Origin of the sequence: Streptosporangium sandarakinum (assembly GCF_050942225.1) — a bacterium.
Lineage (GTDB): Bacteria > Actinomycetota > Actinomycetes > Streptosporangiales > Streptosporangiaceae > Streptosporangium > Streptosporangium nondiastaticum.
Window position 1 is genome coordinate 1,860,668 of sequence record NZ_CP192034.1, and the last position, 57,671, is coordinate 1,918,338.

The window sequence follows — 57,671 nt, forward strand, 5'->3', positions numbered from 1 at the left end:
CGATCGCCCAGGTGGCCACGGCGGTGGCCCGCGGCGACCTGTCGCAGAGGATCACGGTGGAGGCGAAGGGCGAGGTCGCCGCGCTCGCGCAGACCATCAACACCATGGTCGACACGCTGAGCGCCTTCGCCGACGAGGTGACGCGGGTGGCCCGCGAGGTGGGCACCGAGGGACAGCTGGGCGGCCAGGCCCGGGTGCCCAACGTGGCCGGCACCTGGAAGGACCTCACCGACAACGTCAACTCGATGGCCAACAACCTGACCAACCAGGTCCGCAACATCGCGCAGGTCACCACGGCGGTCGCCCAGGGCGACCTGACCAAGAAGATCGACGTCGACGCCCGGGGCGAGATCCTGGAGCTGAAGACGACGATCAACACGATGGTGGACCAGCTGTCGTCGTTCGCGGCCGAGGTGACGCGGGTGGCGCGCGAGGTGGGCAGCGAGGGCCGGCTGGGCGGCCAGGCCGAGGTGGAGGGCGTCTCCGGCACCTGGAAGCGGCTGACCGAGAACGTCAACGAGCTGGCCGGCAACCTGACCCGCCAGGTCCGCGCCATCGCCGAGGTGACCAGCGCGGTGACCTCGGGCGACCTGACCCGCTCGATCACCGTGGACGCCTCCGGCGAGGTGGCCGAGCTCAAGGACAACATCAACTCCATGGTGAAGTCCCTGCGGGAGACCACCCTGGCCAACCAGGAGCAGGACTGGCTGAAGTCGAATCTGGCCCGCATCTCCGGTCTCATGCAGGGCCACCGCGACCTCGCCGTCGTGGCCGAGCTGGTGATGAACGAGCTGGCCCCGCTGGTCTCGGCCCAGTACGGCACGTTCCTGCTGGCCGAGGAGACGCCCGACGGCCCCGAGCTGCGGGTGGTCGGCGGCTACGGGCACCGGGAGACCGATCGCCGGCACCGTTTCGGCGACTCGCTCGTCGGGCAGGCCGCGCTGTCCAGGCGGCCCATCCTGGTGGAGGACGTCGCGCCGGGATATCTCACCATCGCCTCCAGTCTCGGCGCGGCCACCCCGGTCGGCCTCATCATGCTGCCGATCGTCGTCGAGGACCAGGTGCTCGGTGTGATAGAGCTGGCGAGCCTCAATCGCTTCACGAAGGTGCACCGGGCCTTCCTGGAGCAGCTCGCCGGGACCATCGGCGTCAACGTCAGCACGATCGTCGCCAACGCCCGGACCGACTCCCTGCTGGCCGAGTCGCAGCGGCTCGCGGTCGAGCTCCGGATCGGCCAGGAGGAGCTGCAGCGCTCCAACGCCGAGCTGGAGGAGAAGGCCGAGCTGCTGGCCCGGCAGAACCGCGACATCGAGACGAAGAACAAGGAGATCGAGCAGGCCCGCCAGGAACTGGAGGACCGCGCCAAGCAGCTCGCGCTTGCCTCGAAGTACAAGAGCGAGTTCCTGGCCAACATGAGCCACGAGCTGCGCACCCCGCTCAACTCGCTGCTCATCCTCGCCCAGCTCCTGGCCCAGAACCCGGCCCGCAACCTGACCGCCAAGCAGGTGGAGTACGCCAACGTCATCCACTCGGCGGGCACCGACCTGCTCCAGCTCATCAACGACATCCTCGACCTGTCCAAGATCGAGGCCGGGAAGATGAACATCACGCTGGAGTCGCTGGACCTGCGCCAGCTCCTCGACTACGTCGAGGCGACCTTCCGCCCGCTGACCACGGAGAAGGGCCTCAGGTTCGACGTGACCGTCGCCCCGGACGTGCCGGAGGAGCTGCTGGTGGACGAGCAGAGGCTCCGGCAGGTGCTGCGCAACCTGCTGTCCAACGCGGTGAAGTTCACCGAGGCGGGGTCGGTCGGGCTGCGCATCGAGCGGCTGGCCGACACCGAGATCCTGGGGGTCCCGGGGCAGGACGTGCTCGCCTTCCACGTCGCCGACACCGGCATCGGCATCGCCAAGGAGAACCTCTCGCAGATCTTCGACGCCTTCCAGCAGGCCGACGGCACGACCAGCCGCAAGTACGGCGGCACCGGGCTGGGCCTGTCGATCAGCCGGGAGATCGCCGCGCTGTTCAACGGTGAGATCCGGGCGGTCAGCGCCCTCGGCGAGGGCAGCACCTTCAGCCTCCTGCTGCCGATCGCCGGTGTCGCGCCCGGCACGGCCGGGCCGGCCGCCGTCGAGGCCGCCCGGACCGCCTCCCTTCCCGCACCCGGCGACCGGCCCGCCCTGGAGACGGCCGAGATCGGATCCGCGCCCGTGGCCGGCGCGGCGCAGGGGACGGAGGGGCGCCGGCTGCTGGTGGTGGAGTCCAGGCCCAACGGCCTGCTCTCCCAGCTCGCCGAGAGCGTCGTCGCCGACCTGAGCGCCACCCACGGACCGGTCGTGGTCTCCACCGCCGGCGACCCGGCCGCCGCGATCGACATCCTGAAGGGCGCCGGCCACCACTGCATCGTGCTCGACCTGGGCATGCGGCAGGACGGGGCGGCGGAGTTCCTGCGGTTGCTCGACGAGGACCCGGCCCTGCGGGAGCTGCCGGTGCTCGCCCACCACACCCGCACCCTCACCAGGCCGCAGGAGAACCTCCTCAAGGGACGCTCCAGCACCCAGCCGCTGGAGCGCATCCCCAGTCTCGACGAGCTGCGCGAGCGCATCGCCCTGCACCTGTCGGCGCACGAGCCCGGCGACGTGCTGCCGCTGGTGCAGTCCAGCCCGGAGGAGCCCCCCCAGGCGATGGAGGGCGCGGACGCCATGCTGGTGAACCGCAAGGTCCTGGTCATCGACGACGACGTGCGCAACGTCTTCGCGCTGACCAACATCCTGGAGCTGCACGGCATGCAGGTGCTCTACGCCGAGAACGGCCGCCGGGGCATCGAGGTGCTCTCACGCAACGAGGACGTCGACCTCGTCCTGATGGACATCATGATGCCGGAGATGGACGGCTACGCCGCCACCGCGGCCATCCGGAAGATGCCGCGCTTCGCCGGCCTGCCGATCATCGCGGTGACCGCCAAGGCCATGCACGGCGACCGGGAGAAGACCCTGGCGGCGGGAGCCAGCGACTACGTCACCAAGCCGGTCGACGCCCAGGAGCTGATCTTCCGCATCCAGCAGTGGATGGGCCTGTAGGTTCCGCTTCCGCGGACTCCCCGTCCCGCCGTACGGCTGCCCGTGCGCACGGCCGGGACGGAGGATCCGCGGGCCGCTCACACCCGGGGGGTGAACCGGGCCAGGTCGTGGATGCCGAGGTTCTTCTCGATGTCGGCGACCCGGTTCACCATGTCGGCGAAGCCGTTGGGGCCGAAGCGGCGGTGCTCGTCCTCCTCGAAGACCTCGCTCAGCTCGAGCAGTTCCCGGGGCGGAAGGAGGTCGCGGAAGGCGGGGAAGACGACGGTGTCCTCGCGGGCCTCGTGCGGTTCGTACATCCGGACGAACGCCGCCATGTCGGCGACCAGGCGGCGGCGGGTCCATGCGCCCGGCGCCCCGGACGGGCCGGTGGCCCTCAGGATCCGGCCGGTCAGGACACGGCCCCGCTGGTGCTGGAGCTGGAGCGTGTCCACGGTGCCGGTGAGCCGCCCGGCCTGCCGCAGCCGGGGGAAGACGTGCTTCTCCTCGTTCTCCTCGTGGTACTGCTCGATGAACTCGCGGATGACGCGGGCCCCCTCGTGCAGCTCCCGGGACGGCACGCGTTCGCCGCGGCCGATCCGCCGCATCCCCTCGCGGTAGACCAGCAGGACGCGCTTGAGGACGCCGTGCTCGCGCATCAGGTCCTCCGGCGGTGTGACCGGCACCTCCTCCGGGCTCCCGGTCTCCTCCCCGGAGGGTCCTCCCGGCGCGGGGGACGGGTCCGCTCCGTCCGCCCGGGCCGCCGTTCGCGGGTCGGCCGCGGCTCCGAGCGCCAGGACGGGCAGGCCGAGGAGGTCACGGCGGCGCACCGCCGGGGACGGGGAATCTCCAACGACGTCCATTCCTGCCGTCACCGCCTCGCCGTGATCGATCGCCGTGCCGCCACCCACCCGGGGCGTGGTCGGGTTTCTTCCCGGGTGTCACGGCGCCACGCCGCGGCCTGGGTAATGCTTCGGCCGTCCTCAGCCGGACGGCGGCGCGTCCCCGCGGTCCAGGCGGGCCTGGAGGCCGTCGATCACGCAGGCCAGGCCGAAGTCGAAGGCGGCGGCGCGGCCGGCCTCGATGTCCACGTCCTTGTACAGGGCGTAGTGCGCGGCCAGGTCGGGGTGGCCGCGGACGGCGTCCTCCGCCACGCTGTGCGTCGCCTTCATCAGCTCCGGATCGCTCATCCCGGTGGAGCCGAGGGCGGCGCGCCAGGCGATCTCGGGCGTGGTGGCGCCGAGCACGAAGGCCAGCAGCGTGGACCAGGCGTGGTCCGCCGCCATGCCCGCGAACCCGGCCCGCCGGCACACCTTCATCAGCCCGGCCACCAGCGCGACGGCGTTGGGGCCGAGGGAAGGCCTGGACCCCAGGAGGACGGCCGCCCAGGGGTGTTCCAGAAGGACGGCGCGCATGCTGTGGGCGAAGACCGAGACGGCCTCGCGCCAGGCCGTGTCCTCGCCGGGGAGGGTGATCCTGCCGTAGACCTCGTCCACGGCGAGCTCCAGCAGCTCGTCCTTGTTGGCCACGTGCCAGTAGATGCTCGTGGCCCCGGACCCGAGCTTGGCGCCCAGGCGGCGCATGCTGAGCGCGTCGAGGCCCTCGGTGTCGAGCAGCTCTATGGCCGCCCGGACGATCTGGGCCCGGCTGAGGGTCGCGCTCCTGGCGGGCCGCGGCTCGCGGGTCCAGACGGAGCTGAAGGGCTGGTTCACCCCTCCAGCATAAAAGGAATCGCACACCGTACGATTTTGTCGTACGGTGTGCGAGTGGAATCGCACACCGTACGAGCCGAGCCGCACCCCCGTCGCTGGTGGATCCTGGGCGTGCTCTGTCTGAGCCTCCTCGTCCTCGTCGTCGACAACACGGTGCTGAACCTCGCCATCCCGTCCCTGATGAGAGACCTGGGGGCCACCCCCGCCGACATCCAGTGGATCATCGACGCCTACGTCCTGGTCTTCGCCGGGCTGCTGCTCACCGCGGGCAGCCTGTCCGACCGCTACGGCCGCAGGCGCTTCCTGATCATCGGCCTGCTGCTGTTCGGCGGCGCGTCGCTGGTGGCGGTGCTGGTCACCGAGCCCTGGCAGCTGGTCGCGGCCCGCGCGCTGATGGGTGTCGGGGGCTCGATCCTGATGCCGAGCACCCTGTCGATCCTGATCACCGTCTTCGACGACGCCGAGCGCCGCAAGGCCATCGCCGCCTGGAGCGCGGTGGCGATGGTCGGCGTCATCGCCGGTCCCACGCTGGGCGGCTTCCTGCTGGAGCACTACTGGTGGGGATCGATCTTCCTGATCAACGTGCCGGTCGCGGTGCTCGCCGTCGTCGCCGCCGCGCTGCTGATGCCCGAGTCGCGCGGCCCCGCCCGCCGGCTCGACCCTCCCGGCGTGCTGCTGTCGGCCACCGGCATGACCGCGCTGGTCTACGCCGTCATCTCCTCGCCGTCCAGGGGCTGGACCTCGCCCGAGGTGCTCACCGCCGCCGTCCTGGCCGTGCTGGCGCTCGGCGGGTTCGTGCTCTGGGAGCGCCGCAGCGCTCATCCGATGCTGCCGCTGGAGCTGTTCCGCGACCGGAACTTCAGCGGCTCGTCGTTCTCCATCGTGCTGATGTCGTTCGGCACGGGCGCCCTGCTGCTGATGCTCACCCAGTACCTCCAGTTCGTGCTGGGATACGGGGCGATGAAGGCCGGGCTGGCGCTGCTGCCGTACGCCGTGGCCGCCGCGGTCTTCAACATCCTGGGCGCGGGGCTCGGCCAGAAGATCAGCAGCCGCACGCTGGCGGCGGTGGGCCTGGCCGTGATGGCCCTCGGGTTCGGCGTCCTCGCCTTCATGACCGCCGACACCGGATACGGCCTGCTGATCACGGGCCTGATGCTCATGGGCGTCGGCGCCGGTGTCGCCGGGCCCGCCGTCTACGCGACGCTGATGGGCGCCGTTCCGCCCCAGCACGCCGGCGTCGGGTCGGCTCTCAACGACACCGTCCAGCAGGTCGGCATGGCGCTGAGCGTGGCCGTGCTCGGCAGCGTGCTGGCCGGGGTCTACCGCTCGTCCATGCCGGAGTCGGCGCCCGCCGCGGCCCGCGACTCCGTGGCCGTGGCGCTGCGACTCGGTGACCCCGGGCTGGCGCGGACCGCCCGGGAGTCCTTCGTGTCGGCGATGACCTTCGGCTCCTGGGTGGGGGTCGCCTTCACCCTCGCCGCCGCCGTCCTGGCGTTCGTGATGCTGCGCCCGGCGGCCCCGGCGGCGCCGGCCGAGCGGCCCGGCCTCGTGGAGGCGGGCGGCTGACGCCGGACACCGCCCACCCTGGACCGCCCTGGCCACCCCGGACCGCCCACCCGCCTCCGGAAACAGGCGGGGGCGGCCGGGACGGCGGGGCCGGGGCGGCGGGTTTTACACAGTGACGGGTCAGGTCGGAATGTCCCGACAGGTTGCCCGTGGGAGAGGGGTTCGGAAACAGGGATACTCGACGTATGTCGGACCTTCTCGCGCGCCACCGGGCGGTAATGCCCAACTGGCTGTCCCTTTACTACAACGAGCCCATCGAGATCGTCGGCGGCAAGGGCAACCGGGTCGTCGACGCCTCGGGCAAGAGCTACCTCGACTTCTTCGCGGGCATCCTCACCAACATGATCGGCTACGACGTGGCCGAGGTACGGGAGGCCGTGGAACGCCAGCTCGCGACCGGCGTCGTGCACACCTCGACGGTGTACCTGCTGCGCGGTCAGGTCGAGCTCGCCGAGAAGATCGCCCGGCTGTCCGGCATCGAGAACGCCAAGGTCTTCTTCACCAACTCCGGGACCGAGGCCAACGAGACCGCGCTGCTGCTGGCGACCTACGCCCGCAGGTCGGACCAGGTGCTCGCCATGCGGCAGAGCTACCACGGCCGCTCCTTCGGCGCGGTCAGCGTCACCAGCAACCGTTCCTGGAAGAACAGCTCGCTGTCGCCGCTGAACGTCCACTTCCTGCACGGCGCGGACCGGCACCTGGCCCAGTTCCGCGGGATGTCGGACGCCGACTACATCGCCGCGTGCGTCGAGGACCTGCGGCACGTGCTCGCCACGTCCGTCGGCGGCGACGTGGCCGCGCTGATCGCCGAGCCGATCCAGGGTGTGGGCGGCTTCACCATGGCGCCCGACGGGCTGTTCGCCGCCTACAAGGAGGTCCTCGACGCCGAGGGCATCCTGTTCATCTCCGACGAGGTGCAGACCGGCTGGGGCCGTACCGGCTCGGCGTTCTTCGGCATCGCCAACCACGGCGTCACGCCCGACATGATGACGTTCGCCAAGGGGCTGGGGAACGGCTTCGCGGTCGGCGGCGTCGTGGCCCGCGGCGACCTCATGGACGGCCTGCACGCGGTCGGCCTGGCCACCTTCGGCGGCAACCCGATCTCCATGGCCGCCGCCAACGCGACCCTCGACTACGTCCTCGACCATGACCTGCAGGCCAACGCCGCCCGCACCGGCACCCTGATCATCGACGGGCTCCGCGAGGCCGCGCCGCGGCTGCCGGTCGTCGGCGACATCCGCGGCAAGGGCCTGATGTTCGCCGTCGAGCTGGTCGACCCGGCCACCGGCGAGCCCTCCCCGGCGCTGGCGGCCCGGTTCATGGAGGAGACCAAGAAGGCCGGCCTCCTCGCCGGCAAGGGCGGCCTGCACGGCAACGTGCTGCGCATGGCCCCGCCGCTCACCCTGACCATGGACGAGGCCGCCGAGGGCCTCGGGATCATCGTCAACGCACTCGAAGTCATCAACGCAGAGGTCGTCTCGTCGTGAAGAACATCACCCACTGGATCGGCGGAGCCGAGGTCGAGGGCTCCGGCCGTACCGCCGACGTCTTCGACCCGGCGACGGGCGAGGTCAGCGGACGGGTCCACCTGGCGTCGGTCGCCGAGGTCGACGCCGCCGTGGCCGCGGCCGCCGCGGCCTACCCGGCGTGGCGGGACGCCTCGCTGGTCAAGCGGTCGCGGGTGCTGTTCCGCTTCCGCGAGCTGATGCACGCCAACCGCGACGAGCTCGCCCGGCTCATCTCCGCCGAGCACGGCAAGGTCCACTCCGACGCCCTGGGCGAGGTGGCCCGCGGCCTGGAGGTCGTGGAGTTCGCCTGCGGCATTCCGCACCTGCTCAAGGGCGGCTTCTCCGAGGGCGTCTCCACCCGGGTCGACTCCTACTCCATCCGCCAGCCGCTGGGCGTGGTCGCCGGGATCACCCCGTTCAACTTCCCGGCCATGGTGCCGATGTGGATGTTCCCGATCGCGATCGCCTGCGGCAACACCTTCGTCCTCAAGCCCTCCGAGCGCGACCCGTCGGCGTCGCTGCTGATGGCCGAGCTGTGGAAGGAGGCGGGCCTGCCCGACGGCGTCTTCAACGTCGTCCAGGGCGACAAGGCGGCGGTGGACCGGCTGCTGGAGCATCCGGACGTGCGCGCGGTCTCCTTCGTCGGCTCCACCCCGATCGCCCGGTACGTCTACGAGGCCGGCACCGCGCACGGCAAGCGGGTCCAGGCGCTCGGCGGCGCCAAGAACCACATGCTCGTGCTGCCCGACGCCGACCTCGACCTGGTGGCCGACGCGGCGGTGTCGGCGGGCTTCGGCTCGGCCGGCGAGCGGTGCATGGCGATCTCCGTCGTGCTGGCCGTCGACCCGGTCGGCGACGAACTGGTCGACAAGATCGTCTCCCGGGTCGAGAAGCTGACCGTCGGCCCCGGCGACGACCCCGCCTCCCAGATGGGCCCGCTGGTCACCGAGGTGCACCGCGACAAGGTCGCCTCCTATCTCGACCTGGGCGTGGCCGAGGGCGCCAAGCTCGTCATCGACGGCCGCCGCACCCCGATCCTGGGCGGCGGCGCCGCCGCCGACACCCCCGGCTTCTGGCTCGGGCCCACGCTGCTCGACCACGTCCCGGCCGGCTCCCGGGTGCACACCGAGGAGATCTTCGGCCCCGTCCTGGCGATCGTGCGGGTCTCCTCCTACGCCGAGGGTCTACGACTGATCAACGACGGCGAGTACGGCAACGGCACAGCGATCTTCACCAACGACGGCGGCGCCGCCCGGCGTTTCCAGAACGAGGTGGAGGTCGGCATGATCGGCATCAACGTGCCGATCCCGGTGCCGATGGCCTTCTACAGCTTCGGCGGCTGGAAGGCGTCGCTCTTCGGTGACACCCACGTCCACGGCACCGAGGGCGTGCACTTCTACACCCGGGGCAAGGTCGTCACCTCCCGCTGGCTCGATCCCAGCCACGGCGGCGTCAACCTCGGCTTCCCCACCAACGCCTGAGACCCCGTCCGCCGGGCACGGCGGACGGGACGGACCCGGGCCCGGGGCGCCGGCGGGGACTCGCCCGCGAGTCCCCGCCGGGCCGGGCGCGGGCGGGTAGGCTCCGCACAGATGTCGACGCGTCGGTAAGGGGACTTATTCGTGGGCAGTGACGGGCCGCGCCGTACACGCCGGGGCGCGCTGGCAGGCGGCCTGGCGCTGGCCGCGTGCGTGGCGGCGGGCACCGTGACCTCCGCCGGGAGCATGACCTCCGCCGGGACCGCGGGCGCGGTCCCCGCCCGGAACGCCGCGCCCGCGTCCACCGGCTCGCCCTCCCCGGCGTCCACCGCGACACCGGGCCGCGATGCCACCCCGGGCCCCGGGGCGACCGGCGGCCCGGACGACCGGAGCCCGTCGCCGAAGCCCTCGGCCTCGGTCGGCAAGGGCGAGGGCGTCCTGCGGGTGCTCACCTTCCAGGGCCACGTCGAGTACGGCACGACCCTGACCGGGGTCGACTGGGTCTCATCCTTCGAGAACAGCACCGGTTGCCGGGTCGTCCGGCTGGACCGGGTGCGGTCGGCGGAGGAGATGGCGGCGAAGTTCCGGCCGGGGTCCTACGACGTCGTCTCGCCCCCGCCCGAGCTGGCCGGGCAACTGGTCGCCGAGGGGAAGGTCGCGCCGATCGACACCGGCCTCCTCGCCTCCTACAAGGACGTTCCGGAGCGGCTGCGCGAGCTGCCCTCGACGCGGCGGGGGAAGGAGGTCTTCGGCGTGCCGTACCTGTGGAGCGCCGACGAGGTCCTCTACCGGGGCGAGCGGCCGAAGGGGCCGCAGGACCTCTACGACGACGAGCAGGTGGCGATCAGGGACACCCCGATGAGCCTCGCCGGGGCCGCGCTCGCGCTGAAGGAGACGCGGCCGGACCTGAAGATCGACGACCCGTTCCAGCTCACGCCGGAGCAGCTCGACGCGGCCGTGGAACTGGTCTCCCGGCACGACGGACCCGGCCGGGTCTACTGGCGCGACTCCCTGGACGTGATCCGGGCCTTCGCGACGGACCGGGTACGGCTCGGCGGGGCCCTGCCGTACCACGCCGACCTCTTCGCGCGGGCGGGCCGCCCGGTGAAGGCGCTCGATGACGCGCCGATGACCGGGTGGGCCGACTCCTGGATGCTCTCCTCCGGCGCCGCCAGCCCGAACTGCGCCTACCGGTGGCTCGACTGGATCACCTCGCCGAAGGCGCAGCGCGCGGCCGCGGCCTGGACCGGCCTCGCCCCGGCGAACTCCAAGGCGTGCGGCGGCGAGGCGCGGCGCGTCTGCGACGCCCACCACGCCGGGGACGCGGCGTGGCTGAAGCGCGTCTTCTTTGCCGTTCGCCCGTCGAAGGATTGCGGCGGCGCGGGCGGGGAATGCACTGACTACACCGACTGGACGAAGCGGTGGAAGGACCTGGTGGAATGACCGGCCTCCCCGTGACCCGCCGGTGACCCGCGCCTGACGAGCCGCGGGCGCGCCCGTCCCCCGCCGGGTGTGGCCCGTCAGGGGCGCTCCGGGCGTTTCCCCCGACCCCCGGAGCGCCCGCCTCGTCCCCGGGCGCGCCCATCAGGCGGGTCCCCAGGCATGTCTGCCATGGAGTCGGATCGCCACGGTTTCCGCGGTTCTACTCGTGATCAACGATGGATTCAGTGGCTAATTTGTGCCTTCGCTATTGGCTGGTTGACCAGTCAGTGAGTAGGATCGGGCCATGAGAATCCTCCTTGTGGGAGCCGGCGGCGTCGGGTCCGCCGTCGTCCCGATCGCCGCGCGCCGACATTTCTTCGAACACATCGTGGTGGCCGACTCCCAACAGAGCCGGGCCGCCGCCGCGGTGGCCAGGGTCGCCGATCCGCGGTTCAGCGCCATCACGCTGGACGCCTCCGACCAGGCCGCGGTGGAGGCGGCCCTGGCCGAGCACCGCTGCGACGTGCTCTTCAACGCCGTGGATCCGCGTTTCACCATGCCCCTGTTCCGGGCCGCGCTGAACGCCGGCGCGCACTACCTGGACATGGCCATGTCGTTGTCGCGCCCCCACCCCCAGCGGCCGTACGAGCTGCCCGGGGTGAAGCTGGGCGACGAGCAGTTCGCGCTGGACGGCGCCTGGCGCGACCGGGGCCTGCTGGCCCTGGTCGGCATGGGGGTCGAGCCGGGCCTGGCCGACGTGTTCGCCCGCTACGCCGCCGACCACCTCTTCGAGAGCATCGACGAGATCGGGATCCGCGACGGGGCCAACCTGGTGGTGGACGGCTACGACTTCGCGCCGACCTTCTCGATCTGGACCACCATCGAGGAGTGCCTCAACCCGCCGGTCATCTGGGAGGACGGCGGCTGGCGCACCACCGAGCCTTTCAGTGAGCCGGAGGTGTTCGACTTCCCCGAGGGCATCGGCCCGGTGGAGTGCGTGAACGTCGAGCACGAGGAGGTGCTGCTCGTCCCGCGCTGGGTCGACGCCAGGCGTGTGACGTTCAAGTACGGCCTGGGCGAGGAGTTCATCGGGGTGCTGAAGACCCTGCACAAGCTCGGCCTGGACAACGCCGGCAAGATCCGCGTCGGTGGCGTCGAGACCTCGCCCCGTGACGTGGTCGCCGCCAGCCTCCCCGACCCGGCCACCCTCGGCGACCGGATGCGCGGCAAGACCTGCGCGGGCACGTGGGTCAAGGGTGTCGGCAAGGACGGCGAGCCGCGCGAAGTCTACCTGTACCACGTGGTCGACAACGAGTGGTCGATGCGGGAGTACGGCTGCCAGGCCGTGGTCTGGCAGACCGCCCTGCACCCGGTGGTCGCGCTGGAGCTGCTGGCCACCGGCGTCTGGACCGGCTCCGGGGTGCTGGGCCCCGAGGCGTTCGACGCGGTGCCGTTCCTGGACCTGCTGGGAGACTACGGCTCCCCGTGGGGCATGCGCGACCAGCTCGCGGCGGCGCTCCAGCCCGCCTGAGCCATCCGGCGGTCCCGCCGTACGGCTCGCGCGGGCGGAGGCGGCTCCGCCGTACGGCTGGTGCGGGCCGCGATGGTCCCGCCGTACGGCTTCCGCGCACCGAGGCGGTCCCGGTCTCCGGGGCCGCCTCTTCGGCGTGCCCGGGGCCGGACGGCGCTCGGAGACGGTGACGGCGAGGCTCTGACCTGCGATGACGACTATGTGTCACAAGATCTGGACATCTCGAATCCGGATCGTTACCCCCCACCGTCGGTTCTAATCACGACCCCCAGGTATGGTTTCGCTCATCCCGCATTAAAAGAGACATAGCGGGATCAACCATGCGCTAAGTGGGATCAGGTGCTGTCCACCGCGCGGTGAACCGCCGCCGTCCCTCGCGTTCCCGGGCGATATATGAGGGGAGGACGATGGGCGCCTACCTGCTGAAGCGGCTGGTCAGCAACGTCCTGCTGGTGGCGATCGCCGCGAGCATGGCGTACTTCCTCGCCGCGACCAGTCTCAACCCCAGGGCGAAGTACGAAGGCCGTCAGCCACCGGTGGCGGAAGCCGTCATCGACTCGACGCTGGACGACTACAACCTCAACGACAAGAAGCCCGTCTTCGAGCGCTATGTCACCTGGGTCTCCGGCGTCGTCACCGGCGATCTCGGCAAGACCTGGCAGGGCAAGTCGGTCAACGACGAGATGGGCCGCCGGATCGGCGTCAGCCTGCGGCTGCTGCTCATCGGCACGGTCCTCGGCTCGGGGATAGGCGTGGCCGTCGGGGCCTTCGCAGCGATCAGACAGTACCGGGTCAGCGACCGGGTCATCGGTGTGGCGGCCTTCGTCATCATGGCGGTCCCGGTCTTCGTGATGGCGAAGATGCTCACCATCGGAGCGGTCGGGATGAACGAGCTGCTGGGCACCAAGCTGGAGTACACCGGCGAGTACACCCCGGGGCTGAGCGGCTGGGACCAGACGCTCAGCCGGCTCAACCACCTGATCCTGCCGACCATCTCCCTGTGCCTCGGGCAGATCGCCTTCTACAGCCGCATCCAGCGCAACATGATGCTGGACGTGCTGGGCCAGGACTTCGTCCGCACCGCCCGGGCCAAGGGCCTCAGCCGCAAGGCGGCGCTGCTCAAGCACGCGCTGCGGACCGCGCTGGTGCCGGCCGCGACCTACTTCGCCTTCACCTTCGGCACGCTGCTGACCGGCGCGATCTTCACCGAGAAGATCTTCGGCTGGAACGGCATGGGCGCCTGGCTGGTGGACTCGATCCAGCAGAACGACACCAACGCGGTCGCCGCGGTGAACCTGTTCGCCGCCGTGTGCGTGCTCTTCGCGGGACTGCTGTCGGACTTCATCGTGGCGGCCCTCGACCCCCGGGTGCGGGTGAGCTGAGATGCGTTCCAAGGTCGTTTTCGCCCGCATGCTGCGCAACCGGCAGACCCGCTACGGCCTGATCGCGTTGCTGGTGCTCCTGCTCCTGGCCTACGTCGGCCCGTACTTCGGCCCGCACGACTGGCTGGATAAGGACTTCACGGCGTTCATGGAGCCGCCCTCGGAGAAGCACTGGTGGGGCACCACCCAGATCGGCCAGGACGTCTACGCGGTGACCCTGCACGGCATGCAGAAGTCGATCGTCATCGGCTTCCTCGTCGCCCTCATCTCCACCGGTCTCGCCGCGCTCGTCGGCGCCTCGGCCGGCTACTTCGGCGGCTGGCTGGACAAGGCGCTGATGTGGGGCGCGGACCTGCTGCTCGTGCTGCCCAGCTTCCTGATCATCGCGATCGTCTCGCCGAACCTCAGGGGCGGCTCCTGGCTCTGGTTCGTGCTCCTGCTGGCCGCGTTCTCCTGGATGATCACCTCCCGGGTGGTGCGGAGCATGACGCTCTCCCTGCGGGAGCGGGAGTACATCCTGGCCGCCCGCTACATGGGCATCCCCGGCTGGAAGATCATCATCCGGCACGTCGTGCCGAACCTCTCCTCCCTGCTGATCATCGACGCCACGCTGAACGTGAGCGCCGCGATCATCGGCGAGGCCGGGCTGTCGTTCTTCGGGTTCGGCGTCCAGCCGCCCGACGTCTCGCTCGGCACGCTGATCGCGGCGGGAAGTGACAAGGTCCCGGGTTACTCCTGGCTCTTCCTCTTCCCGTCCGGCCTGCTCGTGCTGCTGGTGCTCAGCGTCAACCTCATCGGCGACGGCCTGCGCGACGCGCTCGACCCGGGGAGCAACTCATGACGATTCTCGAGGTGAACGACCTCAACGTCACCTTCCGCGGCGGTATCAAGGCCGTCCGGGGCGTGAGCTACCAGCTCGCCCGGGGCGAAGTGCTCGGCATCGTCGGCGAGTCGGGTTCCGGAAAGTCGGTGACCTCGCTGGCCGTGATGGGCCTGCTGCCCGAGGGCGCCGAGATCAGCGGCTCGGTCAAGCTCCACGGCCAGGAGCTGATCGGCATGCCGGAGGAGGAGCTCACCCGGCTCCGTGGCAAGTCCATCGGCATGATCTTCCAGGACCCGCTGTCAGCCTTCACCCCCGTCTACACCATCGGCGCCCAGATCGCCGAGGCGGTGCGGATCCACCAGAAGGTCGGCAAGGACAAGGCCGCCAAGCGGGCCGTCGAGCTGCTGGACCTGGTCGGCATCCCGCACCCGGACGTCCGGGCCAAGGCGTTCCCGCACGAGTTCTCCGGCGGCATGCGCCAGCGCGCGATGATCGCCATGGCCATCGCCAACGACCCCGACGTGCTGATCTGCGACGAGCCGACCACCGCGCTCGACGTCACCATCCAGGCCCAGGTGCTGGAGGTGCTCAAGACCGCGCAGCGGGAGACCGGCGCGGGCATCGTGATGATCACCCATGACCTGGGGGTCGTCGCGGGCCTGGCCGACCGGGTGCTGGTCATGTACGCCGGCCGGCCGGTCGAGCTGGGCGGCGTGGACGAGATCTACTACCGCCCGCGCATGCCGTACACGATGGGGCTGCTCGCCTCGATCCCGCGGATGGACCGCCCGTCGGCGCGGCTGATCCCGATCGAGGGCAACCCGCCCTCGCCGGCCGCGCTGCCGCCGGGCTGCCCGTTCGCGCCGCGCTGCCCGATGAAGGTGGACGCCTGCGACGACGGCGAGCCCGAGCTGGAGCCGGTGGGCCCCGGCAGCCGCCGGGCGGCCTGCATCCGCGCGCACGAGATCGAGCTGAAGAACCTCGACGGCGCCACGATCTACCCGGTTCCCGAACCTCCCGCCGAGACGGAGGCCTCCCGGCCGCGTGCCGAGCGGGAGACCGTGCTCAAGGTCGAGGATCTGATCCGGCACTACCCGCTCATGAAGGGCGCGGTGTTCAAGCGCCGGGTCGGCACCGTGCACGCGGTGGACGGCATCAGCTTCGACATCGCCGAGGGCGAGACGCTGGGCCTGGTCGGCGAGTCGGGCTGCGGCAAGACCACCACCCTGCAGCAGATCATGCAGCTGGAGGCGCCCCAGGACGGCACGGTCGTCGTGCTGGGCAAGGACAGCGCCAAGCTGGGCCGGGGCGAGCGCACCGCGCTCCGCCGGGACCTGCAGATCGTCTTCCAGGACCCGATGGCCGCGCTCGACCCCAGGATGCCGGTCGGTGACATCCTCGCCGAGCCGCTGCGCGCGCACGGCCGCAAGGACGTGCCGGCCCGGGTCGCCGAGCTGCTCACCCTGGTCGGCCTGGAGCCGTCCCACGCCGAGCGCTACCCGCAGAACTTCTCCGGCGGCCAGCGCCAGCGCATCGGCATCGCCCGCGCCCTGGCGCTGGAGCCGAAGCTGATCGTGCTGGACGAGCCGGTGTCGGCACTGGACGTGTCCATCCAGGCGGGTGTGATCAACCTGCTGGAGGACCTGAAGGTCAAGCTCGGCCTGTCCTACCTCTTCGTCGCCCACGACCTGTCGGTGGTCCGGCACATCGCCGACCGGGTGGCCGTGATGTACCTCGGCAAGATCGCCGAGATCGGAGCGGTCGAGGAGGTCTACGCCAGGCCCGCCCATCCCTACACGCGGGCGCTGCTGTCGGCCATCCCGCTGCCCGACCCGAACCTGGAGCGCTCGCGCGAGCGGATCCTGCTGGAGGGCGACCTGCCCAGCCCGGCATCGCCGCCGTCGGCCTGCCGGTTCCGCACCCGCTGCCCCAAGCGCGCCCGGCTCAGCGCCGAGGACGCGCGGCGGTGCGACACCGAAGAGCCCATTGTCACCCGGCTCGCGCCCGCCGCCGATCACGGCGCCGCCTGCCACTACCCCGAGGTGACCGAGGTACCCGAGACCGCGGTCTCCTGAAGAATCCCCGATGGAGGAACACGTGAAGGTTGGTTACAAGGCCGCAGCCGGAGCCGCGCTCCTGGCCATGGCCCTCACCGCCTGCGGCGGCGGCAGCGGCGACAAGCCGAAGGCCGAGTCGAGCCAGGCCGCTCAGGAGCAGGCCGCCGCGCTGCCCGGCAGCACGATCAACCCGGTCTCCTACGAGCAGGTCGCCGACGGCGGCGTGGTGAAGCTCGGCCTCAGCCAGTGGCAGGAGCAGTGGAACTACAACCAGGTGAACGGCACCAACGCCAGCACCGACGACGTGATCGAGCCGCTGATGCCGCTGATCGGCATCGCCGACGACAAGGCCGAGGTCACCAACAACCCGAACTACGTCACCGAGTGGAAGATGGACCTCGGTAGCGGCAAGCAGGTCGTCACCTACAAGATCAACGAGAAGGCGACCTGGTCGGACGGCACGCCGATCACCTACAAGGACTTCGCCGCCCAGTGGAAGGCGCTGAACGGCGAGAACAAGAAGTACCAGGTCTCCTCGACCGAGGGTTACGAGCGCGTCGAGTCGGTGGAGAAGGGCGCCTCCGACAAGGAGGTGGTGGTCACCTTCGCCAAGAACTTCCCCGACTGGAAGGGCATGTTCTCGCCGCTCTACCCGGCCTCGACGAACGACACGCCCGAGCACTTCAACAAGGGCTGGATCGACAAGATCCCGGTCACCGCCGGCCCGTTCAAGGTCGAGTCCATGGACCAGACCGCCAAGACCGCCACCCTCGTCCGTGACGACAAGTGGTGGGGCCAGAAGCCCAAGCTCGACAAGGTCATCTTCCGGGCCATCGACGCGACCGCCATGATCGGCGCCTTCGCCAACGGCGAGATCGACGCGGTGGAGATCCCGGCGAACGCCGCGGACCTCAAGCGGGCCAAGGAGGTGCCGAACGTCGACATCCGCAAGGCGGCGGCCCCGAACTGGCGCCACTTCACCATCAACGGCTCCTCGGAGCAGCTGAAGGACAAGTCGGTCCGCCAGGCCATCGTGCTGGGCATCAACCGCGAGGCCATCGCCCAGTCCGACCTCAAGGACATGGACTGGCCGATCCAGCTCCTCAACAACCACGTCTACATGAACACCCAGAAGGGTTATGTGGACAACTCCGGGGACCTCGGCAAGTACAACCCGGAGAAGGCCAAGCAGCTGCTGGACGCCGCCGGCTGGAAGCAGGAGGGCGAGTACCGCAAGAAGGACGGCAAGGAGCTCAACCTCCGCTTCATCGTCCCGGCCGACCTGGCGCTGTCCAAGCAGGAGGGTGAGCTCACCCAGGCGATGCTGAAGGAGGTCGGCGTCAAGGTCACCGTCGAGCCGGTGCCGGGTGACAAGTTCTTCGACGACTTCATCATCCCCGGCAACTTCGACATCACGCCGTTCTCGTGGCTGGGCACGCCGTTCCCGCTGAACGGCCTGTCGCAGATCTACAAGACGCCGACCGGCCCTGACAACTACGGCAGCAACTTCCCGCGCATCGGCACCCCCGAGCTCGACAAGGTCATCGAGCAGGCGGGCGGCGAGATGGACCCGGCCAAGGCCATGGAGCTGGGCAACCAGGCCGACAAGCTGATCTGGGACGAGGTGCACACCCTCCCGATGTACCAGCGCCCCGACATCCACGCCGCCAAGAAGAACCTGGCGAACTACGGTTCGTTCGGCTACGCCGACAAGGACTGGACGAAGATCGGCTTCACCAAGTAGGCGCCACCGCCCGGTGACACCGGCGCAGGACCGTCTCTCCGTGCCCTTCCCCACTCCGGCGGGGGAGGGCACGGCCCTTTTCACGGCCCTTCTCGCGACCCTTCCGCGGTCCTCTTCGGACACGAACCCGGTACGGCGGGCACTCCGGTCGCGGCGCGGCCGCCCACGGGTACGGAGGGAGGCGGGAGGGGGCCCGGAAACACGGGGGCTCTAGAAGAAGGCCGCGCGGCGGGGCAGCGGGCGGACGTTCTCTCTCGGGTCCTGCAGCAGCGCGTCGGCGCACTCCGGGCAGGCGAACAGGGCCGCCTCGTCGGGCAGTCGCCCGATCCTGATGCGCGGGCGCGGCCACTTCTTGTGGCAGACCACGCAGGCGTCGCCCTCCCGCTGGGTGCGGGTCAGGCCCTCGGGGTCGAAGGTCATGGAGCCCTGCCCCCCTCTGGTCGGCCGCCGGCTCATCGCGCCTCCGGTCGTGATCTGCGATCTCGTATCGCAACCGTTATAACGCCGTGGCCTCCCGTGATCGTCGTACTGTGGGCCAAGGGGGGGTTAAATCACGTCCCGCGCGCATGTCATATGGCAGCAAAAGGGGCACCTGGCATCAAGTCAGTGCTGCGCTCCTCCCGGGCCATGGACACGCGAACCGATGCCGTCCGGGACGGGCGTCGGTGTCCATCGGTCTCACGTCCGGTGGATCCTGCCGGCCGAGGAGGTGAGACGGCGGCGCGCCACGAAGGCGAAGGGGCCTCGACCCGGCCGCCGGGAGCGACACGCTTTCCCCTTGGCGCAGGGCGATCCTGAACGTCGCAAAATGCGGGAATGCTACCGACCCTGTTCACCCAGTGGTACGCGAACCTGCATGTAGCCATGTTCGAGTGATTCACGCGCCGGCCGGGGACGTGAGGTCCGGACCAGAACGCGTTTGAGCCACCGATCGGTACCGTCGTATCGAGGGCGGAAAGCCACCCGCCCGTGGACAACCGTGTCGTTGTCCACGATCAGCAGGTCGCCGGGGTCCAGCGATACTGTACGTCCGCATTCCTCAAATGCCGCGCCTAGCTTTCCGTACGCTTCGAGAAAGCACCCGTCATCCGTCAGCATGCGCGTGTACGACGGGTCGTACCGGACGCATGGCCCATCGTTTCGTGCCCAGACCGTGGCCATGCCGACGGGCGGCGCGGATCGATCGGTGGCATCCCCATAGCTGTCATCCGGTTCGATCACCAGCAAGGGTTCTTCAAGCAGGACGAGGTCGGCATCACCGATATCTGCATGTCGGATGTTGGCCAGCCTCGTACCCACTCCATCTGGATTTCTCAGACACAGCAAGAGCAGGAGATCGGCCCGTTCCGGATGGAAGCCGTCCTCCGTATGCCACGCGAGCGGAACGGCGCTGCTGGCTCCCACCTGCATGTTCTCATGTCCGGGACTGGGCAGGATGTCGTGCACGATCCTCCCGTCCTGTTGATTCGTCCACCCGAACACGGATCCCAATGTCGCCGCCACCGTTATGAGCCCGATGTCATGCTCGGCGGTCCGCCGCTCATTATTCTGCGACCAGTGCAATGGCGTCGGCCCCGGATCGGCGAACTCATCGAAGAGCCCGCGTATCACGAGGAATCCGTGATCGGGATCAGGAATGTCAATCATCTCCTTCAGCCATCGGGAGAGCTCCGGCGGTAGGACGCCACTGTCTTTGCGTAAGAAATCGCCCGCCATGTCGGCCGGGGCCAGACGTCTCACGGCTTCCGCGAAGTATGAGCCCGCTCTCCGGGCCACGCCGAACTCCGTTACTTCAGGCATGTGTCCGTCCTCAACTCTCATCACCTACTGATTTTTCCTGGCGGCGGTGGTCAGGCGCCGCCGGCCGCGAGGCGCGCCTTGAGTTCACCCATGATTCGCCCGGGGACGTCCCTGACGAAATAGTGGCCGCCGGGGACAACCGTCACATCGGTCATCCCGTCGGTCTGACCTGCCCAAGGTTCAGGCTGCAGGTAATCCTCTTCGCCATAAAAGGCCCAGATGTCACATGAGGTCCGGCCTCCGCTCCATCGGTAAGCATCGAGCATGGCCAGATCCGCGGATATGACCGATGTGGAGAGCCGGACGAGTTCGGTCATCAGTTGCTCTGGGATGTCTTCATCGGTGACGAGGGATCGGATCTCCTCGTCCCAGTCGACGTCATCCGGGGGGTAGCTCTGCAATCTCTCCGGGGGCGGTGAGCCGCAGACCGCGAGTCCCAGCGGATTGAGGCGTACGGCCGCCTCGAACGCCAGGATGGCGCCCATGCTGTGTCCCAGGAGCAGGACGCGACCATCAGGGCGTAGCACTTCCGTGACGGCCTCGGAGATCCTGTCCGCGGTCGCCGATAGATCCACCTCGAAGGGTTCGCCGAACCGCGGGCCACGTCCGGGCAGGCACACCGAGGTCAACCTCCAATCGGCCGGAAGGCTCGTCCGCCAGCCGCGGAATTCACTGGGTCCGCCGCCGGCACAGGGAACGACCACCAGATCCACCGAAATCTCTCGTGGAGCCGTCATGGGCACGAAAATGTCCGGCCACCCCATCCCGTCACCTCCGTTCCGCATTTTGATCCGTGGGATCGGACAGGCCGCGGTCCCGCGCTTGAGGGCAAGGGAGTCTCAGTCGACGGCAACCGCTTCACTGTCCAGAACCCGCCTGAACCCGAGGAGAACGATGAGTAGCGCGGCAAGGAGGGCGGCGCCCGCCAGCAGGGCCCATCCGGGAGACGCCACCTCGACGATGACGCCTGCGGCCGCCGCGCTAATGGCCACGCCGACGTTGTTGGCGGTGTTCACCCACGTGGTGGCCTCGGTGCGATTGGCATCGGAAACGATGGTGTCCACCGCCAGATAGGTCACGATCAGCGCAGGTGCGATCGTCACTCCCGTTAAAGCCAGACATACGCCAAGCGGGATGAGACCGGAGACGAGGCCCGTGACCGCCGTCGCACCGGCCACGACCGCCAGCAAGCCCGCCAGCTGGGTGGACAGCCGTCGTGTGTGACGGATGTGCCCCCACAGCAGTCCTCCCAGCCCACTCCCCACGGCCAGCACCGCCAGGAGAACGCCTGCGGCGGCGGGGTTTCCCGCGGCGTCGGCCCTGGCGACGACGACCACCTCGATCGGCCCCAGTCCCGCGCCGAGCCCCAGGACGATGACGACCACGAGAACGAAGCCGCCGGAGGTGAATGGACCAAGCCAGGTCGCGCGCCGGACGTCCCGCTCCGCGCCGAGGGCCTGAGCGGCGGGGGAAGTCGCCAGCCCCACCGTGCCGACGAGCAGGAGCACGCCCGTCACGACCATCGAGACCGCCGCTCCGACAGAGGCGATCAAAGCTCCGGTGACGACCGGCCCGATGGCGAACAGGACTTCCTCCGCGACGGTGTCAAGACTGTACGCGCGCTGGCGGGCGTCCAGAGTCGGGGTGAGGGCGGCCCAGACCGCACGGGTCGCCGGTCCCAGAGGCGGCGCACAGATTCCCACCAACGCGCCCAGTACGACATAGACAACGGCTGAAACCGTCTTCTGGGAGACCGCCAAGGCCAGCAGGCAGACGACTACGCCGTAGGCACAGGCCAAGGGGATCAACACCTTGCGCTGCCCGTAGCGGTCGACGAACCGAGACTTGACCGGAGCGGTGAGGCTCGCGATGGAGAAGGCTCCCAGGGTCGTTCCGGCCGCCGCGAACGAGTCGGTGGCCTCCTCCACGCCGAAGAGGAGGGCAAGAGGGATCATGGCGTAGGAGAGGCGGCCGACGACCGCCGCCGTAAACGCACGGAGAGCGCCGGGAAGGCGCAGAACCGATCCATACGTAGCCTCGGCTCGCTGCCGTTCCGCTTCATCTTCCATTTTCTTGTTTTACATCCTTCGGTTCGTGCTGCGGTTTTCTGGAAAATTCCGGGACAGGCAACGGCGAATCAGTCGACGAGGATTCGGTCGACCGCATCAACGAACCGCCGGCGGCCGGGCCGACGGAGGCGCAGGCGCTCCATTTTCGCTTTCCAAATTACCTCTACCGGATGCTATTGATCAAACCGGGCCGAAGGCGTCTCGGTCGAATTCGGAGGGTCGAGCGTTCCGGCCGGGCGGATAAATACCCCAACCCTTAGGGGATCGAGGTGAGTGGGCTTTCCGCCGGACGCACGCGCACCCGCGCCACCGGGGCACGGCTCATGGAGACCCAGGTGCGGACACGGCTCGCCTTACTCTCGCCGACTGATGTCTTCACACCGCAGCCGGGGTGCTCAGACCATCTTGAGCGGAGTGTTGGTAAACGCCCTCTGGCATGAACGGGGCCGGGCGGATCGGGGCGCCGCCGCGGCCGTTTCTCTTCTGTAGAGGACATCAACGGTGTCCGGCGCGCCAGTCGCCGACCACGTCACCACAGTGTCGAAACCCAGTCGGTCCCCCAACTCGCAGAACTCCTCAGGATCTGGCGCGGGTGCCGCCGGCCGGTCGGTGCGCAGCAGGCGCACGACATCGCCGACCGGGCAGAGCTCGTCGAGTTTGCGAAGGGCGGCGCTCTCGTGCCAGACCCGGGCATTGGGCACCCCGCTGATCCGCACACCGGTCGAGATCGAACCGGATAGAACTCGGGCAACGTCGGTGATGCCGTTCAGATCCTCCCAGGCGAGGCAGGTGACTTCCTCCGGTCGGGGTCCGGCGTCCGACGGCCCCTTGAAGATCACGACATCGTACCGATGCGCGCTCATCTCGTTTCGGTACCTGGCCCGCTTGACTCGAACGTCAACCGCTGCGACCCCGGGCAGCGCGTCACGTACGCCGAGGAAGAAGTCAGGGTCGACCAGGAGTTCCTGTTCGCTGGCGACGCTCTGGTCCACGAGCCGCTGAGCGGCGCGGGGATCGGCGCACCCCTCGATCTGGTCGGCCAGAACGGCGGCGCGGAACTCCCGATGCAGGCGCAGATTGCGCACGTCACCGACGAACACCGCACCGCCGGGAGCCAATAGCTCGACACAGCCCTGCACCACCCGCCACAGGTAATCGCCGCTCGGAAAGTACTGCACCACCGAATTGAGCACGATCGTGTCGAAGGCGTGACGCTCCAGGCCGCGGAAATCGTCCGCGTGTTGCCTCCTCAGCGAAACCGTCTTGCTCAGCCCGGGGGCCTGCGCAAGCTGTTCGGCCAGCCGGGTCAGGGCCGCTTCGGAGAAGTCGGTCCCGACATAACGCTCGGTCCCTCCGGCCAGTCGGGTCAGGAGCAGACCCGTCCCGACTCCGATTTCCAGCAGATTCCTCGGGCGCAGCGACCGGATACGTTCGACGGTCGCATCACGCCAGTCCACCATCTCTTCCGGAGGAATGGGCATACCGTCGTAACTGCTGTGCCAGCCGACGAAGTCGGCGCCGAGCCCACCGCCCCGCTCGAACTCACCATAGAGCCATTCGTACAGGTGGAGCCAGTGATCGACCAATACGGCTTCGCCGGGACGGTCTTCCATGCGGGATGACATTGCTGCTCTCCTCCTCACAGTGTTCACGCCGCGCCCTCAGCGCCCGGTGGCGGCCTCCGCTGTGTTCTTGTTTCTTGAAGGCCGGTGATGTCCGGCTCGGCATTGATTTTCGCGGCCGGCCGAGGACGTCATCCCCGGCCTCCCGCCGTTCCCACTGTCATCCGTCCGGACGTCGGCGAGCCGGCCGGAGTCGGTCTGGACGACTTCTCCGCTCTGGCCTCGGCCGCCATCGAGAACGCATAGGGGTCGACCGCGTTACCTGGGAGGTGCTCGATTTGGACCTGCCAGCCCACGCCGCAGTCGGCCGCCAGCTCCAGGAGGACGTCCAGCGCCACATGATCTTCCAGAGCGAACCCCGTGGAGTCGAACACGGTGAGCCGACCGGCGTACTGCCTGGCGAGCTCCGGTTCGGCGCACAGGTCCGCCAATTCCGGCCCGATCCCGTGCTCCTCCAACTGCTGACACTCACCTTCGCGGAGAGCCTGTGCCGTATGGTCGGGAAACACCGCTGCGGTCCGCAGGAGGGCGAGCGGCAGTTCCGTCTTGCCTGGAAGGTCCGAGCCGACCGCGTTGACGTGCGCGTGCGGTTTGAGGCCGTTCCCGCCCAGAACCGGGCCGGCACCGATCGCGACCGATGTCACGGTACAGATCACGTCGGCGGAGGCCTCGATCTCCGCCGTCTCGGCGACCCGCACCTCCACCCCGGTGAAAGCAACACGGTGGGCCAGGTCTGCCGCGCGACGTCGATCGACGTCATGTACGAGGACCTGCCGCAGTGGCAACACCCGACTGAGCGCGTGAACCTGGGTGACCGCCTGCGCACCGGCCCCCACCATCCCCAGGACGGCGCTGTCGGGATGGGCCAGCAGGCGGCTGGCTATGGCGGAGGCCGCCCCCGTACGTAATGCCGTGAGCAGAACACCGTCGCACACCGCCACCAGGCGGCCGGTGAGGTCGTCGAACCGGCTCACCGCCCCCAGAATGGTGGGCAGGTTCGATGACGTCGGATTGGTAGGGGTGTAGGCGACCGTCTTGATGGTCACCGCCCTGCCCGGCTCACGGTGCGGCATCCATTCCAGGACTCCGCTGTCTTGCGGACAACGGACGAATCCTGAACGCGGCGGCGTCTGACCGGTCTTCGCGCGCGTATTCGCGAGAGCCTCCGTCAAACGCCCCATGAGCAGATCCATCACATGGTCCCGTCCGAAGACGCGGATGATTTCCTCAAGGTGCTCCTGACCGAGGATCACTGTTCCCGACATCGCTCGTATCTCTCCGTTCCGGTGTCTTGCGGAGAATCTGGAAGGTGGCCTGTCAGCCCTGCGGGTCGCGCAGCAGATCATTGAGGATGGCTCCGGTGTCACTCAGCGGGCGCGGGCGCATGATCTCCTCACGACGCGCGTCAATGTAGTGATCATGTATGGCGCCGCTCACGTACGGCCGCCATCGCTCGGCCGCCTGCTCACCGGTACCGTCATCCGCCGACCTGAGCACCACGATGTCTCCGTCGAACCGTCCGGGGACATGATCGAGGAGGATGCGAAGATTGTTCCGGCGCACTTCTGAGGCCGATGCCGCAGTCACGCGATCGAATCCGCCGAGGTCGGCCACGGCGGAACCGATCTCCGGGCCGGCTGGACAGAGGCGGTCGCCAGGGTAGGCGGCCGCCACGGCGAGCAGCGACACCCGACATCCACGACGCACGAGCTCGACGGCGACCGCATGCGCGGCGAAGCCGCCGAACGCCGTTCCCAGCAGCCGGTACGGGCCCTGTGGTTGCGTCTTCCGGATCAGGTCCGCGTACTCCTCCGCCATCTCTGCCATGTCCTTGACCGGGGACTCCCCTCTGCGCAGCCCCCGGGCCTGCACGCCGTGCATGGGGACCGAGCGATCCAGCGAGCCGGCCAGTCCCGCGTAGCCCCAGGCGAACCCGGTCTCGGGATGGATGACGAACAGCGGGCGGCGTGTACCCTGCGCGCGCAGAGTCAGCAGTGGCCCGAGCACGCGGTCGGTCGTTGTGGCGGCAGCGAGCCGCGGTGCCAGACGAGCGACCGTAGGAGCGTCGAAAAGGGTGCGCACACTGATCTCGCTTCCGAGGATCATCCGTATCCGGCTGATCAACCGGGTCGCCAGCAGCGAGTGGCCTCCCAGCTCGATGAAGCTGTCATCGACACCGACCGCGGGCAAGCCCAGTGCCTCGGCGAACAGCCCGCAAAGGAGTTCCTCCCAGACATCTCGCGGGGGCCTCGTCGCCGTCCCCGGGGAGGCGGATGCCGGCAACGCGCGGCGATCCACCTTCCCGTTCACGGTGAGCGGCAAGGCCGGCAACACGACGAACGCGGAGGGCACCATGTAGTCCGGCAACCGTCGTGCCGCGAACTCGCGCATCTCCCGCGGGTCGATCCCGGCACCGCTCATGGGCACGACGTACGCGATCAGCCGCCGTCCCCCACCCGGGTCCTCCCCGGTGACCACCACCGCCTGCCGCACCAGGTGAGATTGAGCGAGGGTCGCCTCCACCTCGCCGGGTTCCACCCGGAACCCGCGGATCTTCACCTGGTCGTCGGCCCTGCCGACGAACTCCAACTCGTCGCCCGGCCGCCACCGCACCAGGTCTCCCGTCCTGTACATGCGGCCGCCCGGCGCGCCGAACGGGTCTGGCAGGAAACGCTCCGCCGTCGCTCCCGGGCGTCGCAGGTAACCCCGCGCCACCCCGGCACCGGCGATGAACAGTTCGCCCACCACACCCGCTGCCACCATCTGCAGTTCATCGTCGAGGACGTACACCCGCAGGTTGTCGAGGACCTCGCCGAGAGGCGCGCTCACCGGCCATTGATCCACCTCACCCGCAAGCGCGGCGACAGTGGCGGCGTGCGTCTCCGCCGGACCGTAGACGTTGTAGGCCCGGCGGTTCACACCGTCCCGGAAGAAATCCTTGATCCGGTTTCCGGGGATGAATGCCTCCCCGCCCTGGAGGACGGTGGTGACGGTGTCCAGTGCGAGCCCCTGCGACGTGGCCGACTCGATCACCGCGTCGATGAACGAGGTGGCTCCGTAGACCTCGTTCACCCGGTGCTGATCGACCCACCGCACCAGCGCGTCGATGTCGGCCTTCACCTGGTCGTCTGGAATGACCAGGGTTCCACCTGTCACCAGCGGGGCGAGGATCTCCTGTACGGAGAAATCGAATCCGACCGCGGTCAGCTGCCCGGTCCTCCTCCCCGCTCCGCCCGGCATGGCGCGCCGATGCCAGGTGAGCAGGTTCACCAGTCCGCGTACAGGCATGACGACGCCCTTCGGCGTCCCCGTGGAGCCGGAGGTGTAGATCGTATAGGCGGCCGTGTCGGGCGTGACCGGTGCCAGGCGATCCCGGTCATCCGGGTCGTCGACAGGGCTCTCCCGGATGAGACGTGCTGTCCGCGCATCGTCCAGACACACGAGCGGCATGCCTTCCGGCAGGCGGGAGGCTGTGGACACGATGGTCAGTGTGAGCGCGGGAGACGCGTCCTCGATGATCGCAGCGAGCCGGCTTTCGGGGTACTTCAGGTCAAGCGGAAGATACGTGGCACCGGCTTTGAGCACGGCGAGCAGTGCGATGGGCAGGTCGACCCCGCCGGGCAGGGCTACGGCGACCACGTCCTCCGGCCCGACACCGCGCTCGATGAGGTGATGAGCGAGCCTGTTGGCTCGTGCGTTGAGCGAGCCGTACGACAGGGTGACCCGATCATCGGCGACCGCGGGGGCACCGGGGTCCGCCTGTACCTGGCGTTCGAACAGGTCCGCCACCCTGCCGGCCGAGATCTCGGCCCGGCGTCCCGTCCCCGCGGCCAGAAGCCGGCCACGGTCCTCAGCGCCTGCGAGGCGGCCTCCCAGAGGTTCATCCAGATCTGCCAGCACCGCGGCGAGAGTCTCCGTGAAGGAACTCGCGAGCCGAGAGGCCTCCTCCTCCGAGTACAGATCCGTGGCGTACTCGAGCGTTCCCGAACTACTGCCGGGTTCCGGACCGACCACGAAAGCGAGGTCGAGATCCGAAGTCCTCTGCGCGGGCCGAGCGATCGGTCGCACGTCGACGCCTTCCAGGCGGAACACGCTTCCGGCTCGGGTCTGGGTCAGGAGCATCACCTGGCACAGCGGGGTATGGGAGCTGTCCCGAGGAGGGTTGACGGCGGAGACCAACGCGTCGAACGGCAGGCGGTCGCGCTCGAGCGCCGCGAGAGTGACTTCCCGGGCGTCCTCGATGAGCGTGCCGTAGGTGGCGGACTCTGGAATCCGTAACCTCAGCAACACGGTGTTGAGCATCGGCCCGATGACGTTCTCGTCCTGCCAGTCGGTACGCCGCCCCGCCGGAGTGCCGATCAGCACGTCGGTACTGCCGGTTGTGCGATGCCACATGGCGGCCAGTGCCGCCGCAAGGACCATGAACCTCGTGGCCCGCATACGGGCGGCCACCGCGTCCATGGCCACGGCCAGCTCATCCGTGATCGGCAGCGGGACCTCGTCGATCCGGTAAGACCGTCTGGATGGGCGCCGCGCCCCTCCCGGCAGCGGCATCACGCCGGGCGCATCGGATAGCTGGTCCAGCCAGTAGGCGCGCTCGGTCTCGGCCTCAGGGGTCCTGTGCCATGCCGACTCCTCCGCCATCACCTCGCGGTACTGACGCGGTACGGATCCGGGGGCGAACCCGGCCGCACCTGAGTAGAGATCGCTGATCTCCTGTAACAGGATGTCGAGTGACCAGGCGTCGACCGCTATATGGTGCACGGCCAGGAGGAACAACCAACGTCGATCGGCCAGCCGGACGAGCCTGGCCGACATCGGCAGGCCGTTCTGCAGATCGAACACACGTCTGTCATTGTGCTGGAGCAACGCTTCCACCAGACCGTCGTCCGCCTGCTCACCGCGGAGATCCGCGTATTCGAGACCGCAGCCGTCCGCACGCACCCGCTGCGCCAGCGAACCGCCCCGGTACTCGAAGACGGTTCGCAGCGGCTCGTGCCTGCGCACCACCTCGGCCACCGCCTCACTCAGCCGGGTGACGTCCACCTCCCCGTGCAGCGTGAAAGCGAGCGAGAGCGTGAGAGCGCCCGTATGGTCGGCCATCTCGTGGAGCAGCCAGAACCTCTTCTGAGCCGGCGTCGCAGGAGTAAGCACCGGGGTCATCCCACCTTCAAGGCGATCGAAGGCAGTTCGGAGACCGGACGTAACGGATCATCCAGGACGGTCTCCACCAACTTCACGAACCATCCCGCCAGCCGGTCCGCCTCCTCGGCGGGCAGCACTGACCTCGCGCAGGAGAACCAGCCCCGCATGCCGTCACCGTCCAAGAACATGTCAAGGCTGAGATCGAAGCGCGCATCCTCCGTGCTGGTATCGAGTGCCGTCACTTCCAGACCCGGGAGGGCGAAGGTACTGTCGGCGGGCTCCTCGAAGAGCTGGAAGGTGACCTGCACCAGAGGCGACCGATCCATCGTCCGCTCGGGATTCACCGCCTTGACGAGACGTTCGAAGGGCAGGTCCTGATTCGCGAAACCGCCGAGAACCACGTCTCGCACTCTGGCTACCAGATCCTCGAAGGACGGATCGTCCCGCAGGTCCGCGCGCAATGCCAGCAGGTTCACGAAGAACCCGATGAGACCTTCGACCTCCGGCACCGTCCGGCCCGCTACCGGCACGCCGACCAAGAAGTTCCGGTTTCCGCTCATGCGCGAGATCAAGCACTCGAACACCGACAGCAGGGTCATGAACAGCGTGCCGCCCACGTCGCTGGACAACTCACGCAGTCCGGCGGTCGTCTCCGCCGACAGGGAGAACTCCACCGTTGTGGCGCCCTGCTCGGTCGTCCTACCGTGCGGCGAGAGAGTGTCCAACGTGAACGAGGCATCCGAGACGTGCTCGACCCAGTAGGCCAGTTGCCGGTCCAGAGCCTCGTCATCCAGTTGCTCGAGCTGCCATACGGCGAAGTCGCCGTACTGCACCGGCAGAGGCTCTCGCCGTGACCGAGATCCGGCGAGCCGGTCCCGGTAGATGTCGGAGATCTCGTTCAGCATCACCTCGACCGACCAGCCGTCGGAGACGATGTGATGCATCATCAGGGCCAGTACGTGGTCGTGCTCGCTGAGCCGGAGAACTCCGACACGGTAGAGGGGGCCGGTCGCCAAGTCGTAGACCTGAGACATGGCGTACTCGGTGAAGTCGGCGATCGCCCGGGTGACGGGTCCCGCCGCCGGTCTCACTTCGACCTGCCCTTGCCAGCGCTCGTCGACGATCTGCACTGGTGCGCTGTCGGCCACGGCGAATCGGCTCCGAAGAATCTCGTGCCGATCGACGAGTTCTTCGACGGCCGCGGTCAGAGCCGCCAGGTCGAGCGGACCACGTAGGCGGAACAGCTCACCCATGTTGTAGGCCGTGGACTCCGGGTCGAGCTGGTGGACCAGCCACAGGCGTTGCTGTGCCGGCGACATCGGGTACGCGCCGTCACCTGAGGTCCGCTGGATCGGCTGCGGCGTCAGGCTCACGGCATCGCTGACGGCTGCCGCGAACCGTGCCACCGTCGGGTTCTCGAACAAGGACCGGATGGATACCGCCACGCCGAACAGCTTCCGGATCCGGGACACGACCTTGCCCGCGTTGAGGGAGTGGCCTCCTATCCGGAAGAAGTCGTCGAAACGGCCGACTCTCGGCAGGCCGAGCACGCCCGCCATGATGGCGGCGATCACCTGCTCGGCGCTTGTCCGAGGCGGGACGAAGGCGTCGGGCTCGACGATGTCGGCCAGGGGAAGCGCGCGGGTGTCGACCTTTCCGCTGACAAGCCGCGGCATGCTGTCCACCGGGATGAGACGGGGGAGCATGTATTCGGGCAGCCGGGACGCGGTGAAAGAACATAGTTCGGCCAGGGGCGGCCGGGAATGCTCTTTCAGGAGGACGTGAGCGACCAGTTCGTCCTCCCCGGCAACGGATCTCCGGATCGACACCACGGCCTCTTCCACGTCGGGGTGCGTGGTGAGAACCGACTCGATCTCAGCGGGTTCCACCCGGTGACCACGGATCTTCACCTGCTCGTCAGAACGCCCGAGGAACTCCACCGCACCGGTCTGGGTCAGTCGGCCCAGGTCTCCGGTCCGGTACATGCGGGCCCCCGGCTCCGTGCTGAAGGGATCGGGGACGAATCGATCCGCTGTCAGCGAGGGCAGATTGAGGTAGCCGCGTGCGACGTGCTTCCCCGCGAGGAAGATCTCTCCGGCGATGCCGATCGGAAGGAGGTTGCCGGCGTCGTCGAGGATGCGCACGCTGGTGTTGTCCACCGGTTTGCCGATCAAAGGTCCAGCGCTGTCATGGAGCCGCCACGTCAACGCGTCGATGGTGCACTCGGTGGGACCGTAGAAATTCCATACCTCGACCGCCGGCTCGGCGGCGAGCCGCCGCCACAGCGGCGGGCGAACGGCCTCGCCTCCCATGATCAGTGTTGATGGACGGTGTTCACCGCGGAGCAGGCCGAGATCGAGCAACTGGACGAGTTGCGCCTGGGGGACATCAAGAACGTCGATCCGATGTTCCCGGACGAACCGCAGGAGGCGCTCGGTGTCGCGCCGGGTCTCCTCATCCACGATGTGGAGCTCATGCCCCGCGATCAACCAGAGCAACTGGTCCCATGCGGCGTCGAACGCGATGGATGCGCTCAGCGCCACCCTGCGCGGGCCCGAACCGCCGAAATGCGCACGCTTGTGGGCATGGAGCAGGTTGGTCATCGCCCCGTGTTCCAGAAGCACACCCTTCGGGGTGCCCGTCGACCCCGACGTGAACATCACGACGGCGAGGTCCGACGGTCTTACGGGCCGCCGCTCTCCCTCGCCCGGGGCCATGGTCTTCTGGTCGAGGGGGACTCGCTTCAGTTCCAGCGCGTTCAGTGCCCGTGCACCGGTCTCATCGCAGAGCAGCACCTCCGCACCGGTGCTTTCCACCATCCCGCGTATCCAGTCGAGGGGATGGGAGAGGTCCAGAGGCACCACGGCGGCGCCGGACCTCATCACACCCAACAGGGCCGCGATGATGTCCTTGGAGCGCCCACCGGCGACCGCGATGAAGTCACCGCTGCCTGCCACGGCACGGGAGACGGTTCCCACCGCGCGCTCCAACTCGGCGAAGGTCCAGGAACCGTCTTCGTCGACCAACGCGACAGCGTCGGGGGACGCGGCTACGATGCGTTCGAACTCGTCGACCAGCGATGATTCGGTGCCGACCGTTCCACGGCCGGAGCTGAGATCGAGTACGACCGCGGTCGCCGCCCCCGGCAGCAGCGGCAATTCACCGACCGGGCGGTCAGGATCCGACAGCACCTCATGGATCAGCGTGCGGAACGCGGTGGCCAGTTGCTCGGCCTCCTCCGCGGACAGAACCGACCGGTTGTAGGTCAGCAGGCCGCGCAGTCCGTCGCCGTCGCGGTAGAGGTCCATCGCGAGGGGAAGGTCGGCGTCGAGGCCGTGACGGATGCCCGGCACAGGTGTCGCCTTCACATCGCCGAGTTCGAAGCCGGCGGCCACCTCGGCTTCGAACACCTGGAACGCCACCTGAACCACGGGAGGCACGTCAAGCGCGCGCTCCGGGTTGAGCGCCTCCACGAGATCCTCGAATGGCAGATCCTGATGCGTGAAACCGCTCAGGACCACCTCGCGGACCTTCGTGAGGAGGTCGGTGAACGTCGGGTTGGCCCGCAGGTCGGCACGGAGAGCCAGCATGTTCACGAAGAATCCGGCGACGCGTTCGAGCTCAGGGGCTGCGCGCCACGATGACGGCACTCCGATCAGGAGGTCGCGCTCGCCGGTGACACGGGACACCAGCACCTCGAACACCGCGAGCAGGGTCATGAACAGGGTGCCACCCGACTCGCGGGACAACCTGCGCAGGCGCATGGCGATCCCGGCGGGCAGTTCGAACTCGACGGCCCCTTCCCGACCGCCGTCCGCCGTCCTCCCCTTCGGGCGGAGAGCGTCCAGGACCAGCGGTGCGCCTTCCACATGGTCAAGCCAATAGGCGAGCTGCCGTTCACGGATCTCACCGCGGAACACCTCGCGTTGCCAGACGGCGAAGTCGCGATAACGCAGCGACGGCCACGGGAGCCTGTCCCCTCTGTAGAGCCCGGCGAGCTCTTCGAGCAGAAGCTCCAGCGACCAGCCGTCAGCCACGATGTGATGCATCGCCAGCACCAGCACATGGTCCACGTCGTCGAAACGCAGCACTTCGGCACGGAACAGGGGTCCGCGAACCAGGTCGAACCCGCGACCCATGACCTCCTGAGCGAACAACCGGGCGGCCTCGTCGCGGTCGGCCACCGGACCGGCATCGGTCACACCGACGCAGCCCTGCCAGCGGTCTTCTATCACCTGCGCCGGCACACCGTCCCGGACGGTGAAACGTGTCCGCAGCGCTTCCTGCCGGGCGACGAGCCGGTCCACCGCCTCGGTGAGCGCATCGACGGAAAGCCGACCGGACAGCCGGAACGCTTCACCGAGATGGTAGGCCGTGTTCGCAGGGTCAAGCTCTTGGACGAACCACAGTTGCTGCTGCGAGAACGACATGGGCACGATCTCGTCGTCGGCGACTCGGACGGCGGGCACCGTCGTGGGGCGCGCCTCGCTCATCAGCAGCGCCGCGAACTCGGCGACGGTCGGATTCTCGAACAGAGCGCGCACGGACACGGCCGTCTTGAACAGCTTCTTCACCCGGGAGACCATCTTCACGGCGGGCAGCGAATGCCCTCCCAACGCGAAGAAATCGTCGTCCCTGCCGATCCTGTCAAGACCGAGGACGTCAGCCATCACATCGGCGACGACCTCCTCCACTCCTGGCCGGGGCCTGGAAGACGCTCCACTCGGCAGCCCCTCGGCCGTGACCGCCTCACCGCTCCGGCAGAGCTTTTCCGGCACGCTGAGCTGCGATACGCGTAAATCCACATTCGCCAGGACCTGGTCGACCAGGGACCGGAAGGCGGAGGCGAAACCGCTCGCGAAGTCCTCGTCGAACACAGCCTGGTCGTAGTAGAGCCTCCCGTGCAGTCCACCGCCTTCCCGGAAGCAATCCAGCGCGAGCGGGAAGGGAAGCGCACGCCCCAGTACGTGCAGCGGCGCCGCACGAACGCCACGCATGTTCAACTCGGGGGCGAAAGGATGGTTGAAGAGCTGGAAGATGGCCTGGACCAACGGTGGCACGCCAATCACCCGTGCGGGGTTGACGGCCTCGACGAGACGGTCGAATGGCAGATCCTGGTTGGCGTACCCACCGAGCGCAACCTTACGTACCCTTGCCAGCAGATCACGGAAGCGCGGGTCGTCCCGCAGGTCCGCACGCAGGGCGAGCGTGTTCGCGAACAACCCGACCACTCCTTCGACCTCCGGCAGCGTCCTGCCGAGCGCCGGCGCGCCGACCAGCAGGTCGGGAGCATCTGTGACCCTCGACAGCAGCGCCTCGTAGACCGCTAGGAGGGTCATGAAGAGGGTGGTTCCGGAACTGCGCGAGAGCTCTTGAAGAGCGATCGTCACGGTTTCGTCGAGCCGGAAGCCGACGACTCCACCGACCGGTCTCCCTCCCGGACGCCTCGTGCCGAGTACCGGGACGACGTGGGGTACCTCGGCGACCTGGTCGAGCCAGTAAGCCAGCTGCCGGGCGAGTTCTCCGCTCTGCTGCGCCTCCCGCTGCCACTTGGCGTAGTCCGTGTACCGCACCGGCAACGCGGCGAGCCGGACCGGCTCCCCGAGCATGGCCGCTTCATAGCACGCGGCGAGTTCTTCCAGCAGAACAGAGATGGATCCGCCGTCGCCGATGATGTGGTGCATCGCCATCACCAGCACATGGTCTGAGGGATCGAAGCTCAGCACCTCGATCCGGAACAGCGGACCGCTCACCAAATCGAAGCGGCGGGCAAGCACGTCCTGGGCGAACGACAGTGCGGCTTTCCCGCGGTCGGCCACCTCTACCGACTCCACGACCTCGACCCGTCCCGCCCATCGCTCGTCCACGACCTGCCGCGGCGTGCCGTCCACGACGGTGAAACGGGTGCGCAGAGCCTCGTGCCGGGTCACGAGGCTGTCCACTGCCGCCACGAGGGCGGGAACATCGAGCGGACCGGCGAGCCGGAACGCCTCGCCATCGTTGTACGCGTCCGTCCCGCCGTCGAACTCCTCGATGAACCACAGTCCCTGCTGTCCGAAAGTAACGGGAAAGGTACTGTCAGACAAAGTGCCCCCCGGAGCTCGACCGCTGAGCAAGACGTTCGGCGATCTTTCTGGTCACTGCCTCGCGATCGATCTTCCCGCTCGCTCCCAGCGGCAGAGCGGGTAACACATGCATGGACAGTGGAACCGACACTGCAGGAAGCACCTCACGCAAGGCGGCGGTCAAGGCGGTGATGTCCGGAGGAGCGGCACCGGCCTCGGCCGTGATGGCGACATGCAGGGTCCGCGAACCGTCTCCCCGCTCGATCACCACGCACATGGCTTCGGCGACTCCGGGCTGTTCGAGTAGAGCCGCGTCGACTTCAAGGAGGTTCACCCGGACGCCTCTGATCTTGACGTCATTGTCGATCCGGCTCAGGAACTGAACGACGCCGTCATCGAACCGGACGAGATCACCGGTCCGGAACGCTCGGGTATGCCCCTGCGGCGTCGGCGCGATGTCGATGTACCGCTCCGCGTTGAGTTCGGGCTGGTTCAGGTAGCCGAGCGACACCGGCAGGCCGGCGACGAGCAACTCGCCCACGTTGGGCTCGCCGGATTCGACCGAATCGATCAGGATCTCGCACCCTGGCAGCGGCACCCCGATCGGGGGTTGGGAAGGCCAACCGGAGCTCGGTCCCGTCAAGGTATGAACGGTGACCATGGCCGACTCGCTCTGTCCGTAGTGGTTGTTCAGCCTGCACGAGGGGAGCCCTGCGAAGAACCGGCGGATCGGCGGCGAGCACACGATCTGCTCACCAGCAGTGTTGATCTCAACGAGGGAAAGCTTCTCCAACGAGTCCTCATCCGCGGCCGCCACCGCCAGCATGTGCAATGCCAGATAGGGCAGGAACAGCCTTTCAACGCGATGCGCCACCAGCCAGTCGAGCAGCTCGAAGGGATCAGAGCGCATTCGCTCGGGAACGATGGCCAAGGTCCCGCCGCCCGCCAACGTGCCGAGGATTTCCTGGAAGCACACATCGAAGTTCAAGGGCGCGAACTGGGCGGTTCTGAGGTCACGGCGCGGGGAGTGGTCGCGTTGCCATTCCACCATGTTGTCCAGGCAGCTGTGGGGGATCGCGACGCCTTTAGGCCAGCCGGTCGAACCGGATGTGTAGATGATGTAGACGGGCAGATCGGCTCGGCACGGGACGGGACGCCAGCGCCCCAGGCCGCCTGGTTCGGACGCGGTGCCGGGCTCGGGAACGGGGAGCAGGACCGCTGTCGTGTCGAGCTTCGGCACAGGTCCCGTGTACAGCAGGACCTTGGGGGCGCTGTCCTTCAGCATGTGCTCCAGCCGACGCTGCGGGTATTCGCTGTCGAGCGGGAGATAGGTGGCGCCGAGGCTCACGATACCGAGCATCGCGGCGACCACCTCGGTGCCACGACCACCCGCGACCGCGACCCTGTCTCCCTCGCCGACGCCGTGGGAGGCCAGAAGAGCGGCGATGTCGCCGGCCCACGCCAGCAAGGCGGCGTAGGTGAGTTCACGGTTCTCATCCACGACGGCGAGCGCGTCCGGCCGCTCGATGGCGCTCTCCGTGACGGACTGCACGAGACAGGGAGGATCGGACGGGCCTCCCCACAGGGACAGGCGTTCCGAACCAGCGGTCTGGAGCGGGGCCGGCGTCCCGGAGCCGATGCCGAACTCGCGCATGGCCCTCCCCAGGTCCTGACCCACTCCGGATTCCGCCGCGTCGAACCAGGCGATCACCCGATCCCGGATTTCAGGACTCTTCTCCTGGCTGAGCTTGAACATCGCGTCCACGTGCTCGATGCGGATCGCGAAGGCGCCGACGCCCTTGACGATGGACCGGAAGTAACCGAGTGAGGGTTCCGGATCCCAGCCTGTGCCGAATCCGTGCTCGTAGGCCGAGACGGTGCTGCGTACGATCTCCAGGGTCTCCTCGGTATCGGGAACCGGGCGAAGTGTTCCCTCGATGTGCACAGCCAGGAAGTTCCAGGTGGGCGCCGCGGGCACGGTCCGGTACACGGTGGGGCTGACGTAGCCGTGCGGTCCTGTGAAGACCAACTTGGCGGGCGTTCCGTCCTCAAGCCACTTCCAATGAGGATTGGCCCGGTTCATATGCCCGAGCAGCGTGGTGCCCACCAGATCGCCGCTGCTCGGCGACCCCGGCGTGAGGATGATCGGTACATGGGTCGCCTGCGGCACCCGGGGGCCGGCGGTCAGAAGCGTCGCGAGCGGATAGTTCTGGATGAGCGAACGCACCCAAGCGTGTTCGTCTTCTTTGTAGATGTCTGGCACAAACATGATTGGATCTCCGGGTCAGGCCAGTCGGTCGATGAGGGATTGGGCGATCTCACCTGCTCGGGTTGCGGTGTTGGACAGAAGCCCGGCACCGATGCCGTGCGAATGCTCGGCCCCCCCACCGTGCAGGTAGATGCCGCACCGCACCGTGTCGGATGTCAACACTTGGTAGTCGCGTTCCAGTTGCAGCCTGCCGTTCGCGTCCCACTTGCAGTCCGCGGCGAGATTCGCCAGCAGGGGGGTGGGATCCGTCGGCCGATATCCGGTGGCGTAGATCACGGCGTCCGCGTCCATGACCTCGGAAACGTTCGTCAGAAGGTGGTCCACCGTGAGCCGCACACCGTGTTCGTGCTCCTCCACCTGTTCGACGCGGGCGGTGTTGATGATGCGCAGTCTCCTGTGGCCGAGGACTTTCTCCTGGTAGAAGCGTCGATACAGCTCCTGGGCGAGCTCACTGTCCACCACTGAGTAGTTGGTGTTCCGGTGGTAGTTCAGCAGTGCCTCTCGTGCCGCCCCAGGCGCAGCGTAGAAGGTGTCCACAGCCTCCGGATCGAAGATCCGGTTCGTGAAAGGCGTGTCGTCGGCAGCGCTGTAGCCGTACCGTGAGAAGACAGCGCACACCTCGGTCCGCGTGAACCGCTGGTGCAGGTAATCGACGACTTCGGCGGCGCTCTGGCCCGCGCCGACCACAACGATCCTGCGTGGCCGGAGCCTCTTGATCCCGGGGATCCGATCAAGCAGTCTCTCGCTGTGCAGGATCCGTTCAGACTCGGTGACATCCGGTGGCAGGTGCGGCGTGAGACCGGTACCGATGACCACATTCCGAGCTCGATACGTGGAAAGACCCTCGCCTGTGCGGACCACGAGGTCGAGGTGCTTCACGAAACCGTCCGCGGCCACCGGCCGGATCGCCTCCACCACGGCCCCATAGGTGACGGGGGCCGACAGCCGCTCAGCGGCCCACTCGATGTAGTCGTGATACTCCATCCGCAACGGATACAGCGTCTTGCCATTGATGAAGTCCGGGAGACGGCCGACGGCATGCAGGTACGCCACAAAGCTGTAACCGCTGGTCGGGTTACGCATCGTGACGAGATCCTTGAGGAAGGACACCTGCAAGGTTGCGCCTTCAAGTAACATCCCTCGGTGCCATCCGAACCTCTCCTGCCGCTCGAAGAACATCTGGCGACCGGCACCAGGACCGTTTTCCTCCAGGGCGATGGCAAGCGCGAGGTTCGCGGGGCCGAATCCGCATCCGGCGATGTCAAGCACATCGTTGGGGGTAGACGCGACGATCGACATGTCAGAGCTCCTCAGTACTCTCGATCGATGGCGGGGCTTCGAACAGAGCTCTATGCAGGAAAGCCGCACGGAACGGTCCTCCCGCATACCGTGATTCGGCGCTCAGCGGCTGCCTTGCCCCGTCGGTCCGGAGCAGTTCACCGGTGAACCGGTACTCCGGATGGACCCCGTCCTTCGCCGGCGTGGTGACGCACTCGAGATCGATGACATCGCCGACGTCCACCTCGATCAGGTCCTCGGCGGCGAAGGGCACGTACACCGGCAACCAGTTCGTCACCGTGTCGAGGCTGTCCAGCAACGGCTGCCCCGGCGCGCACTGAAGGTTGAGCCACAGCAGTAGACCGTCGATCCGACCAGCGGTGATCACCTCCAATCTCGCCCGCGGGAAAGTGGAGGCGCCTTCGGTGAATCGGAGCTCCTCGACGGGGGCGTCGGTCGTCCGAAGGGCGCTCCGGTCCAGGCCCGCTACACAGAACCGCAGGTCGAAAAGCCCTCCGGCGGCTCGCATCACGCTTTCGACATAGTCGACGTACTCTGGGCGCACCGAGAACCGGCCGCCCAACAGATCCGTCAGGCATATCGCTGCCGCTCTGGTGCTCACAAAGGAGGGGATGACACGCCCACCCGGTTTGAGATGCCTGAACCGGACATCGGCGACGACGGCCGCCATCCCCTCGGCGCCACCGATGTTGCCGACCAGTTCCGCGATGCACAGATCAGCGCGCTCCGGCAGCGAAACGGCCGTCGCCTCACCCGCCAGCACCCGGATGTCGTACGGCCTGCCACGCGCCACTTCGGCAGCCAGCTCGGCGCTCTGCCGGTCGCTCTCCACCGCGTAGACGCGGGTCGCTCCGGACTCCGCCGCGAAGAGGCTCCACAGCAGGTCCGGTCCGCATCCCAGCTCGACGACGGTCGCCCGGCCGGCTTCCTGCACGATCGCCTCTCGGAACAGGCGGTTGCGCGGCCGGTCTTCGAGCATCGCGTAGTAGAGGTAGTCGTCGTACACGGGGTATTCGCCGACAGACGGCCACAGGTAAGGCGCGGAGTCCGATGCGCTCGCGCCGGAGACCCGGATCCGCGTCCGCTCGGACCCGACTCTGATGACCTTCCACCTCTGCCCGATCACGGACCGGCTCCTTCTCCCGCGTAGCGTCGGGCGGCGGCGCTGCGCCATAGGGATGACGATGGGCCCCAGGTCGCAGCCGCTCTGTACGCGATGCTGTACACGTCGGTGACCTGGACGTGGGAAGTCCCGGCCGCCCCATGGAGTTGAACCGCGACGTGGGCGTTCGCGACAGCCGCGTCCAGCGCCGACGCCAACGCCGTGAAGTTGAGATGCGAGACGTCCTCGCGGCATGCCGCCTCCCACGTCTCAAGCCGGGCGGTTTCGACCGTCACCGCCGCCCTGGCCACTTCGTGGGCGACCGCCTGCCGTTCCAGCAGCGGGCGACCACCGAGCAGTCGGCTCGCCGCCCGCGTCCGGGCGAGTTCGAGGGCCCGGCGGGCGACACCGACCAGGTATGCCGCCACCATCAACCGATCCCGGTCGAAGGCCCGCCGAACCTCGTCGGCTGTCCTGCTCGTCTCGAACCGGGGCTCGGAGACCTCGGACGAAGACCGGGACAGCACCCATGTCCAGGAACCCTGAGCATCGGAGACTCCACGCAGGAGCATCTCTCCAGGCCTCTGCTGTCCGTGCGCCGGCGACGAGCCGATCTCGGGAAGGTGCGTCCCCGCGTCGATCGAAAGCGTCTGGGCTCTGACATGCTCCAGCGCCTCGGACAGCATCTCTTCTTGTGCCGTGTTCCTCCAGAGGCCCAGCACGAGCAGGGCACTCCGAACGAACCGGGCGTCGCAGAGTTCCGCGCCGAGTTCCTCGAAAATGAGGCAGAACTCGGCCGGGCCGAACCCGAGTCCGTCGGCGCCGAGCGGTAGACCGAACTCGATGAAGCCGGCGGCGGTGAGCTTCTTCCAGACGTCATGTGGGTCTGCGGCCGTCACATCGGTGACCACATCCCGGATGAGACGACTCAGCACACGCTGAGCGTCGTTAGGCGTGGCGTCCATCATTCCTTCTCGGCGTTCTGCCCCATGGCGATCAGATCGAGCTGTAACTCGCGGGCGCCGCCGGAGACCGACAGCTCCGGAGCCTCCGCGAGGATCCGGCGCAGCGCATCGGCGAGTCTCTCGTCGCCCCGCTCCCGCACAGCCGCACCGAGCTCCAGCCCCATCCAGCGCGCCAGGTTCTGGGCGGCTTCACCACAAGTGAACTTCGAATAGGCGGAGGCCACTTCGTCCATCTCGAACCCTCGGGCGCCACCCACCGTGCGAAAGGCGAGGGCTCGGGCGTTGGCCACCGCACGCTCATGGCGCAGCAACTGCTCGCGGAGCACCTGCCGGCCCGCACTCTGGACCCCTCCGATCACCTCCTCGGCCGTACGGAGCCAGCGCTGCGCGCGACTGAGATAGTCGAAGCCCGCCCGCTCGAAGCTGATGGCGCGGATCAGTAGTGGCCACCCTCGGTGTTCGCGGCCGATGAGTGCGTCCCTCCCGACACGCACCCCGTCGAATTCGACCGTGAAATACGGATCACCAAGGAGCCGGGGAGCCGGTTCGACAGCGACCCCCGGTGTGTCGAAGGGGATGAGAAGGAAACTGATGCCGTCGTAGCGGTCACCGCCTCGACCGGTGCGGACCGAGCAGAGTCCGAAGGCGGACCAGTCGGCGTACAGATTCCATGCCTTCCGCCCCGTCACCCGGTAGCCGTCGCCATCGGGCGTCGCCCGGCTCTCGATGGCCGTGAGGTCACTGCCCGCTCCCGGCTCCGTGAGGAGCAGGCTGGCGAACGCGCGCCCCGCAGCGATCTCAGGCAGCCAGCGGCGCCGCTGGCTGTCCGTACCCGAGGTGAGGATCGAGCAACCCACTCCCTGAACCGTGACCAGATGCACTTCGTCGGGGAGTCCGGCAAGCCCGAGGCGTTCGGAGACAGCGGCGTGGGCTGTCAGCCCCAGACCGCGCCCGCCGTACTCCTCGGGGTAGTGAACGGCGATCAGGCGCCGTTCCCCCAGTCGAGCGAACAGTTCCTGCGGGGGGACGTCGTCGGCGCCGGCCAGAACCTCTTCGACCTCGTCAAGTAACCTCTGCACGCCGTCGTCGGCGGTGAACCGCATCCTCAGGCACCCACATCGGTGGTTCGATGTGCGCCGAAGGAGCGGCGCAGGCGAGCCAAGGGGTCGGTGATCTCCTCGCTTTCGACGGCCGCCTGGTGCCGGCAAGCCTCGATGACCCTGGCGGTGAAGTCACCGAGTACAGGATCCTCGAAAAGAGCCTTGACCCGCTGCGGCACGCCGGTCACCTGAGCGATGCGGCCGACCAGGTGCATCGCGCTCATGGAATCGCCACCCAGCTCGAAGAAGTCATCCGCGAGGGTGACGTTCGGCAGGCCCAGCAAGTCGGCCGTCAGCCTCAGCACCAGCGCCTCAACGTCATCACGCCGGGTGACCGGCCTCAGTTCGAGCTGCCGGTACTGCTCGAACGCATCGGCCAGCGCCCGTGCCCCCGCGCCGAAGTCCGCTTCGGGGCGCATCAGCGCGACCCGGAGGTAGCTCTCGCCCAGCGAACCGTCCGCCCAGAAGAACGGTGAGCCGGGCAGCACCGAGATTCCCTGAGAGATCAGCCAATCGCACAGTTCACCTGCCCGCCATCCCTCGGGCAGCCGTAACCAGGCGACGCTCATCGGCCCCTCCGCTGGGACGACCGCCACCTGGCTGTCCTTCAGAGCATGCTCCAGGACCTTGCGGTTGGCACGCCCCACGGCGCGGGAGCTCGTCTCTTCATCGACGTTCATGTATTCGTGGATCAGCGTGAAGATGAACGGAGACACGTTGAGCAGCAGATCATCGGTGATCTCCTGCAGGCGTGAGTGCAGCCTCGCGTCCGCCACCAACGACCCGATCTTCAGGTCCAGCGTCGGCCAGGTCTTCCCGGTGTCCTCGATGCCGATGTAGCGCAACCCGATGGACTCGAAGTACCCGTACTGGTCCCAGGCGGCCAGATGCCTGCTGAAGAAACGGAAGCTGAAATCCATGATCAGCAGGAGGTCGCGTTCACGACACTGATCCGCGATGGTTCGGATCACTTCTGGTGAGGGATCGAACCCGGTGGGGTTGTTGGGCACGACGAGGAAGACGGCGTCACAGTCGGCGTAGGAAGCGGGATCGGCCGGCTCGACGAAGATGTGCTCGCTGAGCGGTTCCAGCGGAACGCCGTGCCGCCGCAGGATCGCGGGGATGTTGTCGAAGGTCGGATGCAACAGGCCGACTCGTAGACCCTGCTCTCGGAGGTGGTTGGCCACGACCTCGATCGAGAGGGACGACGAGTAATGGTGCAGCGGCGGCCATTTACGCGTGAGCACACTGCTCTGCCCGGCTCGTCCGTAGAAAGTCTCCTCGAACCGGCGCTGCACCATCAACTGCGGTGCGGATTCGGCCTGCTCGTACAGCTCGGGCAACCTCGCCAGCATCCGTGACATCTCCGTGGTCTGAGCCTGCCTGGCGTGACCGTCGGCGAGATTGTGCTTGTTCATCAAGCCCTCCCACTCGTGCCGCGTCAAACTGTCCGCGACCTCCGTGGGCTGATCGGATGCGTCATGCGAAATCGCCATTGCCAAGACCTTTCACATCGTCAGTGGAGCTGCGGGGGCCGTGTGCCGACCCGGTCGCACGCACCGAAGCGGCGAGCGCGTGGCGATCGACCTTTCCGTGAGCGGTGAGAGGCAACTCGCTCACCATCTGCCAGCGACCGGGAATCATGTAGTCCGGGAGCCACGCGGACAGGAAGGATGACAGTTCGGTGCCCGAAGGTGCTCCCTCTCTGGCGGGCACGACGAATCCCGCCAGTCGGGTACCTGTCTCGCTGCCGTACGCGATGACCGCGGCGGCGGCGACCTTGGAGTGGGCCAGAAGCCGTGATTCGATCTCCCCCGGTTCCACCCGGAAGCCGCGCACTTTTATCTGATCGTCGGCTCTCCCGCAGAAGACGAGTTCACCCCGCTCGTTGATCATGCCCAGATCGCCGGTGCGGTACATGCGCTCACCGGGTTTCCCGGCGTAGGGATTCGGCAGAAATCGAGCGGCCGTCAGCCCGGGACGGTTCAGATATCCGCGCGCCACCCCGGCGCCGGCGATGTAGATCTCGCCGATCTCTCCTGGCGGTGATTCATCGAGATCCTCGTTCAGCAGGTGAACGCGCACGCCCCTGATGGGATGACCGATGGGCATCATGCTTCCCACGTCATGCCGGGCACACCGATGGACCGTGCTCCACACCGTGCCCTCGGTGGGACCGTATTCGTTGAACAGCTCGGTGTCGGGGGCGACCGCGAAGTGTCGTTGAGCGAGAGGAACGGGCAGCGCCTCCCCCGCCAGGATCGTGCAGCGGACCTCACTCAGCGCCTCAGGGTGGAACGCGAGAAGAGCCGCGTATTGGGAGGGGACCCCATCGACGTGAGTGGCCCGCTCTTCAACGATCAGCTTGGCTAGCAGAGCCGGGTCGAGCACCTCCTCGTCGGTCGGTACCACCAGCCGCCCTCCGGTGCTGAGAGTGAGGTACACGCCGGCGGCCGCCGCGTCGAAGGTGAACGGGGCGAGCATGAGGTAGGAGCTGCAGGGCCTGGGGAAAACGGTGAACCGGGCCAAGGTCGAGCCGACGATCTGCCGGTGCGGGGTGATGACCCCTTTGGGTGGGCCGGTCGACCCTGATGTGTATATGACATAGGCGGCGTTGTCCGGTGTGACCGAGGACGAAGGCGGCTCTGCGGTCGCCCGCTCATCGGCCGGGATCAGCCGGCCGGAAGGGATGCCCTGCAGCGCTCGGCGTGACCCGGCGAAGATGTCCACTTTGGCGTCGGCAACGATATGCCGTAACCGTTCCCGCGGTAGATTCGCGGCGAAAGGAACATAAGCGGCTCCCGACTTCAGCACGCCCAGCATTGCGACGAGCGCGTCGACTGAGCGATCGGCGGGCACGCCGACGAACGTCTCGGGGCCGGCTCCCACGCGCTGAAGCTCAAGCGCCAGATGGTTCGCCCGCTTCCATAGGTTCAGGTAGGAGACATCGACTCCGCCGATGGTAAGCGCCACGGCATCCGGAGTGCGCAGAACCTGTTCTTCGAACAGATGGTGTAGGCATGAGCTCACTGAGTGCGCCCCCTCTTTATCGGTCACCGTTCCTGACGCTCCGGGGACGCATATCCGTCCAGACCTCGTTTATGTGCTCGAGGCACTCGTCCTTCGTTCCGGTGAATCCTTCGCCATGCCACCCGGTAGGGATCTGCTTGCCGGACCGCCAGACGGAGTACTGCTCCTCGTCATTGACGACCACAAGATATTTGTCCACCGCTGCTCCTGCTTAAGTCAAACCTTCATCGATGCGTCAGGGAGTTGACAGGCATTGAAGGGAGGCGTTGGCCGCACAGGCCGATCGGACAGCAGAAATGCTGGAGCGATCGGTCTCGGGCGTGGACAACGCATTCCACCGGAAAATGGATCTCCGTATCCGGACCTTCCGCCGTGATCTGAGGTCGAGCAGATACGGAAGGCGGCCGGCTCGGCTCGATGTCCGAGCGAAGACTTCAACAGAGTTCATTCAAGCGGAGACTTCGATGGGCATGGAAGTGAAACCGAGAATAAAGTTCGAATGAAGCCTTGTCGGATCATCTTTGAGTTCGAAGTCGAGCCCACTCCGCAGCAGGGCCGTGAATGCTTCGTTGATCTCGGCGTTCCCGGCGCGGGCCCCGATGCAGCGGTGGATGCCGTACCCGAAGGACAGATGCCTGTTCGGGGTACGGGTGATATCGAATCGATCGGGCTCTGGGAACTGCTCGGGATCGCGATTCGCAGAGACATTCCACAGGGTGACCGCGTCACCGGCCGCTATCCGCGTATGGCGGACGACGGTGTCCCGTACCGCGATCCGCTGGACGTAGGCATTGGTCGAACTCCATCGGAGCATCTCCTCTATCGCTGTGGGAAGCAGTCCCGGATCGGCTCGGAGCCGATGCCATTCACCGGGGTTCTCCAGGAGAGCCAGGAACCCCGAACACGTGGTGTAGGAGGAGGTCTCGTTGCCTCCCACGGCAATGTTCATGCAGTTGTATATGATCTGGGAATCACTCATTCCCTCGCCGTTCACATCGGACCTCAGTAGCAGCCCGATGACGTCGTCGGTTGAATTCGCGCGACGTTCCTCGAGCAGGTCCGCGAAGAATTCGAGGATCTCGCTCTGAGCGTGAGCGAGCCGAATACGCTCGTCCCCGGAAAGGTCGGACAGCGCGGCGTCACGGTATCCGACCATCTTTCGCGTGAGGTCGACGATGTGCCGGGCGTCGTCATGGCCGATCCCGAACAGAGTCATCAGGGCCCCGATGGGCAGCAGGGGGGTGAACTCAAGTGCGAAATCGCATCCGCCGGCATCTCTGATGTTGATGACCGCACGGTTCAGGAGGACGCGGATCTGGTTCGCCATCCGATTCACCGTCGTCGGATTGAAGAGCGTTTGCATGGCGCGCCGCAGCATACGATGGCGGGGCAGATCGGATGCTACGAGCATCTCGCCCGAAGCCGTGTCCCCCCCTTTCCTGAATGATCCCCCGAGAATGGCACCGTGCGCCGAGCTGAAGACCTCATGATCATGGTAGGCCGCCAGAACGTCATCATATTTCGTCAACGCCCAGAATCCAGTGCCGTCCGCGCACGGGTTCCAGTAGACGGGTGACTCCTCGCGTAACCTCCGGAAGGCCTCGTGATGACGGTTCTCAGCGAACAGCCGGACATCGGTCAAGTCGACCGCGGTACTGACGGCGGTCACGTCCGGGCCGTCCGCATCGACGTTTCCAGCACCTTCGCGAGGTCACCGAGAACGGGTTTCTCAAGGATGTCCGAGAATTTCAATACGGCTCCCGCCTCTCGTTTCACCCTCTGCCGGACGCGGAGCGCCAGCATCGAGTTGCCGCCTAAAGCGAAGAAGTCATCTCTGGATCCCACGCTCTCCAACGCCAGTAGATCCGTCCAGATCTCTGCGAGCAGTCGCTCGCTGGGCCCCGTCGGCGGTTCATAATTGCTTTCGCGAGCGCGCTCCGCCTCCAATTGCGCCAGGAGCGCGTCGCGATCACGTTTGCCGTTTTCGGTGGCCGGGATTTTCGTCAGTATAATGATCTTGCTTGGAACCATATAATCCGGAAGCACGCGCTGCGCGAACGCTCGCAGCTCGCCGTGCTGTAACGCACCACGCCTGACGACGAAGGCGACCAACGTACGGTCCTGGCCTCTCCCGTGGGAAAGCACCGCCGCCTCGCGAACCTCCGGGTGCTGGCACAGCAGACGCTCAACCTCACCCGGTTCGACCCGATATCCTCTGATCTTTATCTGATCGTCGAACCGGCCGATGAAATCCAGATCACCATCCTGCCGTAGCCGGACCAGGTCTCCAGTCGCGTACATACGCGTACCGTCGGCTCGGAAGGGGTCTGGGAGGAAGCGCTCTGCGGTCAAGCCCTGATCCCCGAAGTAGCCTCGAGCCACGCCTGACCCGCCGATGTGCAACTGGCCGACCTCGCCGGCCTCAACGGATGTCAGGTCCTCATCGAGCACGTACAGGTGCACGCCGTCGATGGCCTTGCCGATCGGCACGCTGTCCGTCACCGGCCAAGGGCGGCGGATCTCGAACGCAGTGCACGCGGTCGTCGCCTCGGTGGGGCCGTAAAGATTGAGAAACCTTCCTGCGAAATCCCCGTCGAGCAGGTCCCGGCAGGTGTCAGCGAAGATCACATCACCGCCTGTGTGGAGGATCCTCAATGGAGAGAAAGCCTCTCGGTCCTCTCTCACTATGTGGTTGAGGGCCATGCTGGGAATCAGCATGGCGGATACCTTGAGCCGTCGAAGCGTGCGTTGCATATCAGACGCGAGCAGGTCGGGAAGCGCGGGCAGCACGACCACCTGCGCGGCCCGGGCGAATGCACACCAGGTTTCGTAATGAAACGCATCAAAAGAAACATTGGAGATTTGGCCGACCCGATCATTCTGGGTCAGCGCCGGCAACGCGCCGTTCCGGGCGAACGACACAATATTTCCGTGTTCAAGTATGGTTGCCTTAGGCTTTCCGGAGGAGCCGGAGGTGAACAGGACGCAGGCTGCGTTCTTCGCCTGCACGGGAACCGGAGGGAGCGACTCGTCGGATGCGGTGTCGCGAGGGGGGAGGGAGAGCACCTTCCTCGCGGAGACATCACCGATCCAGTCAGGTTCCGTGAGCACGATGTCCGCACCGCTGCCTTCGATCATCATGTCGCGCCGTGCAGGGGGATAGCGGGGATCGACGGCCACATAGGCGCCACCGGCTTTGAGAACACCGAGGATCCCCGCGAAGAGCCCCGCGCTACGCCGCAAGTAGAGTGCAACGCGGTCCTCCGGCCGGACCCCTACTTCGATCAACTGCCGGGCGACGGCATTCGAGGCTCTATCGAGTTCGCGATAATTAAGCTCGATCCGGTCGTCGCGGACCGCCTGTGCATCGGGCCGCCGCTGAACGGTCCCCGCCCAGAGGTCGATCAGGGTGCCAACCGCCTGAGGATTTCTGGAAGATTCCTTCATCATTCTCCTCGAAGACTCGGATCCCAGCTCAGCGGGATGCTTCCAGGGCCTCCAGGACGAGGCGTCGGGTACTTTCATCGGAAAGTAGACCGGTGCGGTCCGAATCGACCCGGACCGACTCCGTCAGGGCTGCACCCGGCCAAGAGCCGATGATGGCCTGCGAACGGGAGAGGAAGTTGGTCACTTTACCCTCCCATGCGGGGAAGTCGCTCCGGTAGGCGGCCACGAGATAAGCAGTCCAATCAAGGAAGGTGTTCACCAAGGAAACAGTTGCTTCCTCGATTTCGTCCTCGTTCGAGGCATCCCCATCCCACAGGGAGTCACTCGCGACATTTCGCCGGACCAAGGCGGTCAGATACTGTTCGGATAGTTTCAAGAAGGTGTCCGAGCGCTCGTCCAGAAGTTCGGCCTTCCACCATGGGGGAAGCGGGGCCGCGGCGGTCTCGACTGATTCGACCATCGAGCGGAACTCGGTTCCTATGGCCTGAGGGGTCGAAGGCTCCCCATCGAAGAGGAGCAAGCGCGCGCACCGGGTGCTCACCGCCGCCTCCTGTCCCAGCGGGGCGGCCATGCAGTAGGCCAGGATCGCGTGAACCCGCAGGTCCGGATCGGTGATCCTGGACATGGCCTCGGCTGCGTAGTCCTCCGATGAGACGGCACGAGGCAGCGGAGATCGCATGAGGTAGCGAACGTCGTAACCGGCCTCCTCCAGGCGGAGATCGGCGACACGAGCTTCGGATCGTCGTCCGGGATAATCGAATACCAGGATAACCGGGGGTGTCACAGACCGCCTCCGACCGCATTGTTCAACATCCCGGCGACAGCAGGCCGGTCATGGCTTCATGAATTCTGCGTGAAGAAATGGGCTCAGAATGCTGCGGGCCGAAAAATGGGAAACGGCTTGGACGGCAAGCCTCTGAACCGGCCGGCCCGCTTTCGAGGTGGAGGGAGAGGGGAATCCGGCTCGCTCTGGCTACCCGGCCTGCCGGGGCGCCTTTATGCGCTGCGCCAGCTTCCTCGGCGTCTTGGCGGCGAGCAGGTCTTGGAGTTTCGCCTCTATCCCCTGTTTCTGCAGGTCAGAAATGCACAGGACCCCCATGAACGAGGAGCCGCCCAGTGCGAAGAAGTCATCGTCCGGCCCGCAGGTGTCGCGCTTCAGTCTGGCCTTGAATACGTCAATGATCTGAGGCACCAAAGTCTCGTCGACTTCGCATTCCATGCCGTCAGATCCGATCGCCCCATAGGCAGGTTCTCTGCCGCTCAGATCGGTCACATATACCCCGGTGACAATAAAATTCGGAAAACGGCTTCAAGCGAAAGATTCTTCATGAATTCGCTTATCCTGGGAAGAGGATACGATGGCCGTCATCTGATCGTCAACCTCTAGTGGTCATGGAACCTTGATTGGCCGGACCTGCGCCTGCGAAAAACTTCATCCATGCAGTTCAAGTGGCATATGAGTACTCGCGGAGGACGCCGATGAGCCTGTGATGCCGCTCAAGTGAAAGCGACCTGGCCTGCTCTGGACGCGTCCATGGGCGTGGTGTGCGAGTTTCCCCAGCTAGTAGGCATGGCACCATGAAATGAGGATGGCCGTCGCGTACTCTTTCGCGATTGTCGGACATAATTCGTTCATAGGTTTCCGGACTCGCGTCAGTGTTGTGTGCCACGATTGATGCATGGCGAAGTTGGGGCGACGAGCCACTTATGGAGAGCGTCTGCAGGCATGCCGGCTGATCGAGAGCGGTAAACCGCCGGATCTGGTCGCCGAAATCCTAGGTTTCGGCCGCGCCACTGTCTTCGAGTGGCTGCGCGAATACCGCACGCACGGCCCCGACGGGCTGCGCACCAAGAGGACCCGCGGCCCGGCGGCCAAGCTGACCGACGCGCAGCTCGCACACCTGTACACGCTGATCGTCGGCACCGACCCGCGCCGACTGAGCTTCAGGTTCGCGCTGTGGACCCGGGCGATGGTGGCCGAGCTGATCCGCCGCGAGTTCAAGGTCAAGCTGTCGCCGGTGAGCGTCGGCCGCGTCCTGGCCAGGCTCGGTATGTCCCCACAACGCCCGTTGTATCGCGCCTACCAGCAGAACCCCGCCGCCGTGACCGAATGGAAGCAGCAGGCCTTCCCGGCCATCGCCGCCGAGGCCAGGCGGCTGGGCGCGGCGCTGTTCTTCGCCGGCGAGGCGGCGGTGCGCACCGACCACCGCGCGGGCGCCACTTGGGCGCCGCTCGGGCGCACCCCTGCGGTGGCCTTCACCGGAGCCCGGCGCTCGGTCATGATGATCTCTGCGGTCAGTCCCCGCGGTGAGCTGCGCTTTCAGCTGTTCGACCGAGGGCCGGATACCGATGCGTTCATCGGATTCTGCAAACGTCTGATCAGCGATGCCGGTCGGCCGGTGTTTTTGGTCGTCGACAATTCCTGCATCCACCGGGTCAGGAAGGCGGAGCGGTTCGTCGAAGCCAGCCAGGGCCGACTGTCGCTGTTCTTCCTGCCACCGTACTCGCCCGAGTTGAATCCGGACGAGTAGGTATGGAAGAACGTCAGGCACGATCGGATCGTCCGCGCCTCGGCTCGCAGCGTCGACGAGTTCGAGAACGAGGTCTTCCGTCCCCGGATGGTCTCGTGGTTCCGCAGGACTCCGTCCGCACCCGGTCGCGCAGCGTGTCCCCGTTGATTCCGGGATCCCGGGCGACGCGCGCGACGGGCCTGCCGGTCTCCTCGACGAGACGCGTCGCTCCGGCCCGGAACTCCGGACCAGAACGACGCCGCGTAGTGCCTGCCGCGACCGAACCTCTCGGTTCGATCTTCGCGTTAAAAGGGTGAACCCGCGGCGCGGGTTCACCCTTTTAACGCGATGTAAACGGTCAGACCTCGCTGATGGCCTTCTCCAGGATGGTCAGGCCCTCCTCCAGCAGGTGGTCGGGCATGACCAGCGGCGGCAGGAACCGCAGCACGTTGCCGTAGGTGCCGGCGGTCAGCACGAGCAGACCCTCGGCGTGGCACCGCTTGGCGATCTCGCCCGCCGCGGTGGGGTGCGGGTCCTTGGTGCCGGGGACGACCAGCTCGATGGCGATCATGGCGCCGCGGCCGCGCACGTCGCCGACCACCGGGTTGCGCTCGGCGAGGGCGCGCAGCCGGGGCAGCATGACCTCGCCGATGTGGCGGGCCCTGCCGACCAGGTCGTCGGCCTCGATGGTCTCGATCACGCCCAGCGCCGCCTCGCAGGCCAGCGGGTTGCCGCCGTAGGTGCCGCCCAGGCCGCCCGGGTGGACCTTGTCGAGCAGCTCGGCGCGGCCGGTGACGGCCGACAGCGGCAGGCCGCCCGCGATGCCCTTGGCGGTCACGATGATGTCCGGGACGATGCCCTCGTCCTCGCAGGCGAACAGGTTGCCGGTCCGGGCGAAGCCGGTCTGGACCTCGTCGGCGATGAAGACGATGCCGTTCTCGCGGCAGAACTCCACGATCCGCGGCAGGAAGCCCTTGGCGGGCTCGATGAAGCCGCCCTCGCCCGCGATGGGCTCGATCACCACGGCGGCCACGTTCTGCGCGCCGATCTGCTTGCTGATCTGGTCGATGGCCTGGGCCGCGGCCTCCTCGGCGCAGTTCTCGGGCCCCGTCGGCCAGCGGTAGGGGTAGGCCAGCGGCACCCGGTAGACCTCCGGGGCGAACGGCCCGAAACCATGCTTGTACGGCATGCTCTTGGCGGTCAGCGTCATGGTGAGCAGCGTCCGGCCGTGGTAGCCGTGGTCGAACACCACGACCGCGTCGCGCCCGGTGGCGCTGCGGGCGACCTTGACCGCGTTCTCCACGGCCTCGGCGCCGCTGTTGAGGAGGAAGGTCCGCTTCTCGTGGTCGCCGGGGGTCAGCGCGTTGAGCTTCTCGCAGACCTCGACGTACGACTCGTACGGCGTGACCATGAAACAGGTGTGGGTGAAGTCGGCGACCTGCCGGGTGACCCGCTCGACCACGCGCGGAGCCGCGTTGCCGACGCTGGTCACCGCGATGCCGGAGCCGAAGTCGATGAGGGAGTTGCCGTCCGCGTCCACGACGACACCGCCACCGGCGTGCGTCACGAAGACCGGCAGGGTGGTGCCGATGCCCTGGGGGACGGAGGCCTGCTTGCGGGCGAACATCTCGCGCGACTTGGGGCCGGGGATCTCGGTGACGACCCGGCGCTCCTGGGGAAGCGAGGGGCCGCCCTGGGTGACGGTGCTCATAGTGCGAAGGTATGTCGCGTCCGTCGGTGTGCTGATGATGCACTATGGCAAAATTGCGAAGAGCGTACTGGACGTAACGTACAAACCGGAGGTAGACCGTGGCGCCGACGCTCCGCACCGTCGTGCGGCGCCTGCCGCTCCGGCTCGGCGTGCTCGCCGGCCACGACGGCCTCGACCGTCCGGTGAGCTGGGTCGCGGTCAGCGAACTGGAGGACCCGACGCCCTTCCTGGAGGGCGGCGAACTGGTGCTGACCACCGGCATGCGCCTGGACGCGGACAACGCCGCGCCGTACGTCGCCCGGCTGGTCGGCAAGGGCGTCACCGGCCTCGGGCTCGGCGTCGGCCTGGGGCACGAGACGGTCCCCGCCGAGCTGGTGGCCGCGGCGGCGCGGGCCGGGCTGCCGCTCGTCGAGGTGCCCCGCGACACGCCCTTCGTCGCCATCAGCAAGCTGGTCAGCGACCTGATCGCGGCCGAGCAGTACGACGAGATCAGCCGCGCCTTCGCCGCGCAGGGGCGCCTCACCCGCGCCGCGCTGCGCCCCGAGGGCCGCGCGCGGTCATCGACCGCCTGGCCCGCGAGCTCGGCGGCTGGGCCGTCCTGCTCGATGAGACCGGAGCCGTACGGCACGCCACCGGCCGGGGCGCCTCCCGGGTCGCCGCCCTCCGCCCCGAGCTGGAACGCCTCCGCAAGACCCCCGGGGGCGGCGCGCCCGCGAGCCTGTCGCTGTCCACGCCGGGGGAGTACGTCGTCGTGCAGCCGCTCGGCGCCCGCCGGGTCAGGGGCTTCTTCGCCGTCGGCCTGGAGCGGCCGTTCACCCCGGTCGCGCACACCGTGGTCAATGCCGCCGGCTCGCTGCTGACTCTCGCCGTCGAGCACGGCCGGGAGCACCTGGCCGCCGAGCGGCGGGTCCGCTCGGCGGTGCTCGGGCTGCTGCTCGCCGGGCAGGCGCAGGCCGGGGTCGAGGCACTGGAACGGCTGGGCGACGGGCTGCCGGACGGGCCGCTGAGCGTGCTCTGCGCGGCCGGCGACATCGAGGCGGCGCTGGAGGCCGCCGGGTCCGAGTTCGCCGCCCCCCTCGACGGCCGGACGGTGGTCGTCGTGGCCGGGGACCGCGCGGAGGAGGTCGCCGCGGCGCTGGCCGAGCACGGCCCGGTCGGGATCGGCGCCCCGGTCGCCCTCGACGACCTGCGCGCCGGGCTCGACCAGGCCGACCAGGCGCTCGCCGCCGCCCGGCGCGGCTCGGCCGGGGTCATGCGCTTCGCCGACCTCGCCGGCCAGGGCCTGCTCGCCCTGCTCGACCCGGAGGCGAGCGCGGCGTTCGCCACGGCGCTGCTCGCCCCCCTGCGCGAGTACGGCTCGCGCGCCGACCTGCTGGAGTCGCTGCGCGCCTACCTCGCCTGCAACGGTCACTGGGACGCGGCGGCGCAGCGGCTCGGCGTGCACCGGCACACCCTGCGCTACCGCATGCGCCGGGTCGCCGAGCTCCTCGGCCGTGACCTCGACGACCCGGCGGCCCGCGCCGAGCTGTGGGTCGCGCTGACCGTCGCGGGCTGACCGCCGCGGATCCGCCGGCCGGGACGCGGGACGGTCACGACAGGCCGGGCGGCCCCGGGCGGATCGGGTCAGGGCCGGGCGGGCGGCCGGTAGACCAGGGATGGTCGGGAGGTCGGGGACGGTCAGGGCGCCCGGGAGATCAGGGCCGGTCGGCGAGGTAGCGGGAGATGGTGGCGTAGGTGACGGTCTGGTAGGTGTGGCCGTCGCGCAGGTGCCCGGCGCGTTCCAGGCCGATCGCGCCCTGGGCCGCCGCCCACAGGGCGTCGGCGATCTTCCTGGGCTGGGTCGGGATGAGGTAGCCCGCCGAGATGCAGTCGGCGATCACCCGGTCCAGGACGTTCAGCGCCGCCCTGGCGAGGGTCCTGGCCCGCTCGCTCGGCGCGAAGCCGGGAATGGCCCGCTCGAACATCAGCGCGTAGTACCCGGGCTCGGCGAGCGCGGCCTCCCGGTAGGCGGGGCCGAGCGCGGTCAGGTGCTCCAGCGCGTTGCGGTGCGGCGGCACCGCCTCCAGCCGTCGCCGGAACCGCTCGAAGCCCTCCAGGTACAGGGCCTCGGCCAGGCCCTCCTTGCTGCCGAACATGGTGTAGATGACGGTCGTCGAGCACCCGGCCTCGGCGGCGATACGGCGCATCGACAGGCTCTCCGGGCCGACGGTGATCAGAAGCTGGCTGGCCACGTCGAGCAGCCTGCCGCGCAGTTCGTCCTGGCCGGCGCGCTCGCCGATCAGGTAGGCGCCCTGAAGGCCGCGTGGCGCCGTAGAGGTCATGCGACCATGCCCTTCCGCTCTCGGGTGGTGGCGATCGGTGACGTGATCGGGGCCGCGCTCCGTGGAACAGGTGCCATCTCAGAAATATCCATAATTGGCCCTGTTTCCGTTACAGGCAGAGAGCGAGATATTTTTATGCGTAACGGCGCGACGGCGCAAGGGTCTTGTGCATGGTGGAGTAACACCGTCCCAGGGACCGTGACATAGCGTCTGATCCATGGACGTGCGCCCCTTCTGGCTCGCCGGCCGCCCCGCCACGGGGGACGCCGAGCTCACCGTGACCAACTCCCATGACGGCCGTGTCGTCGGCGTCTGCTCCGTGCCGACCCCCGAGCAGGTCGAGGAGGCCGTCGCCGCGGCCGACGCCGTACGCAAGCAGGCCGCCGCGCTGCCCCTCCACGTGCGGGCCGCGGCCCTCACCCACGTCGTGCGCCGCCTGACCGAGCGGGCCGAGGAGATCGCCCGGCTCATCATGGAGGAGAACGGCAAGCCCATCTTCTGGGCCCGCGGCGAGGTCGGCCGCGCCATCTCCACCTTCCAGTTCGCCGCCGAGGAGGCCCGCCGCCTCAACGGCGAGACCGTGCGCCTGGACACCGAGGCCGCCTCCGCGGGCCGCCTCGCCTACGTCTCCCGCGTCCCGCACGGCCCGGTCCTGGCGATCACCCCGTTCAACTTCCCGCTGAACCTGGTGGCTCACAAGGTCGCCCCGGCCATCGCGGTCGGCGCCCCGATCATCGTCAAGCCCGCCCCGGCGACGCCGCTGTCGTCCCTGGTGCTGGGGGAGATCCTGGCCGAGACAGACCTGCCCGCGGGCATGTTCTCCGTCCTGCCCGTCCCGAACGACCGCGCCTCCGCCCTCGTCGAGGACCCGCGCCTGCCGGTCGTCTCCTTCACCGGGTCCGGGCCGGTCGGCTACGCCATCATGGACCAGGTGCCGCGCAAGCACGTCACGCTGGAACTGGGCGGCAACGCCGCGGCCGTCGTGCTCGCCGACGCCGACCTCGACTGGGCCGCCTCCCGGACGGCGCTGTTCTCCAACTACCAGGCCGGGCAGAGCTGCATCTCGGTCCAGCGGGTCATCGTCGAGGAGCAGGTGAGCGAGGCGTTCCTCGCCAAGCTGATCCCGGCCGTGGAGGCCCTGGTCACCGGCGACCCCGCCGACGAGAAGACCCAGGTCGGGCCGCTCGTCTCCGTCGAGGCCGCCGAGCGCGTCGAGAGCTGGGTCAAGGAGGCCGTCGCGGCCGGCGCCCGGCTGCTGACCGGCGGCACCCGCGACGGCGCCACCGTCGCCCCGACCGTCCTCGCCGACGTGCCGCGCGACACCAAGCTCGGCTGCGAGGAGGTCTTCGGCCCGGTCATGACCGTCCAGACCGTCTCCGGCGTCGACGAGGCGTTCGCCGCGGTCAACGACTCCAGGTACGGCCTGCAGGCCGGGGTGTTCACCCGCAACTTCGACATCGCCTTCCGCGCCAACCGGGAGCTGGAGGTCGGCGGCGTGATCATCGGTGACGTCCCGTCCTACCGCGCCGACCAGATGCCCTACGGCGGCGTCAAGGACTCCGGCGTCGGCCGCGAGGGCGTCCGCTCGGCCATGGAGGACCTCACCTACGAGAAGGTCATGGTCCTCACCGGTCTGTCCTCTCTCTGACGGAGGCCGCCGGGCCGGTCCGACCCGTCCCCGCTCTCCGAGCCGTCTCACCGCGCGGCCCGCGACCCCACCCCGGGGCCGCGGGCCGCGCGCTTTGCGGCCGCCCCGCCGTCAGGACCGTTCGGCGACGGTGTGCAGGTCCCTGATGGTGCTCCCGAAGTAGGGGCCGTACATCGTGCCGTGGTCGTCGCTGTACTTGAAGCTGCTCACCGACGTGATCGTGCCGCGGCCGGTGACGGCGTCGAAGCCGGTCAGCCAGGGGCCGCCGCTGGAGCCGGCGGTCATGTCGCAGCGCATGCCCTGGTCGGCGGTCTGCTCGTGCGGGTCGTCGTGCACGGGGCCGGCGCAGTAGACCAGCTGCTCGCCGTCGTAGGGGGCGTCGGCGGGGAAGCCGAAGCCGTGGGCCGGGCGGCCCCGGGGGGCGCCGAAGGCGATCTCCTGGGCCCCCACCACGTCGCCGAGGTGCCTGCCGTTCCTGGTGTTCAGCGCCACCATGCCCACGTCGTAGCTGTCGTCGGCGCCGCGCGCCCAGGGACCGGCGACGAACATGCGGCGGGCGGTGAACTGCCCGTACGGCTGCCGCCCCCGGTCGTAACCGGGCACGAAGACCCAGTTGTCCGCCCAGGCGCCGGCGCCGTCCTTGACGCAGTGCCCGGCGGTCACCACCAGGTCGCGGTTGGCGCTCCGGACGGAGCCGGCCGAGCACACGTAGTCGACGCCGCCGACGGTGAGGAAGACCCGCCCCGTGGTCTGGGCGACCGAGCCGCCGGTGACCCAGCGGGCCCCGGTGACCGGGGCGGCCCGCCGGTTTCCGGCCGCGGGCGCGGCCAGCCGCTCGGTCGCGGCGGCCGGGCGCCCGTGCGCGGAAACGGCCCGGCGGTCGCCCCCGGCGGCCAGAGCGGCGGGAAGGCCCTTCACAGCGGGAGCGGCCGGGCGGTCGTCGCCGGCGGCGGCGCGCCGGCCGCCCAGCAGCCCCGTCACCTTCCCGAGCACGCCGATCGGGACGGCCGCCGCCATCCGTTGCGGGGTCCAGTAGCCGAGCACCCGCCGACGGCCGGGCGAGTCGTCCGCGGCCGCGTGCTCCACCACGTCGGCGACGCCGGCCGCGACCGGCGCGATCGGCGCGATCGGCGCGACCGGACCGGCCGCGCCGGGCAGACCGTTCGCGCCGTTCGCGCCGGTCACGTCCGCGGGGTGGGCCCGGTGGGCGGCGGCGGCCGGGCCCGCCCGGCCGGTTCCGGGGGGCGCCGCGTCGGTCACGGGACGGGCCGCGGGGCCGCCGACGAGCC

39 protein-coding genes (2 of these 39 running past the window's edge) are annotated in these 57,671 nt (G+C 68.2%); 14 read left to right on the forward strand and 25 right to left on the reverse strand.

Features of this window, described 5'->3' with window-relative positions; genetic code table 11:
• Positions 1 to 3,080 carry the 3' portion of a HAMP domain-containing protein gene (locus tag ACQP10_RS08870; RefSeq protein WP_346020960.1) on the forward strand. It extends 1,456 nt beyond the left edge of the window, so the window shows 3,080 of its 4,536 coding nt (coding positions 1,457–4,536); the start codon falls outside the window, past its left edge; it ends in the stop codon at positions 3,078 to 3,080.
• Between the two features lie 77 nt (positions 3,081 to 3,157).
• On the opposite strand, the gene ACQP10_RS08875 is transcribed toward ACQP10_RS08870, so the two are convergent.
• Together ACQP10_RS08875 and ACQP10_RS08880 are read right to left on the reverse strand one after the other, a co-directional pair.
• Positions 3,158 to 3,919 (reverse strand): hemerythrin domain-containing protein, encoded by a 762-nt coding sequence (locus tag ACQP10_RS08875; RefSeq protein ID WP_433541191.1) that lies wholly within the window; start codon positions 3,917 to 3,919, stop codon positions 3,158 to 3,160.
• A 120-nt stretch (positions 3,920 to 4,039) separates the two neighbouring features.
• Complete coding sequence (locus tag ACQP10_RS08880) at positions 4,040 to 4,768, reverse strand: TetR/AcrR family transcriptional regulator C-terminal domain-containing protein (protein ID WP_346020828.1); 729 nt, start codon at positions 4,766 to 4,768, stop codon at positions 4,040 to 4,042.
• 54 nt (positions 4,769 to 4,822) lie between these two features.
• On the opposite strand from ACQP10_RS08880, the gene ACQP10_RS08885 reads away from it, so the two are divergent.
• The 9 genes from ACQP10_RS08885 to ACQP10_RS08925 all read left to right on the forward strand — a co-directional run bounded on the left by ACQP10_RS08885 (position 4,823) and on the right by ACQP10_RS08925 (position 18,279).
• The gene (locus ACQP10_RS08885; protein WP_346020827.1) at positions 4,823 to 6,334 is read left to right on the forward strand and encodes an MFS transporter; all 1,512 of its coding nucleotides are present in this window, start codon (positions 4,823 to 4,825) and stop codon (positions 6,332 to 6,334) included.
• 185 nt (positions 6,335 to 6,519) lie between these two features.
• Complete coding sequence (locus tag ACQP10_RS08890; RefSeq protein WP_179819033.1) at positions 6,520 to 7,821, forward strand: aspartate aminotransferase family protein; 1,302 nt, start codon at positions 6,520 to 6,522, stop codon at positions 7,819 to 7,821.
• Entirely contained in the window at positions 7,818 to 9,323 is a 1,506-nt protein-coding gene (locus ACQP10_RS08895) for a CoA-acylating methylmalonate-semialdehyde dehydrogenase (RefSeq protein ID WP_346020826.1), read from the forward strand. Before ACQP10_RS08890 ends, ACQP10_RS08895 begins: the two co-directional genes overlap by 4 nt.
• A gap of 141 nt (positions 9,324 to 9,464) precedes the next feature.
• Positions 9,465 to 10,763 carry an extracellular solute-binding protein gene (locus ACQP10_RS08900; RefSeq protein WP_433541192.1) on the forward strand — a complete coding sequence of 433 codons (1,299 nt, stop codon included), beginning with the start codon at positions 9,465 to 9,467 and terminating at the stop codon, positions 10,761 to 10,763.
• 283 nt (positions 10,764 to 11,046) lie between these two features.
• Positions 11,047 to 12,273: a saccharopine dehydrogenase family protein gene (locus ACQP10_RS08905; protein WP_346020824.1), complete on the forward strand. Its 1,227-nt coding sequence runs from the start codon at positions 11,047 to 11,049 to the stop codon at positions 12,271 to 12,273.
• 407 nt (positions 12,274 to 12,680) lie between these two features.
• Entirely contained in the window at positions 12,681 to 13,655 is a 975-nt protein-coding gene (locus tag ACQP10_RS08910) for an ABC transporter permease (protein WP_179819029.1), read from the forward strand.
• Between the two features lies 1 nt (position 13,656).
• Positions 13,657 to 14,496 (forward strand): ABC transporter permease, encoded by an 840-nt coding sequence (locus tag ACQP10_RS08915; RefSeq protein WP_346020823.1) that lies wholly within the window; start codon positions 13,657 to 13,659, stop codon positions 14,494 to 14,496.
• On the forward strand, positions 14,493 to 16,553 hold the full coding sequence (locus ACQP10_RS08920) for an ABC transporter ATP-binding protein (protein WP_179819027.1): 2,061 nt from the start codon (positions 14,493 to 14,495) through the stop codon (positions 16,551 to 16,553). The genes ACQP10_RS08915 and ACQP10_RS08920 overlap by 4 nt, the downstream gene beginning before the upstream one ends.
• A gap of 22 nt (positions 16,554 to 16,575) precedes the next feature.
• The gene (locus tag ACQP10_RS08925; protein ID WP_433541193.1) at positions 16,576 to 18,279 is read left to right on the forward strand and encodes an ABC transporter family substrate-binding protein; all 1,704 of its coding nucleotides are present in this window, start codon (positions 16,576 to 16,578) and stop codon (positions 18,277 to 18,279) included.
• Positions 18,280 to 18,489: 210 nt separating this feature from the next.
• Here ACQP10_RS08925 and ACQP10_RS08930 read toward each other — a convergent pair whose 3' ends face one another.
• The 20 genes from ACQP10_RS08930 to ACQP10_RS09025 form a co-directional block, all read right to left on the reverse strand.
• The gene (locus ACQP10_RS08930; RefSeq protein WP_346020821.1) at positions 18,490 to 18,699 is read right to left on the reverse strand and encodes a hypothetical protein; all 210 of its coding nucleotides are present in this window, start codon (positions 18,697 to 18,699) and stop codon (positions 18,490 to 18,492) included.
• A gap of 399 nt (positions 18,700 to 19,098) precedes the next feature.
• The gene (locus tag ACQP10_RS08935; protein ID WP_433541194.1) at positions 19,099 to 20,079 is read right to left on the reverse strand and encodes a TauD/TfdA family dioxygenase; all 981 of its coding nucleotides are present in this window, start codon (positions 20,077 to 20,079) and stop codon (positions 19,099 to 19,101) included.
• Positions 20,080 to 20,129: 50 nt separating this feature from the next.
• Positions 20,130 to 20,816 carry a thioesterase II family protein gene (locus ACQP10_RS08940; RefSeq protein ID WP_346020819.1) on the reverse strand — a complete coding sequence of 229 codons (687 nt, stop codon included), beginning with the start codon at positions 20,814 to 20,816 and terminating at the stop codon, positions 20,130 to 20,132.
• 102 nt (positions 20,817 to 20,918) lie between these two features.
• Positions 20,919 to 22,148, reverse strand: coding sequence for an MFS transporter (locus ACQP10_RS08945; protein ID WP_433541195.1), 1,230 nt, complete (start codon positions 22,146 to 22,148; stop codon positions 20,919 to 20,921).
• 395 nt (positions 22,149 to 22,543) lie between these two features.
• Positions 22,544 to 23,773: a class I SAM-dependent methyltransferase gene (locus tag ACQP10_RS08950; protein WP_346020817.1), complete on the reverse strand. Its 1,230-nt coding sequence runs from the start codon at positions 23,771 to 23,773 to the stop codon at positions 22,544 to 22,546.
• Positions 23,774 to 23,901: 128 nt separating this feature from the next.
• A complete protein-coding gene (locus ACQP10_RS08955; RefSeq protein WP_346020816.1) occupies positions 23,902 to 25,035 on the reverse strand; it encodes an ornithine cyclodeaminase family protein in 1,134 nt (377 codons plus the stop codon).
• 52 nt (positions 25,036 to 25,087) lie between these two features.
• Entirely contained in the window at positions 25,088 to 28,933 is a 3,846-nt protein-coding gene (locus tag ACQP10_RS08960) for a non-ribosomal peptide synthetase (RefSeq protein ID WP_433541196.1), read from the reverse strand.
• Entirely contained in the window at positions 28,930 to 35,001 is a 6,072-nt protein-coding gene (locus tag ACQP10_RS08965) for an amino acid adenylation domain-containing protein (protein WP_433541197.1), read from the reverse strand. The genes ACQP10_RS08960 and ACQP10_RS08965 overlap by 4 nt, the downstream gene beginning before the upstream one ends.
• Positions 34,994 to 37,243, reverse strand: a complete 2,250-nt coding sequence (locus tag ACQP10_RS08970) for an AMP-binding protein (protein WP_433541198.1) — start codon at positions 37,241 to 37,243, stop codon at positions 34,994 to 34,996. Before ACQP10_RS08970 ends, ACQP10_RS08965 begins: the two co-directional genes overlap by 8 nt.
• A gap of 21 nt (positions 37,244 to 37,264) precedes the next feature.
• Positions 37,265 to 38,548, reverse strand: a complete 1,284-nt coding sequence (locus ACQP10_RS08975) for a lysine N(6)-hydroxylase/L-ornithine N(5)-oxygenase family protein (RefSeq protein ID WP_433541199.1) — start codon at positions 38,546 to 38,548, stop codon at positions 37,265 to 37,267.
• A gap of 1 nt (position 38,549) precedes the next feature.
• Positions 38,550 to 39,674 (reverse strand): class I SAM-dependent methyltransferase, encoded by a 1,125-nt coding sequence (locus tag ACQP10_RS08980; RefSeq protein WP_346020811.1) that lies wholly within the window; start codon positions 39,672 to 39,674, stop codon positions 38,550 to 38,552.
• Positions 39,671 to 40,618: an acyl-CoA dehydrogenase gene (locus ACQP10_RS08985; protein WP_346020810.1), complete on the reverse strand. Its 948-nt coding sequence runs from the start codon at positions 40,616 to 40,618 to the stop codon at positions 39,671 to 39,673. Before ACQP10_RS08985 ends, ACQP10_RS08980 begins: the two co-directional genes overlap by 4 nt.
• Positions 40,615 to 41,718, reverse strand: coding sequence for an acyl-CoA dehydrogenase family protein (locus ACQP10_RS08990; RefSeq protein ID WP_346020809.1), 1,104 nt, complete (start codon positions 41,716 to 41,718; stop codon positions 40,615 to 40,617). Before ACQP10_RS08990 ends, ACQP10_RS08985 begins: the two co-directional genes overlap by 4 nt.
• A gap of 2 nt (positions 41,719 to 41,720) precedes the next feature.
• Positions 41,721 to 43,133 (reverse strand): pyridoxal phosphate-dependent aminotransferase, encoded by a 1,413-nt coding sequence (locus tag ACQP10_RS08995; RefSeq protein ID WP_346020808.1) that lies wholly within the window; start codon positions 43,131 to 43,133, stop codon positions 41,721 to 41,723.
• 61 nt (positions 43,134 to 43,194) lie between these two features.
• The gene (locus tag ACQP10_RS09000) at positions 43,195 to 44,772 is read right to left on the reverse strand and encodes an amino acid adenylation domain-containing protein (RefSeq protein WP_433541200.1); all 1,578 of its coding nucleotides are present in this window, start codon (positions 44,770 to 44,772) and stop codon (positions 43,195 to 43,197) included.
• The gene (locus ACQP10_RS09005; protein ID WP_433541201.1) at positions 44,762 to 44,944 is read right to left on the reverse strand and encodes an MbtH family protein; all 183 of its coding nucleotides are present in this window, start codon (positions 44,942 to 44,944) and stop codon (positions 44,762 to 44,764) included. The genes ACQP10_RS09000 and ACQP10_RS09005 overlap by 11 nt, the downstream gene beginning before the upstream one ends.
• A 249-nt stretch (positions 44,945 to 45,193) precedes the next feature.
• On the reverse strand, positions 45,194 to 46,414 hold the full coding sequence (locus ACQP10_RS09010; protein WP_433541202.1) for a cytochrome P450: 1,221 nt from the start codon (positions 46,412 to 46,414) through the stop codon (positions 45,194 to 45,196).
• Complete coding sequence (locus ACQP10_RS09015) at positions 46,411 to 48,192, reverse strand: non-ribosomal peptide synthetase (protein ID WP_433541203.1); 1,782 nt, start codon at positions 48,190 to 48,192, stop codon at positions 46,411 to 46,413. The genes ACQP10_RS09010 and ACQP10_RS09015 overlap by 4 nt, the downstream gene beginning before the upstream one ends.
• 28 nt (positions 48,193 to 48,220) lie before the next feature.
• A complete protein-coding gene (locus tag ACQP10_RS09020; protein WP_399499781.1) occupies positions 48,221 to 48,817 on the reverse strand; it encodes a hypothetical protein in 597 nt (198 codons plus the stop codon).
• A 348-nt stretch (positions 48,818 to 49,165) separates the two neighbouring features.
• The gene (locus tag ACQP10_RS09025; protein ID WP_346020803.1) at positions 49,166 to 49,465 is read right to left on the reverse strand and encodes a phosphopantetheine-binding protein; all 300 of its coding nucleotides are present in this window, start codon (positions 49,463 to 49,465) and stop codon (positions 49,166 to 49,168) included.
• Between the two features lie 406 nt (positions 49,466 to 49,871).
• On the opposite strand from ACQP10_RS09025, the gene ACQP10_RS09030 reads away from it, so the two are divergent.
• Positions 49,872 to 50,723 (forward strand): IS630 family transposase, encoded by an 852-nt coding sequence (locus ACQP10_RS09030; protein WP_433541204.1) that lies wholly within the window; start codon positions 49,872 to 49,874, stop codon positions 50,721 to 50,723.
• 337 nt (positions 50,724 to 51,060) lie between these two features.
• On the opposite strand, the gene gabT is transcribed toward ACQP10_RS09030, so the two are convergent.
• Entirely contained in the window at positions 51,061 to 52,413 is a 1,353-nt protein-coding gene (gabT, locus tag ACQP10_RS09035; protein WP_179819024.1) for a 4-aminobutyrate--2-oxoglutarate transaminase, read from the reverse strand.
• 98 nt (positions 52,414 to 52,511) lie between these two features.
• Here gabT and ACQP10_RS09040 point away from each other — a divergent pair, with 98 nt between their 5' ends.
• Complete coding sequence (locus ACQP10_RS09040) at positions 52,512 to 53,273, forward strand: PucR family transcriptional regulator ligand-binding domain-containing protein (RefSeq protein WP_433541205.1); 762 nt, start codon at positions 52,512 to 52,514, stop codon at positions 53,271 to 53,273.
• Positions 53,165 to 53,968, forward strand: coding sequence for a PucR family transcriptional regulator (locus ACQP10_RS09045; protein WP_433541206.1), 804 nt, complete (start codon positions 53,165 to 53,167; stop codon positions 53,966 to 53,968). The genes ACQP10_RS09040 and ACQP10_RS09045 overlap by 109 nt, the downstream gene beginning before the upstream one ends.
• Before the next feature lie 139 nt (positions 53,969 to 54,107).
• Here the strand turns inward: ACQP10_RS09045 and ACQP10_RS09050 are convergent, their stop codons facing one another.
• Positions 54,108 to 54,734, reverse strand: a complete 627-nt coding sequence (locus ACQP10_RS09050) for a TetR/AcrR family transcriptional regulator (protein ID WP_179819022.1) — start codon at positions 54,732 to 54,734, stop codon at positions 54,108 to 54,110.
• 217 nt (positions 54,735 to 54,951) lie between these two features.
• On the opposite strand from ACQP10_RS09050, the gene ACQP10_RS09055 reads away from it, so the two are divergent.
• A complete protein-coding gene (locus ACQP10_RS09055) occupies positions 54,952 to 56,382 on the forward strand; it encodes an aldehyde dehydrogenase family protein (RefSeq protein WP_433541207.1) in 1,431 nt (476 codons plus the stop codon).
• Positions 56,383 to 56,493: 111 nt separating this feature from the next.
• On the opposite strand, the gene ACQP10_RS09060 is transcribed toward ACQP10_RS09055, so the two are convergent.
• Positions 56,494 to 57,671 carry the 3' portion of a hypothetical protein gene (locus ACQP10_RS09060; protein WP_433541208.1) on the reverse strand. The gene runs 46 nt beyond the window's last position, so only the last 1,178 of its 1,224 coding nucleotides appear in the window; the start codon falls outside the window, past its right edge; it ends in the stop codon at positions 56,494 to 56,496.

Excerpts from the sequence above, each read along its gene's own strand:
- ACQP10_RS08995 (WP_346020808.1), bottom strand. The coding sequence starts at position 43,133 with ATGAACAAGCACAATCTCGCCGACGGTCACGCCAGGCAGGCTCAGACC.
- ACQP10_RS08920 (WP_179819027.1), top strand. The coding sequence starts at position 14,493 with ATGACGATTCTCGAGGTGAACGACCTCAACGTCACCTTCCGCGGCGGT.
- ACQP10_RS09030 (WP_433541204.1), top strand. The coding sequence starts at position 49,872 with ATGGCGAAGTTGGGGCGACGAGCCACTTATGGAGAGCGTCTGCAGGCA.
- ACQP10_RS08940 (WP_346020819.1), bottom strand. The coding sequence starts at position 20,816 with ATGACGGCTCCACGAGAGATTTCGGTGGATCTGGTGGTCGTTCCCTGT.
- ACQP10_RS09020 (WP_399499781.1), bottom strand. The coding sequence starts at position 48,817 with ATGTCCAGGATCACCGATCCGGACCTGCGGGTTCACGCGATCCTGGCC.
- ACQP10_RS08935 (WP_433541194.1), bottom strand. The coding sequence starts at position 20,079 with ATGCCTGAAGTAACGGAGTTCGGCGTGGCCCGGAGAGCGGGCTCATAC.
- ACQP10_RS08890 (WP_179819033.1), top strand. The coding sequence starts at position 6,520 with ATGTCGGACCTTCTCGCGCGCCACCGGGCGGTAATGCCCAACTGGCTG.
- ACQP10_RS08990 (WP_346020809.1), bottom strand. The coding sequence starts at position 41,718 with ATGCGGTTCACCGCCGACGACGGCGTGCAGAGGTTACTTGACGAGGTC.
- ACQP10_RS09050 (WP_179819022.1), bottom strand. The coding sequence starts at position 54,734 with ATGACCTCTACGGCGCCACGCGGCCTTCAGGGCGCCTACCTGATCGGC.
- ACQP10_RS09015 (WP_433541203.1), bottom strand. The coding sequence starts at position 48,192 with ATGAAGGAATCTTCCAGAAATCCTCAGGCGGTTGGCACCCTGATCGAC.
- ACQP10_RS08955 (WP_346020816.1), bottom strand. The coding sequence starts at position 25,035 with ATGTCGGGAACAGTGATCCTCGGTCAGGAGCACCTTGAGGAAATCATC.
- gabT (WP_179819024.1), bottom strand. The coding sequence starts at position 52,413 with ATGAGCACCGTCACCCAGGGCGGCCCCTCGCTTCCCCAGGAGCGCCGG.
- ACQP10_RS08915 (WP_346020823.1), top strand. The coding sequence starts at position 13,657 with ATGCGTTCCAAGGTCGTTTTCGCCCGCATGCTGCGCAACCGGCAGACC.
- ACQP10_RS08905 (WP_346020824.1), top strand. The coding sequence starts at position 11,047 with ATGAGAATCCTCCTTGTGGGAGCCGGCGGCGTCGGGTCCGCCGTCGTC.
- ACQP10_RS08950 (WP_346020817.1), bottom strand. The coding sequence starts at position 23,773 with ATGTCATCCCGCATGGAAGACCGTCCCGGCGAAGCCGTATTGGTCGAT.
- ACQP10_RS08960 (WP_433541196.1), bottom strand. The coding sequence starts at position 28,933 with ATGACCCCGGTGCTTACTCCTGCGACGCCGGCTCAGAAGAGGTTCTGG.
- ACQP10_RS08945 (WP_433541195.1), bottom strand. The coding sequence starts at position 22,148 with ATGGAAGATGAAGCGGAACGGCAGCGAGCCGAGGCTACGTATGGATCG.
- ACQP10_RS08910 (WP_179819029.1), top strand. The coding sequence starts at position 12,681 with ATGGGCGCCTACCTGCTGAAGCGGCTGGTCAGCAACGTCCTGCTGGTG.
- ACQP10_RS08930 (WP_346020821.1), bottom strand. The coding sequence starts at position 18,699 with ATGACCTTCGACCCCGAGGGCCTGACCCGCACCCAGCGGGAGGGCGAC.
- ACQP10_RS08975 (WP_433541199.1), bottom strand. The coding sequence starts at position 38,548 with ATGTCGATCGTCGCGTCTACCCCCAACGATGTGCTTGACATCGCCGGA.
- ACQP10_RS08985 (WP_346020810.1), bottom strand. The coding sequence starts at position 40,618 with ATGATGGACGCCACGCCTAACGACGCTCAGCGTGTGCTGAGTCGTCTC.
- ACQP10_RS09055 (WP_433541207.1), top strand. The coding sequence starts at position 54,952 with ATGGACGTGCGCCCCTTCTGGCTCGCCGGCCGCCCCGCCACGGGGGAC.
- ACQP10_RS08875 (WP_433541191.1), bottom strand. The coding sequence starts at position 3,919 with ATGGACGTCGTTGGAGATTCCCCGTCCCCGGCGGTGCGCCGCCGTGAC.